49 protein-coding genes and 1 pseudogene are annotated in these 57671 nt (G+C 70.0%); 18 read left to right on the top strand and 32 right to left on the bottom strand.

What is annotated here, in order from left to right; all coding sequences use genetic code 11:
- Positions 1-271: 271 nt before the first annotated feature.
- The 4 genes from ABT130_RS10195 (at position 272) to ABT130_RS10180 (ending at position 5312) form a co-directional block, all read left to right on the top strand.
- Positions 272-1690, top strand: coding sequence for a flavin-containing monooxygenase (locus tag ABT130_RS10195; protein WP_350954430.1), 1419 nt, complete (start codon positions 272-274; stop codon positions 1688-1690).
- A 202-nt stretch (positions 1691-1892) separates the two neighbouring features.
- Entirely contained in the window at positions 1893-3110 is a 1218-nt protein-coding gene (locus ABT130_RS10190; RefSeq protein WP_350954428.1) for a saccharopine dehydrogenase family protein, read from the top strand.
- Between the two features lie 5 nt (positions 3111-3115).
- A complete protein-coding gene (locus ABT130_RS10185) occupies positions 3116-4267 on the top strand; it encodes a serine hydrolase domain-containing protein (RefSeq protein ID WP_350954426.1) in 1152 nt (383 codons plus the stop codon).
- Positions 4268-4418: 151 nt separating this feature from the next.
- The gene (locus ABT130_RS10180) at positions 4419-5312 is read left to right on the top strand and encodes a PaaX family transcriptional regulator C-terminal domain-containing protein (RefSeq protein WP_350954424.1); all 894 of its coding nucleotides are present in this window, start codon (positions 4419-4421) and stop codon (positions 5310-5312) included.
- A gap of 68 nt (positions 5313-5380) precedes the next feature.
- Here the strand turns inward: ABT130_RS10180 and ABT130_RS10175 are convergent, their stop codons facing one another.
- The 7 genes and pseudogenes from ABT130_RS10175 to ABT130_RS10145 form a co-directional block, all read right to left on the bottom strand.
- Positions 5381-5530 (bottom strand): hypothetical protein, encoded by a 150-nt coding sequence (locus ABT130_RS10175; RefSeq protein ID WP_350954422.1) that lies wholly within the window; start codon positions 5528-5530, stop codon positions 5381-5383.
- Between the two features lie 81 nt (positions 5531-5611).
- The gene (locus ABT130_RS10170; RefSeq protein WP_350954420.1) at positions 5612-6148 is read right to left on the bottom strand and encodes a P-loop NTPase family protein; all 537 of its coding nucleotides are present in this window, start codon (positions 6146-6148) and stop codon (positions 5612-5614) included.
- A 311-nt stretch (positions 6149-6459) separates the two neighbouring features.
- Positions 6460-6816, bottom strand: coding sequence for an MmcQ/YjbR family DNA-binding protein (locus ABT130_RS10165; protein WP_350912004.1), 357 nt, complete (start codon positions 6814-6816; stop codon positions 6460-6462).
- A complete protein-coding gene (locus ABT130_RS10160; RefSeq protein ID WP_350954419.1) occupies positions 6806-6991 on the bottom strand; it encodes a response regulator transcription factor in 186 nt (61 codons plus the stop codon). Before ABT130_RS10160 ends, ABT130_RS10165 begins: the two co-directional genes overlap by 11 nt.
- Entirely contained in the window at positions 6988-7110 is a 123-nt protein-coding gene (locus ABT130_RS10155; RefSeq protein WP_350954417.1) for a keywimysin-related RiPP, read from the bottom strand. Before ABT130_RS10155 ends, ABT130_RS10160 begins: the two co-directional genes overlap by 4 nt.
- A 72-nt stretch (positions 7111-7182) precedes the next feature.
- Positions 7183-7428, bottom strand: a complete 246-nt coding sequence (locus ABT130_RS10150; RefSeq protein ID WP_350954415.1) for a helix-turn-helix domain-containing protein — start codon at positions 7426-7428, stop codon at positions 7183-7185.
- A 1658-nt stretch (positions 7429-9086) separates the two neighbouring features.
- Positions 9087-9530: pseudogene (locus tag ABT130_RS10145) on the bottom strand (transposase); the annotation flags it as partial.
- 480 nt (positions 9531-10010) lie between these two features.
- Between ABT130_RS10145 and ABT130_RS10140 the strand changes: the two are divergent.
- Positions 10011-10502 (top strand): hypothetical protein, encoded by a 492-nt coding sequence (locus ABT130_RS10140; protein ID WP_350912000.1) that lies wholly within the window; start codon positions 10011-10013, stop codon positions 10500-10502.
- A 49-nt stretch (positions 10503-10551) separates the two neighbouring features.
- Here the strand turns inward: ABT130_RS10140 and ABT130_RS10135 are convergent, their stop codons facing one another.
- From ABT130_RS10135 to ABT130_RS10115, 5 genes are all read right to left on the bottom strand, one after another.
- Positions 10552-12372, bottom strand: coding sequence for an ABC transporter ATP-binding protein (locus tag ABT130_RS10135; RefSeq protein ID WP_350954413.1), 1821 nt, complete (start codon positions 12370-12372; stop codon positions 10552-10554).
- A gap of 88 nt (positions 12373-12460) precedes the next feature.
- Positions 12461-15616, bottom strand: coding sequence for a lantibiotic dehydratase (locus tag ABT130_RS10130; protein ID WP_350954411.1), 3156 nt, complete (start codon positions 15614-15616; stop codon positions 12461-12463).
- Between the two features lie 45 nt (positions 15617-15661).
- Positions 15662-17002 carry a lanthionine synthetase C family protein gene (locus ABT130_RS10125; RefSeq protein WP_350954409.1) on the bottom strand — a complete coding sequence of 447 codons (1341 nt, stop codon included), beginning with the start codon at positions 17000-17002 and terminating at the stop codon, positions 15662-15664.
- Between the two features lie 532 nt (positions 17003-17534).
- Positions 17535-17705, bottom strand: a complete 171-nt coding sequence (locus ABT130_RS10120; RefSeq protein WP_350911992.1) for an FDLD family class I lanthipeptide — start codon at positions 17703-17705, stop codon at positions 17535-17537.
- A 193-nt stretch (positions 17706-17898) separates the two neighbouring features.
- Positions 17899-18867 (bottom strand): LLM class flavin-dependent oxidoreductase, encoded by a 969-nt coding sequence (locus ABT130_RS10115; RefSeq protein WP_350954407.1) that lies wholly within the window; start codon positions 18865-18867, stop codon positions 17899-17901.
- A 329-nt stretch (positions 18868-19196) separates the two neighbouring features.
- On the opposite strand from ABT130_RS10115, the gene ABT130_RS10110 reads away from it, so the two are divergent.
- Entirely contained in the window at positions 19197-19802 is a 606-nt protein-coding gene (locus ABT130_RS10110; protein WP_350911988.1) for a DUF1707 SHOCT-like domain-containing protein, read from the top strand.
- A gap of 567 nt (positions 19803-20369) precedes the next feature.
- Here the strand turns inward: ABT130_RS10110 and ABT130_RS10105 are convergent.
- Positions 20370-21080 carry a hypothetical protein gene (locus tag ABT130_RS10105; protein WP_350954405.1) on the bottom strand — a complete coding sequence of 237 codons (711 nt, stop codon included), beginning with the start codon at positions 21078-21080 and terminating at the stop codon, positions 20370-20372.
- Between the two features lie 101 nt (positions 21081-21181).
- Between ABT130_RS10105 and ABT130_RS10100 the strand changes: the two genes are divergently transcribed.
- The gene (locus tag ABT130_RS10100) at positions 21182-21610 is read left to right on the top strand and encodes a DUF6941 family protein (RefSeq protein ID WP_350954404.1); all 429 of its coding nucleotides are present in this window, start codon (positions 21182-21184) and stop codon (positions 21608-21610) included.
- Between the two features lie 64 nt (positions 21611-21674).
- Here ABT130_RS10100 and ABT130_RS10095 read toward each other — a convergent pair whose 3' ends face one another.
- The gene (locus ABT130_RS10095; protein WP_350954402.1) at positions 21675-22469 is read right to left on the bottom strand and encodes a hypothetical protein; all 795 of its coding nucleotides are present in this window, start codon (positions 22467-22469) and stop codon (positions 21675-21677) included.
- 235 nt (positions 22470-22704) lie between these two features.
- Between ABT130_RS10095 and ABT130_RS10090 the strand changes: the two genes are divergently transcribed.
- The 5 genes from ABT130_RS10090 to ABT130_RS10070 all read left to right on the top strand — a co-directional run bounded on the left by ABT130_RS10090 (position 22705) and on the right by ABT130_RS10070 (position 26457).
- Positions 22705-23580: a dihydrofolate reductase family protein gene (locus ABT130_RS10090; RefSeq protein ID WP_350954400.1), complete on the top strand. Its 876-nt coding sequence runs from the start codon at positions 22705-22707 to the stop codon at positions 23578-23580.
- A 362-nt stretch (positions 23581-23942) separates the two neighbouring features.
- Complete coding sequence (locus ABT130_RS10085) at positions 23943-24206, top strand: transposase family protein (RefSeq protein ID WP_350954437.1); 264 nt, start codon at positions 23943-23945, stop codon at positions 24204-24206.
- Positions 24207-24301: 95 nt separating this feature from the next.
- Positions 24302-24799 carry a Clp protease N-terminal domain-containing protein gene (locus ABT130_RS10080; RefSeq protein ID WP_350954398.1) on the top strand — a complete coding sequence of 166 codons (498 nt, stop codon included), beginning with the start codon at positions 24302-24304 and terminating at the stop codon, positions 24797-24799.
- A 216-nt stretch (positions 24800-25015) separates the two neighbouring features.
- Entirely contained in the window at positions 25016-25399 is a 384-nt protein-coding gene (locus tag ABT130_RS10075; RefSeq protein WP_350954396.1) for a transposase family protein, read from the top strand.
- A gap of 203 nt (positions 25400-25602) precedes the next feature.
- Positions 25603-26457 carry a hypothetical protein gene (locus ABT130_RS10070; protein WP_350954394.1) on the top strand — a complete coding sequence of 285 codons (855 nt, stop codon included), beginning with the start codon at positions 25603-25605 and terminating at the stop codon, positions 26455-26457.
- 55 nt (positions 26458-26512) lie between these two features.
- On the opposite strand, the gene ABT130_RS10065 is transcribed toward ABT130_RS10070, so the two are convergent.
- Both ABT130_RS10065 and ABT130_RS10060 read right to left on the bottom strand, forming a co-directional pair.
- Positions 26513-26821 (bottom strand): hypothetical protein, encoded by a 309-nt coding sequence (locus tag ABT130_RS10065; RefSeq protein ID WP_350954392.1) that lies wholly within the window; start codon positions 26819-26821, stop codon positions 26513-26515.
- 149 nt (positions 26822-26970) lie between these two features.
- Positions 26971-27882 (bottom strand): coiled-coil domain-containing protein, encoded by a 912-nt coding sequence (locus tag ABT130_RS10060; RefSeq protein WP_350954390.1) that lies wholly within the window; start codon positions 27880-27882, stop codon positions 26971-26973.
- Positions 27883-28252: 370 nt separating this feature from the next.
- On the opposite strand from ABT130_RS10060, the gene ABT130_RS10055 reads away from it, so the two are divergent.
- On the top strand, positions 28253-29686 hold the full coding sequence (locus tag ABT130_RS10055) for an aldehyde dehydrogenase (RefSeq protein ID WP_350914882.1): 1434 nt from the start codon (positions 28253-28255) through the stop codon (positions 29684-29686).
- Between the two features lie 178 nt (positions 29687-29864).
- Here ABT130_RS10055 and ABT130_RS10050 read toward each other — a convergent pair whose 3' ends face one another.
- From ABT130_RS10050 to ABT130_RS10040, 3 genes are read right to left on the bottom strand one after another with little or no spacing between them, the layout of a single operon-like run.
- Entirely contained in the window at positions 29865-31001 is a 1137-nt protein-coding gene (locus ABT130_RS10050) for an acetate/propionate family kinase (RefSeq protein WP_350954388.1), read from the bottom strand.
- Positions 30998-33043: a phosphate acetyltransferase gene (gene pta / locus ABT130_RS10045; protein ID WP_350954386.1), complete on the bottom strand. Its 2046-nt coding sequence runs from the start codon at positions 33041-33043 to the stop codon at positions 30998-31000. Before pta ends, ABT130_RS10050 begins: the two co-directional genes overlap by 4 nt.
- 28 nt (positions 33044-33071) lie before the next feature.
- Positions 33072-33851 carry an alpha/beta hydrolase gene (locus ABT130_RS10040; RefSeq protein WP_350954385.1) on the bottom strand — a complete coding sequence of 260 codons (780 nt, stop codon included), beginning with the start codon at positions 33849-33851 and terminating at the stop codon, positions 33072-33074.
- A gap of 191 nt (positions 33852-34042) precedes the next feature.
- On the opposite strand from ABT130_RS10040, the gene typA reads away from it, so the two are divergent.
- The gene (gene typA, locus ABT130_RS10035) at positions 34043-35896 is read left to right on the top strand and encodes a translational GTPase TypA (protein WP_350914874.1); all 1854 of its coding nucleotides are present in this window, start codon (positions 34043-34045) and stop codon (positions 35894-35896) included.
- Between the two features lie 66 nt (positions 35897-35962).
- Here typA and ABT130_RS10030 read toward each other — a convergent pair whose 3' ends face one another.
- A complete protein-coding gene (locus ABT130_RS10030) occupies positions 35963-38692 on the bottom strand; it encodes a helix-turn-helix transcriptional regulator (protein ID WP_350954382.1) in 2730 nt (909 codons plus the stop codon).
- 227 nt (positions 38693-38919) lie between these two features.
- Here ABT130_RS10030 and ABT130_RS10025 point away from each other — a divergent pair, with 227 nt between their 5' ends.
- Positions 38920-41715, top strand: a complete 2796-nt coding sequence (locus ABT130_RS10025; RefSeq protein ID WP_350954380.1) for a helix-turn-helix transcriptional regulator — start codon at positions 38920-38922, stop codon at positions 41713-41715.
- Positions 41716-41859: 144 nt separating this feature from the next.
- Here ABT130_RS10025 and ABT130_RS10020 read toward each other — a convergent pair whose 3' ends face one another.
- The 5 genes from ABT130_RS10020 to ABT130_RS10000 all read right to left on the bottom strand — a co-directional run bounded on the left by ABT130_RS10020 (position 41860) and on the right by ABT130_RS10000 (position 48265).
- Positions 41860-42852: a TolB family protein gene (locus tag ABT130_RS10020; protein ID WP_350954378.1), complete on the bottom strand. Its 993-nt coding sequence runs from the start codon at positions 42850-42852 to the stop codon at positions 41860-41862.
- On the bottom strand, positions 42849-44066 hold the full coding sequence (locus ABT130_RS10015; RefSeq protein WP_350954376.1) for an MFS transporter: 1218 nt from the start codon (positions 44064-44066) through the stop codon (positions 42849-42851). Before ABT130_RS10015 ends, ABT130_RS10020 begins: the two co-directional genes overlap by 4 nt.
- Before the next feature lie 90 nt (positions 44067-44156).
- A complete protein-coding gene (locus ABT130_RS10010) occupies positions 44157-45512 on the bottom strand; it encodes a discoidin domain-containing protein (protein WP_350954374.1) in 1356 nt (451 codons plus the stop codon).
- Positions 45513-45620: 108 nt separating this feature from the next.
- Positions 45621-46952: a discoidin domain-containing protein gene (locus ABT130_RS10005; protein WP_350954373.1), complete on the bottom strand. Its 1332-nt coding sequence runs from the start codon at positions 46950-46952 to the stop codon at positions 45621-45623.
- A 92-nt stretch (positions 46953-47044) separates the two neighbouring features.
- The gene (locus ABT130_RS10000) at positions 47045-48265 is read right to left on the bottom strand and encodes a heparin lyase I family protein (protein ID WP_350954371.1); all 1221 of its coding nucleotides are present in this window, start codon (positions 48263-48265) and stop codon (positions 47045-47047) included.
- A gap of 273 nt (positions 48266-48538) precedes the next feature.
- On the opposite strand from ABT130_RS10000, the gene ABT130_RS09995 reads away from it, so the two are divergent.
- Positions 48539-49159, top strand: coding sequence for a superoxide dismutase family protein (locus ABT130_RS09995; RefSeq protein WP_350954369.1), 621 nt, complete (start codon positions 48539-48541; stop codon positions 49157-49159).
- A gap of 243 nt (positions 49160-49402) precedes the next feature.
- Here ABT130_RS09995 and ABT130_RS09990 read toward each other — a convergent pair whose 3' ends face one another.
- Both ABT130_RS09990 and ABT130_RS09985 read right to left on the bottom strand, forming a co-directional pair.
- The gene (locus ABT130_RS09990) at positions 49403-50557 is read right to left on the bottom strand and encodes a sensor histidine kinase (protein ID WP_350954368.1); all 1155 of its coding nucleotides are present in this window, start codon (positions 50555-50557) and stop codon (positions 49403-49405) included.
- Positions 50558-50606: 49 nt separating this feature from the next.
- The gene (locus tag ABT130_RS09985) at positions 50607-51263 is read right to left on the bottom strand and encodes a response regulator transcription factor (protein ID WP_350914853.1); all 657 of its coding nucleotides are present in this window, start codon (positions 51261-51263) and stop codon (positions 50607-50609) included.
- Between the two features lie 153 nt (positions 51264-51416).
- Between ABT130_RS09985 and ABT130_RS09980 the strand changes: the two genes are divergently transcribed.
- Positions 51417-52850 (top strand): hypothetical protein, encoded by a 1434-nt coding sequence (locus ABT130_RS09980; protein WP_350954366.1) that lies wholly within the window; start codon positions 51417-51419, stop codon positions 52848-52850.
- Here the strand turns inward: ABT130_RS09980 and ABT130_RS09975 are convergent.
- The 4 genes from ABT130_RS09975 to ABT130_RS09960 all read right to left on the bottom strand — a co-directional run bounded on the left by ABT130_RS09975 (position 52792) and on the right by ABT130_RS09960 (position 55616).
- On the bottom strand, positions 52792-53244 hold the full coding sequence (locus ABT130_RS09975) for a hypothetical protein (RefSeq protein ID WP_350954364.1): 453 nt from the start codon (positions 53242-53244) through the stop codon (positions 52792-52794). The two genes, ABT130_RS09980 and ABT130_RS09975, sit on opposite strands and share 59 nt — an antisense overlap.
- Entirely contained in the window at positions 53241-53762 is a 522-nt protein-coding gene (locus tag ABT130_RS09970) for an RNA polymerase sigma factor (RefSeq protein WP_350914848.1), read from the bottom strand. Before ABT130_RS09970 ends, ABT130_RS09975 begins: the two co-directional genes overlap by 4 nt.
- A 93-nt stretch (positions 53763-53855) precedes the next feature.
- Positions 53856-54791, bottom strand: coding sequence for a polysaccharide deacetylase family protein (locus ABT130_RS09965; RefSeq protein ID WP_350954362.1), 936 nt, complete (start codon positions 54789-54791; stop codon positions 53856-53858).
- A gap of 249 nt (positions 54792-55040) precedes the next feature.
- On the bottom strand, positions 55041-55616 hold the full coding sequence (locus ABT130_RS09960) for a helix-turn-helix domain-containing protein (RefSeq protein ID WP_350914844.1): 576 nt from the start codon (positions 55614-55616) through the stop codon (positions 55041-55043).
- An 85-nt stretch (positions 55617-55701) separates the two neighbouring features.
- Between ABT130_RS09960 and ABT130_RS09955 the strand changes: the two genes are divergently transcribed.
- The gene (locus tag ABT130_RS09955) at positions 55702-56538 is read left to right on the top strand and encodes an EamA family transporter (protein ID WP_350914842.1); all 837 of its coding nucleotides are present in this window, start codon (positions 55702-55704) and stop codon (positions 56536-56538) included.
- A gap of 168 nt (positions 56539-56706) precedes the next feature.
- Here ABT130_RS09955 and ABT130_RS09950 read toward each other — a convergent pair whose 3' ends face one another.
- Positions 56707-57306 (bottom strand): sigma-70 family RNA polymerase sigma factor, encoded by a 600-nt coding sequence (locus ABT130_RS09950; protein WP_350914839.1) that lies wholly within the window; start codon positions 57304-57306, stop codon positions 56707-56709.
- Between the last annotated feature and the right edge of the window lie 365 nt (positions 57307-57671).

Raw genomic sequence — 57671 nt, 5'->3', positions numbered from 1 at the left:
AGGCATCCGCCGGGCGGGGGACTTCGGGGGGCGATCCGGCGCAAGCGGGATCCAATCTGGCCGGACTCCAGCTGCGAGGCACCGTCTTGTGGACCCGAAGCCTCCAACCCGCCTAAAGATCCGAACTCAGCACAGGCCCTGGTTGAGGCGTGCATTGAGGTCACCCCGGTCGCAATCCCCCGCCATATCTTTCGATTATGATACGGTCGTTTTTATGACGACCGTTTCTAAAAAGATCGATTCTGGGGGAGGTTCGCCCCGACACGTCGATGTGCTGATCATCGGGGCGGGTCTGTCCGGCATCGGCGCCGCGTGGCGCCTGCAGCAGCGGCGTGACTGGACCTACGCGGTTCTGGAGGGCCGGGATCACCTCGGTGGCACCTGGGATCTGTTTCGCTATCCAGGTGTCCGTTCGGACTCGGACATGTTCACCCTCAGCTACGCGTTCCAGCCGTGGCGGGGGAAGAAGTCGTTGGCCGACGGCGACAGCATCCGCCGCTACATCGAAGACACCGCACGCGAGCATGGCATCGACCGGCACATCCACTACGGAACCAAGGCCGTCGCGGCCTCATGGTCCCGGAAGCAATCCCGATGGGTGGTGGAGACCCGGGAGGGTCAAGACTCTCGGGTGTGGACGTGTTCGTTCCTCTACATCTGTGCCGGCTACTACGACTACGAGCGCGGCCATCAGCCCGAGTTCGCGGGAGTGGAGCAGTTTGGCGGCCGGTTCGTGCACCCGCAGTTCTGGCCCGAGGATCTCGACACCACGGGCAAGCGGGTGGTGGTGATCGGCAGCGGAGCCACCGCAGCCACCCTCGTCCCCGCGCTGGCCACGACGGCGGCGCACGTCACGATGCTGCAGCGGTCGCCGACCTATCTGGCCGCGCTGCCCGACGTCGACCGGACGGCCGACGCGCTGCGCCGCTACCTTCCCGCACGAATCGCGCACGCGCTCATCCGCGAGAAGAACGTGCTGAGCAGCCAGCTGACCTACTGGCTGAGCAGGCGCTTTCCCGAACAGACCAAGCAGCGGCTACGCAAGTCCGCGCTCCGGTACCTGCCGGATCCGGCATACCTGGACAGGCACTTCACTCCCCGATATCAGCCGTGGGACCAGCGGCTGTGCGTCGTGCCCGACGGTGACTTCTTCCGGGCCGTGGCCACCGGGAAGGCGTCAGTGGCCACCGATCGGATCACTCGCTTCGTGGAGAGCGGGATCGTGCTGGACTCCGGGGAAATTCTGGAGGCCGATGTGATCGTCTCCGCGACGGGGTTGTCGCTGATACCGCTCGGCGGGATCGGCCTGTCGGTGGACGAGCAAATGATCAACGTGGCGGATACCACCGCCTACCGCGGGCTGATGCTCAGCGGCGTGCCCAACCTGGCCTTCTGCGTCGGCTACACCAACGCGTCGTGGACGCTACGGGCCGACATGTCCTCGCGCTACGTCGTCCGACTGCTCGATCACATGAGGCGGCACGGTCATACGACCGTGATGCCCGCGTGCCCGCCCGGGCGGGCACGGCGTCCGCTGCTCGGCCTGACCTCCAGCTACGTGAAACGCTCCGCTCACCTGTTTCCACAGCAGGGCGAGCGCGATCCGTGGACGGCCTCACAGAACTACCTGCTCGACAGACTGACGTTCGTGTTCACCGACCTCCGCAAGGGGATGATCTTCGACGGCTAGCCAGGAGCTCGCATCGTGACCGATCAGCCTGACGCCGAAGGGGCCGGCAGACTTCCGCCTCCAGCGACATCCCTCCGACCCGGGCCATGCACGTCCTGCTCCCCCAGGCCGGGTGATCGGTGGCGCCCGCATCCCGAGGGACATGCCGAGCCACACTCAAAACCGTTTTGCTAGAAACGTTCGTTTTAGATACGTTCGTTACATGAATGAACATCGAGTGGTCGCGTTGGGTGGGGCGGGAGCGATGGGCAGGCCCGCGGTCGAGACGCTCGCCGGTCGCGAGGACATCGCGGAACTGGTGATCGCGGACCGCGATCTGGCCGCCGCCGAACGACTCGCCGCCCAGCTGGCGGGCACCGCGTCCGCCACCCTGGTCCCGCAGGCGGCGGATGCGACGGATCCGGTACGGCTGCGCGAACTCTTCCGAGACGCCGACATCGTCGTCAACACAACGGGGCCCTTCTTCCGGCTCGGCGTGCCCGTACTGAAGGCGGCGATCGATACACGCACCCAGTACGTCGACATCTGCGATGACTGGGAACCGACACTGGACATGCTCGCGCTGGACGCCCAGGCGCGGAGCTCGGGCGTGATCGCCGTGATCGGAGCCGGGGCGAGCCCGGGCACGAGCAACATGCTGGCCGCGCTCGCGACACGTGAGCTGGACATCGTTGACGACGTCTTCACGGCCTGGCCGGTGGACGTGCCGTTCGTCGGCGACGCCCCTGACGAGGACGCGATCGCCGGCGCCTCGGCCGCCACCGTGCACTGGATGCAACAGTTGTCCGGAACGATCCAGACCTGGGACGGCGGCAAACCCGCCGAGCGGCCCCCGCTCGAACCGGTCACGCTGGACTACCCGGGGCTGGGCACGGGCACCGTGTACACGGTCGGTCATCCCGAGCCGGTGACCTTGCCGGGGACCCGCTCGATCACTCGCAGCTCGGCCTGCGTCATGGTCGTCCGACCGACGACCGCGGCGTACCTGATGACCCTGCGCGACGACATCGACCGCGGGAAGCTTTCTCTGGAGCAGGCCGCCGCCGCGATCGACACCCCGACCGCAGGCCATTTCGCCCGGTCCGCCCTCCGCCGGCCCTGGCTGCGTGGCCCAGGCGCGCTGCCCGCCTTCTTCGCACTCGCCACCGGGAGCCGGGACGGCCGGCCGCACACGGTCGGCGCCCGGATGATCGCCTCCCCCCGTGGGATGGCCAGGGCGACCGGCATCCCCCTGGCCCTGGCAGCAGGCCAGATCCTCGACGGGTCGGTGCGCACCCATGGCGTCCATCCCCCCGACGCCGTACTCGACCCCGAGCGATACTTCGACGCGCTGGCCGCCCAGTGCGATCCGCCCCGGCCCCATCGCGGCGAGGTGGTCAAGGTGGATCACGCACCCGTCGCTGCCGCCACGACCCCATGACCGGCATGAGCACGCCCGACGATCGCGTACTCCGCGGCGACGTCGCGCCCGGCTGGGAACCGGTTCGTGACGTGTTCGCCGCGATCATGAGCAGGCCGGACGAGCGTGGCGCCGGGTTACATGTCATTCACCGCGACAGGACCGTCGTGGACCTCTACAGCGGGACCGACGGCGAAGGACCCTACAGTCCGGACACCCGCCAAGTGGTCTTCTCCGCCTCGAAGGGCATCGCCGCCGCGTGCCTGGCAGTGCTCGCCGACCGCGGCGATCTCGACTTCGACGCGCCCGTGACCAGGTACTGGCCCGAGTTCGGCCGCCACGGCAAGTCCGAGATCACTGTGGCGCAACTACTCAGCCATCAGGCCGGGCTCATCGCCCCCTCGCGCCGGGCCACCCTCACCGACGTGCTGGAGGGGCGCCCGCTCGCGGACGCCCTGGCCGATGAGCGGGCGCGCTGGCCCCCGGGCCGGCCCGGATACCACGCGGTCACCTGGGGCACGCTCGCCGACGAACTCGTCCGCCGCATCACCGGCGACCGGCTCGGCGAGGTGCTCACCGAACTGGTGTGCCGCCCCCGGGACCTGGCGATCAGCATCGGCACCCACCTCGGCCCCCCGCCTTCCCCGGTACACGCCGCCACCCGGGTCCCGCTCCTGGTCAGGCTGACCACCGCCGTCTTCGCGCGCCCCGGAACGCCGCTGTGGCAGGCGATGACCGTGCAGGGGGCCATCACCGACCCTCCCGACCTCTGGGTACGACGCCCGGAGACCCTCGCCGGACAGCTCCCCGCCGCCAATGCCGTCACCACCGCCCGGTCCCTGGCCCGGCTCTATGCCATGCTCCTGCCCGGGGCCGAGGCCCCACTCATCAGCGACCGCACCCAGAGCGCCGCCGTACGGCCTCGCGCCGTCGGGCGGGACCGGGTACTCGGCCTCCCGTCGGCGTTCGGGTGCGGATTCGCCCTGCCCAGCCGCGCCTGGCGACTCGGCTCCCCCACGGCCTTCGGTCACCCCGGCATCGGCGGCGCCCTAGGCCTCGGCGACTCTCGCCGCCGGCTCGCCCTGGCCTTCCTGCCACGCACCATGCCCGCCGACGCCCTGAGCGACGTTCGCCACCGCATCCTGCTGGACGCGGTGACCACCGTCATCGGTCCATGAACCACTCGTGGCGTCATCAGATTCGATAGTTCACCTACGTCAGGCAACGAGGTCTGTGACGTCGGTAAACTCGTGCACGCTGGGCACCTCATCGTCCGCCCGCATCCGCCAGCGCCTCGGCGTCGCCCGGCCACTCCTGGAAGGCTGCAGCATGACCGCCGCACCCCGCATGCCGGGACCGGACGTCCAGGTCCCCACCCGGATGCTCGTCGAAGCGCTCGTCCGCGCCGACCTCACCGTCGACACCGGCGAGCTCTACGCCACCGCCAACCTGCTGGGCATGACCGACCAGCAGGTGCGCCTGTGCATCAAACGGCTGGTCGCCGAGGGACGCTTCACCCACGAGGGCAGAGGACGCAAAGCACAACTGCGGGCCACCGGCACCACCGAACAGACCATGGGCCTCGATGTCGAATTCGTCGCCCACGCCTTCCGCCAAGACGCCGGCATCGCCCCCTGGGACGGCACCTGGCACCTGGTCGCCTTCGCCGTCCCCGAGACCGCGCGCACCGCACGCGACGCCCTGCGCGTCGCGCTCACCCGCCTGGGCGGAGCATCGATCCAAGGGGGCCTGTATCTCAGCGCCAACCCGTGGGAACCCTACGTCGAGGACCACGCCCGCCACCTGAACGTCCTAGACCACCTCACCTTCGCGACCACCCGGGACCTGCGCCAGGGCGACCAAGACGATCCCGCCGCACTCGCCCGTGCCCTGTGGCCGTTGGCCGAGATCGCCGAGCGGTATCACCGGCTCACCGCCGTCGCCCGACTCCGGCGCGAGCGCCTCCACGATCACGCCGGCCTCTCCGAGCCACAGCGGCTGACGATCGCGGTAGAACTGGCGGCCGAATTCACTCGCGTCATGGAAGCCGACCCCCTCCTGCCGCCCCAACTGCTCCCGCAGCCCTGGCCTGGTACCCAGGCCCGCGCACTGGTCGCACAGTGCTGGTCGCTCCTGGACGAGAGCGCCGGCCCGGACGGCGAGAACATCCGCCTTTTCCGCCTCTACGGCGACATGACCCGCCCAGCAGCCACTCGAACGTGACAAGCACTCCGCCAGGCTCTGACCGCAACACCGCTACGAGCCCTGCCGGACCCGGTCGAAGCCGAAGGTCATCCGCGACGACCGCCTCGGCGGGTCTCGTTGGAGAGCCTGCCGCCGTCGATCTCCCTGCGCAGCCCGTCCCTACAGGCCACGGTCCCGGGCGTGATGACCATGAGGTGGGCCGAGTCCCCGACACGATGGCCGCGTTGCGAGGTCACGGGCTCGGGATGGCCGGCAGCGACACTTCGCGGCAGATGTCGCCGAGGGCACGGGCGTCATGGGGCCGGTCTCGACCGGCTTCAGACCTGGGAGTCGACCGTTATCCCGGCTCGCCAGCGGCGGACCTCGCCACTCGTGCGCAGATGGACGACCGTGAGATCAGGATGCCGGTTGATGCGGTCGGCGGTCTCGTCTCTCCTGCGTTCGTACTGCGACCAGGCCCAGCGGATGGGATGCCCGGCGTCCAGCCAGTCGCGGAAGCTCTCCCGGTTGCCGTTCCACAGCTCGCGTCGCGTGACCGCTCGGACGATCGAGCGCCGCACGACCCGCAGCATGATGGCCGAACGGGGGAGATCCAGCCAGATCACCGTGTCCGCGCGCCGCCACAGCAGATCCCCCAGGGCGCCGTGATACTGGTCCTCGGTCACCCAGCGCGGCCCGGCCGAGAACGCCTCCACGTCGGACACGAACTCCGGCCGCTTCCCCCAGCCCGGCCCATGATGAAGAGCGTCGAGCTCGAACCGGGGTAACTTCAGCGCGGTCGACAACGCCACGGCCAGCGTCGTCTTTCCCGATCCGGAGATGCCCGAGATCAACACCCTGTCCATGACACTCAATCCGACCCACCTTCGGTTGCCCGTAACGCGCACACTGCCCGACACCGGTCCGTTCGCCGCCGGGCGATCCTCGCCCGCCACGTGCGTACGATGTGGCGACGATGCCGCTGCCGGCCGGGAGGCCTGCTGCGCCGGCAGGCCGTGGACGCCGCGGACCGGTGACGTCAACCGTCGGCGACGGTGGCCCTGGCCGACGCGTCGCGGGTCTCGGCGTTCACAGGTTCCGACAGGTCGAGGCGCGCCCTCGCCCCCCTGCGAAGCAGCGGTCACACCCGCGTCGTTCCGTACCGCCGCCTTCGGGTAGGCCCCACTCACTCCAGGCGGGCGACCAGGCTCTTGGGCGCGACGGTCCGGTAGGCGTCCCCGACGATCTCGGCGATCTCGGTCCAGTCCTGGGGAACGTCGAGACGGACACCGAGCCAGCCGCGGTGGCCTACGTACGGCGGACGGAAGAAGCGCTCGGGAGCCTCGGCGACCAGGGCCTCCTGGACGCCGGGCGAGGCGGCGCACCAGAAGGCGAGCCGGTCGTCGTGATGGTGGTCGGCGTACATCACGAACGTCTTCCTGCCGCGGACGAACCAGGTCGGCTCGCCGTGGCTGAGTCGTTCGGTGGTCTCGGGGAGCGCGAGGCAGAGCCGGCGCAGCGACTCCAGCGGATCATCGGCCATGGCCAGACGATACTTCGCCCAACGCCACGTCGGGCCGGGACTCCCTGGCCGGCCGCACCGCCTCGGCCCCGTCCGCGGCGGTGCCCACGACGTTGATGTCCGGCTGGGCGTTCAGCGCCGCGGCGAAACCGCGCCCGATGCTCTTCTGGTCGTCGGCGACCAGAACACTGATCACGCCGCCGCCTCCGCAATGAGACGGCCCACGATCCGGTCACCTACCCGGCAGCCGGAGCCGGCGGTATCGGCCGCGAAGGAGCCGCGCGCGACGAGTGCGGGAGCCTGGTAAACCTTCATGAATTCCCCCTCTCGGCTACCGGAATTCAACGACATGGCAGTCATTTCGCCAGGCCGGCGGACCGGCAATTCTCATTGGTGACGATATTCGTGCTTCGTCGGCTCGCCACCCGGGCGGCTTAGGCGGTGTGTGTAGGACGCCATGCACGCCTGCAGGCGGTTGGCGAACTGGAGCTTTGACATGATCTGCGCCAGGTGGGCGCGTACCGTCCGTTCGCTCACGATGAGCCTGTCCGCGATCTCCTGGTTCGACCCGCCGTCGGCCAGCAGGAGGAACACCTCCAGTTCCCGCGGCGTCAGCCGGTCCAGGAACCCCAACGCGTTTACCCACCCTGGTTCCGGCGCGCTAATCATGATCTCCACGCGTCTCCCCGTTCCGAAGTATCGGCCGTATCTTGCACAGGATTTAGATCAGAGGATCGGATTGCTGATCACGGCGAGCGAAGTTGCCGTGTCCCATGAGGAGCGCGTGGCATGCGGGAGGATCCCTGCTCATGGGTGACCGCGACCGGCAACAGGAACACGGTGAGGACTGCGCCGACCTGGCCGCCGCCGGCCGCGGTCGTGGGCGACGTCTGAAAGCGGACGAGGACCCACCACTGCCGCGCTGCCGAGAGTCGCGGTTGTCTGCCACGGGCGACTGCGGCGAGCCGGACCCGCTCAAGATGATCCCGCCACGCCAGGGATACCACACCGTATCCGGAAGCTGCCTGTGGACCAGGCAGCCAAGGATCAGGACCCACGCCGGGCCAAGGGCGATGACCACCTGACCGAGCCGCGCGTCGGTGCGCGAGCCCACCCTGAGAGGATGGTCGCAATGGTGCCGATTAGGCGCTCGTAATCGATCGCGCCCTCGGATTCTCGCTCTCTGGAGCAAATCCGCTGGCGATTCCCATATCACGCTGGCCGTCCACACTCGATTGGGGGCGACAGAGATGTTCCGGCGAACCACGGAGAAGACGAAGATCCCCGTCTCGCGAAGGTGCCGACCTGTCCAGCGAAGTCGGCCATGAAGACCCATGGGCTCTGTACGGATCGCACCGAGTGGTCGATGCGCATCCGGCTACCGCCAAGGACCCACGGGAAGGAGGGAAGAAGCCATGCTCTACCGCCGGTGTCGTCTCAATCAGCCGCTCCACCGCAACGTCGACCGGCTCCCCCCTCGGTTCGGAGAACTCCTCGGCGACCGCCCCTTGGCCCAGGACGAGTCCGCGGTCCTCCCTCCCCGGTCATGGGCGGCCGGTTCGCTCACGCTTTTCCGAAAGGCCCGGCCAGGCCTGGAGGGGCGCGTGAAAGTTCCCAGGACTCCTGGCGAGAACCGCCATATACCATAATGAATGCGCCATAACTCCCTAACCCCCTACATAGGTGTGATACAGACATTCGGGAGACTAACATCATTTTATAAGATTTGTAGTGATTGCCGATATTTTTCGTGATCAGGTAACATGACGAAGTTCCAGCCGCCACGGGCCGTGGAGCGCGATCCGCCTGTGTCCGGAACTCCTGGCACGGATGCTCGCGATTCAGCTTGCAGGGCGTTTGATTTGAGCAGATTGCACCTTATGTTCTAGCGACGTTTTCTCAGTAGAATCCGATTCGGATAGAAGGGTTTTCCGTAGCTCAGGCATGCCGTTCGAGTGGACACGCAGACAGATCGCTACGCCCCGAAACAGGCGTGCAGCCTCCGGTGGAAGAGGTCTCACCATAAGATCTTTCCACTACCAGAAGGCCCCACGTGATCGCCTGTCGAGCCATGCTCGACGTCTCCCGTGAACTGATCAGTTCGTCGTCGGCCCACTGCGCACCGAATGCCGGAGTCGCGGCACCAGGACGGGCTCCAGGGCGCCGACCTGCCGGGTTCAGGCTCTGTTCGCGATCGCACGGTTCCGGGACAGGCCCGATCTCGCCCGGCCCGGCAAGGCCTTCGGCGTCTTCCTGGCAAGATCACGTGAAAGTCGGCGAGAAGATGTCAGATAGGCGCCTTGCCAGGTTGGGGCGGCCCCGTCCGCTATGCGGTTGGCGCGGCTGTTGATCGGGACAGTGTGGATCATGGCTTGGGAACCGGCGGGGAGGGTTTCACAGTCGCGGGCCAGGCGGCGGTATGACATGAGCCGGCCCGGACTTCGCTCGACGACCCAGCGGCGTTTGCCGACGTGAACACCTCGAGTCTGGATGTTTCCGGAGACGACTTCGACGCCGATGCCAAGCTTGGCGCCGTGTTCGGTCGCGGTGTTTTCGAAGCCGGTGCCGGCCCAGGCTTTGGATATCGTCGGGTAGCTGTTTTAGGCCCGGTCGAGCAGTCGTATTCCGATGACGTTGTCGGACAGGCTTGCGGCAGTGACCATCACGGCGAGGATGATGCCGAGCGCGTCGGTGACGATACCCCGCCTACGGCCGACGACCTTCTTGTTCTTATCCCGGTGCCGGGACAAGAACAATTAGTTGAGGCGGCCACCTTCACCCCGAGCACGAGTAGTTCGCCGTGCACGCGCCGGTACCCCCACCCGGGTTCTCCCGGGCCAGGCGGAGCATCGGGGCGCGGATGGAACGCACGGCCGGCCCGGCCGCTTCGGTCTTGACCGATGCGCGTGCAGTGCTGTGATCAACCGGCGCGAAGCCGGCTAATAGCCTTCAAGGTTACTCCATCCATGATCACGTCCCGCTGGCGGGACAGCGCAATGGCAGCGGCACATCCCCTGGCCCGGAACTGCGCACTTCGAGTGGCGCTTTTGGCGGCCGGGACGGACGAGGATGGGTTTCTGAGGATTCTAGCGGGCATTTAACGGACGTTTCCACGCTCAACGGGAGGCCGGTGGACACAACGCCCGCGTGCCACCGGGGAGAAGCACTATTATAGCCCTCGAATTGATGCGACGGCCCATGACGAAGGAAGCAGAATGCCCCTCGGCACCGACGGTGAGAAAGATGGCGAGAAGGATGGCGAGAACCCCCAAGATTGGAAGACCGGTGTCGGTGAGATGGTCGCCGACCTGTTCTCCTATTGGATGTTCGGCCTGGGCGCCTACACCGCCGGGGAGTCCGACCGCCAATACGGTCCCGTCAAGCTCGTGATCTGGACCGTGTTCGCGATCGGCATCGCGGCGGCCGTGTCCGCAGTGCGGATCGCCTTGTTCGGCGAGCCTCGGGCCGGCTGGGGGATCGCCCTGGTCCCCCTGATCCTGCCGATGGTCGGCGCCCTCGCGTACCGGCCCAGGCACTACGTTCCCGGCCTGGTCCTGGGCGTGATCGCCGGCCTGCTCACCACGGTCGGCCTGGGCCTCGACCTCGGCGCGACGACGAGCTCCTTCTGGGGCGGGCTGGCCGTGGTGTCGGCGGGCTTCCTGGTCTGCTCCGTGGTGTTCGCCGCGGTCACCTGGCCACGCCGGTGACCCCCGCGTAGCGCTCGGCCAGGCGTCCCCGGCCGAGCGGTACGCGTACTCAGGCCCTGGCCTCGACGGGCTGGTCGAGGTAGCCGGCCGCCTGGAGTCTGAACAGCTTGGCGTAGACGCCCTCCCGGTCCATCAACTCCGCGTGGGTGCCCTCTTCGAGCACCTTGCCATGGTCGATGACCACGATGTGGTCGGCCACCCGCACCGTGGAGAACCGATGGGCGATCATGAGCGTGGTCGACCGGTCGGTCAGGCGGGTCATCTGGCCGAAGATCTCCGCCTCCGCCTCGGCGTCGATCGCGGCGGTCGGCTCGTCGAGGACCACGATCGGCGCGTTCCGCAGGAAGGCGCGGGCCAGCGCGACCTTCTGCCACTCCCCTCCCGACAGCTGCCTGCCGCCCTCGAACCACCGTCCCAGCTGGGTGTCGAGCCCCTTGGGCAGCTCGTCGATGAACGGCAGGGCGCCCGCCTGGCCGGCGGCCCGCCGGACGGCCTCGTTGTCGTCCAGCGCCGCCACACTGCCGAAGCCGATGTTCTCCCTGGCCGACGCCTCGTACTGCACGAAGTCCTGGAAGATCACGCCGACGTTGCGGCGCAGCTCCTCCAGGTCGTACTCCTCGATCGGGTGGCCGTCGATCAGTATCTCGCCGCCGGTCGGCGCGTAGAACCTGGCCAGGAGCTTGACCAGGGTGGTCTTGCCGGCGCCGTTCTGGCCGACCAGGGCCACGCACTGGCCGGCGGGCAGGAACAGGTTCAGGTTCGACAGCACGGGGGTGTCGGTACCGGGGTAGGCGAAGGTGACGTTCCTGAACTGCACGCCCTTGGTCAGGGTGGCGGGGAACGGCCTGCTGCCGCTGGGGAGCGCGTCCTCCGGGATGTCCAGGAAGGAGAACAGGTTGCCCAGGAACAGGTTGTGCTCGTACAGCTGGGCGATGCCGCCGAACAGCGATCCCAGCGCGCCCTGCACCAACGTGATCGCCGCGATGTACCCCGCGAACTGACCCACCTGGCCGGTGCCGACCGTGGTGGACACCGCGAACAGCACCGCCCCGCCGGCCGCGGCCACGCTCAGCAGGCCGAGCAGCGCCGACGCCACGGCCTGCCGGCCCTCCAGTTGGCGGTCCACCGCGTAGAACCGGCCCACCATCGCCCGGAACCGCTCCAGGAAGAGCGGGCCGAGGTCGAACAGGCGGGTCTCCTTGAATGTTCGGTCGGTCGTCACGAGGTACTGCAGGTACGTCGTACGGCGCCGGTCCGCGGAACGGTCGTGCTCGATCTTCCAGCCGAGCCTGCCGAAGAACAGGTTGGCCACCATGGTCGGCACCGGGGCGAGCAGCACCACCAGCGCGACCCGCACGTCCCAGGACAGCAGCACCACGGTCACCGACACCAGGGAGACGGCGTTGGAGGTGACCGCGATCAGGTCGGCGAAGATCTGGTACGGCCGGAACCCGGCCTCACGGGTCGCCCGCTGGAGACCGTCGTAGGTCGTGGGGTCCTCGAAGTGGCGCAACTGGAGGCGGATGGCCTTGGCCATGATGCGCTCGTTGACCTGGTTGGCCATCCGGTACTGCAGGAGCGTCTCAAGGTAGTTGCGGCCGACCGCGAAGAAGTGCGCGAGCGCCATGAGGCCGGCCAGCGCGCCACCGGCCCACAGCGCCGTGCGCAACCCGTCGCCATCGGTCACCGCGTCCGCCACGGCCTGCACGGCCATCGCCGTGAGGTACACGTTGAGAGCCGGGATGACCGAGGTCACCGCCGTCAGCGTGAGGACCCCCACCACGTGCCGCGGGTTGACCTCCCACAGCAGCCGCAGGGCGCGCGCCCAGTATTTTCCCTGCCGGCCGGATTGCGTGTCCGACACCATCATCTTCTCCTCACCGAACCTCTTCCACCCGCCACCGTGGAGACGGCGACCGCGTCTCCCGATCCGTTACCCAGAAACGTCTGACAAAGGTTCACCGCCGGGGCCGTCCCCGCACGGCCCGGATGGCGAGCAGCCACAGCGCATGGACGGCCCGCTCGCGGTCCTGGTCCATTCCGAGTAGCCGGTTGATCTGCATGTGGGCCAGGCTCGCCAGGATGCGCCGCTCGTCGCCGACCAGGCGGCCCTCGTCCGCCAGGTTCCGTACCCGTGTGCCTGCGGCGGCCAACGTGTCCCGCTGGAGCGCGAAGACCTGGCGGAGCGTGCCCAGGTGTGCCCGGGCGACCGGATCGGGGTGCCGGTCCCAGGGTTCGACCAGGTCGCACAGGGTGCGCTGGATCTGCCGGAAGCGCTTGCGGATCGGATCGGCGATGTCCATCTCCTGGTCGCCGGCGATCCGCAGCGGGTCCAGGCCCCAGTCGCGGTACAGGTGGTGCACGGCCATGACGGCGAGGACGTCGGGCTCCAGCCCCTGGAGGCCGACCCGTAGCAGGGCCGCCAGTTCGGCCGACACGTCGCTGTTGGCGGTGAAGACCTCCTCCAGGGTGCCGATCGCCAGCGGGCCACCGTACCGCTCGATCTCCCTGTCGTAGCCCACCAGGGCGAGGTCCGCGGCAAGGCCGGCCCTGACGCACTCCCGCGCCCAGGCGATGCACCGGGTGGTCACCTGTGCGATGTCCGCCGGGTCCGTGCCCCGCACCCGCACCCGCACCCGCAGGTGCGGGCCGGGGTCGCAGTAGCGGATGTAGAACCAGCGGTCGATCAGGCCGTCCGCGCGCAGCCCCGCGACCAGTTCCCGCAGCGGCCCGACGATGACGTCGTCGTGCTGGTTGAGCGCGGAGTACAGCTTGAGGTAGACCCACTCGTCGCCCACCAGGCGGCGGCGGGGCACGGCGGGCAGGGTGCCGGCGGGGGGCACCTGCGAGATCGGGGGGCGGCGTACCTGCGCCGGATCCCTGGCGAGCATGGGCACCACGATCTCGCTCAGGTACCGCCCGCCGGCGTCGTCGCCGAGCCACGCCTCCGGCATGCCGGGAAGCATCTCCTGGAGCACCAGAGGGCTCCCCGCGCCGCCACGCTCGGCCCTGCGCAGCTCCTCCTCAAGCTCGGCCGCGCACAGTGGGTGTTCCAGGTCCAGGAGCAGCCGGTTGTCCATCCAGGACAGGTAGACGTACCTGGGCACCCGCCAGGTCTCCCGCCACCGCGCCAGCCCGGCGCCGAAGTCGCCCTCGCCCAGCATTCGGGAGGTGAGTGTCCACTGCGCCGGGTGCAGCACCGCCCGGCCGCGGACCACCCTGGGCAGGTACGGCGCGGCCGCGGCGGGGCCCCAGTCGAAGCCCACGTGCGGCATGAAGCCGTCCTGGGACAGCTCGATCAGCAGGCGGCAGACGTTCGGCGCGTTCTGCGCGGAGAGCATGTGGCCCTGGGTGACATAGACCTCCTGGCCGAGCCGGGCCGAGCGCAGGTAGAAGCGGTCGGCGGTGGCGCCCACCAGGATGTCGCCCAGCGCGATCCGGTGCTCGGGGACCACCGAGGGCGAGGTGTTGATGCAGATCTCGTAGCGGCGCAGCGGCGGATGGAAGGTGACGTTCCCGCCCCTGCCATGCGGCGGCACGTAGCTCAACTCGGCGAAGATCGCATCGGGGTACAGTTCCTCCTCCGCGCGCGCGAACTCCTGCAGCCGGGCCACCGACTCCTCGTCCAACAGGTCGAAGAACCGCCCGAAGGTACGACCGCCGTCGGTCATCGCGCCCGGCGAGACGACGAACCGCCACTCCCCTGCGTCGATCGCGGCCGGCGACTCGGCCGCGATCTGCCCGTAGATGTCCAGCGACGGCCGCAGCGCGGTCCGCTCCCCTGGGGGCCGCCAGGCGGTCAGCCGGGCGAGCAGGTCATCGGTGATCTCGATCTCGGCGAGCCCGCGGTGCAGCGCGTCGGCCGCCAGGGAGGCGAACACCAGGTCCCTGCGCCGGCTGTCCTCCTCGGGGACCGCGGCGAGCGGGACCGCACGGGGCGGCATGGTGTACGTCGGCGGGGCGTCGAGGCCGGTCTCCGGGCTGAGCACCTCCAGCAGCGGCACCTCGGCGTCCACGCCGTACCGCTCCAGGAAGGCGCTGTGGTACTCGACGATGTGGTGCGGACGGCGCCGGGTGACGCCGAGGCGCAGCAGCACGTCGGTGGCCTCCGCCGCCACGGTGGCGACCTGCCGGGACAGCTCGCCGCGTGCCGCGAGGGCGGCGTCGACCTGGTAGGTCTCCCGGGTGTTGCCGGGCGTCATGGCGCGCTGCCGGGCGGACAGCCGGTCCAGCGCCGCGGTCCCCGCCGTACCGTGCGCGTCGTCGATCGCGTCGGCGAGTTCTCTGACCTCGGTGAGGCCGGCCCGCACCGCCTCCGTGCCCGCGACGCCGTCCAGCCGCTTGAGCAGATCCAGCTCGGACAGCGGCGCGGTCATCGCCGGCCGCAGATCGCTGATCAGCACGTGCAGGTCCCACAGCTGGGCCAGCAGGGCACGGGCCTTGTCCGGGGTGGCGCCCGGCACGTCGGTGGCGATCCGCTCGGCAATCTCGGCGTACGTGGTGCCCGGCACGGCGGCCATGCCGAGCGCCAGCTCGACCGGCGCCGTGACCCGGAACCCCACGTGCCGGTTGTCGGCCGTGCCGTACACGTCGGCGAACGACAGCACCGCACGGTCCCCGACCCGGTACAGCATCGGGTTGACGCCCACGTGCAGACCGTCGCGCAGCGTGTCGTCCTCTTCCAGTTCCTTGATGAGGGACAGCAGCCAGCCGGCGTCCGCCCGGGTACGGGTGCGGGCCAGCGGGTCGCGTGCCAGGTGGAGGGAGGTGGTCCCGGCGAACCGGCCCCCGCCCACGCCGGAGAACAGGCCATAGGGCGTCGGCCTGGTCGCCATCCTGGTCCCGTACCGCAGCAGCGTCGAGTAGGCCCGGGCCACGCGCTTCTCGTCGGCGCCGGACAGGTGCGCGAGACCCGCGGTCATGCTCGGGCTGGCCACGTGCAGCGCCTGCACAAAGCGGGGGTGCTCGCTGAGCGACCTGAGTCGTTCCCTGGCGCCGTCCGCGCCACCGTCACCGGAGAGCAGTCCGGTGAACGTCTGGACGGGCATGATGGGGGCGCGCAGCAGGAAGAATCCGGCCGGGGTGTACAGCCGGGATGCGGGGGTGTTCGTCATCGGTTGCCCTCTCCGTCGCTCTCGTCGCTCTGTCGCCGGGTTCGGTCAGCTGATGAGCAGCGCCCGTTCCCATCGGGTGGACGCCGACACGGACACCGACCACAGGGCGAGCGCCACCCCCGCGGCACCGGTGAGCAGGCCGGGACTGTCCAGCAGGACGCCCGGCTGTTCGAGGTCCTGGACGCCGAGCGGCAGGTCGGGGTCGCAGTGCTCCAGCACGGCCTCGGTGAGGACGGGGAGCGTCCGGCGCGCCACGGCGCTGTCGGTGTCCCTGGCGAAGCGCGCGCAGATCGCCAGCAGGCCGGCCGCTCCGTGGCACAGGGTGGCCGAACTGAAGTGGCCCTCGCCGGCGAACCTGTGCAGCACGCCTTCCAGCGCGGAGCTCGCGAACCGGCGCAGGGCGTGGTCGTCCAGCGCGTCGGCGGCGTGCAGCAGGGCGCAGGCCACTCCGGGGGTGCCGTAGCACCAGGCGACCCGGGCCGGGGCAAGACCGTGCCGGTGCTCCGCGCCGGAGGCGTCGAGCGGGATCCCCATGGCCCAGCTGGGGCCGTGCTCGTCGGCGATGGCGGCGTCCACGAGGTAGTCGGCCACCTGTCGGATCGTGGTGCGCACCGGCTCGCCGCCGTGCCCGGCGCGCCGGGCAAGGGCCAGCGCGGCCAGCGGGCCGGGGATCCCGTGGGCCAGGCCGAGGTTGACGTACCCGTGCGGATAGGCCTCGTGGTAGTCCTCCGCGGGGAAGAACTCCGGCGGTATGAACCACGGCCGGCGTTCCCCCGTCCCGTCGCACAGCCACAGCAGATCGTCGATCAGTCGGCGGACGGCCTCCGCGGCGACGGGCTCGGCCGAGTCCGCGTCGGCCATCCTGGTGAGGCTGCCCGTGGCGCCCACGATCACGTCGTAGTCGTGGTCGGCCACTCCACCGGCTCCCCCGGCGCGCCGCCAGGACGGGGCGGTGAGCACCTGGTCGGCCAGCTTGCGGTCCAGACCGCGGGCGGCGGCCTCGTACCGCGGGTCGTCACTCGCCGCGTCGGCCAGGACGAGCGCCAGACCGGCCGTGCCCGCGGCCATACCGGCGTCGGCCAGCGGCTCCTCGTGAGTGCTGCGCACGGCGGTGACCACCTGTTCGTGGGCGAGGTCCCGCCAGTGCTCGGCGTCGTCAGGCAGCGCTCTGGCGGCCTGGCGGAACAGCAGCGCGCTGCTCCCGTGTCCCGAGTACAGGGAGGCACCGCCCCAGCCGAAGGGGTACCGAGCGGTCTGCTCGGACCTGGCCACGGCCAACCGCACCACCTCGGGGTCGGCGAGCCTGCGCGCGATGAGCTCGGCGGTCTTCCTGGCCGCTTCGGACAGCGCCTTGGTGACGTGCCCGGATTCGACAAGTGTGCTCACGGATCTCCCTATGGGTCGCGCAACCGGCGGGCCTGGTGAGGGGCGCATCCCGGTAACGAACCGGGAGCCGGGACGCCGGTCGGCGGACTCCTGATCGCCACCTCGGGCGACAGGGCCGGTGGAAAAAGCTTTAATGAGAGGTGGCCGCCGTACCCGCGGCGTGAGGCGTTGGCGGGGCACGGCGGCTTCAGTGGTGGGCCCGCCGTGATTCCAGCGCGGCGGATCCATCCACACCCCCGAACACGGCTTTCCGACGCGACGATCGGAAAACGCTTCCTTATTCCTGGCTCGCGGGCCGGACGGCATATTGTGGGACGTGATTCCGGAGGCCGTCATTCGTGACGCACATGACGCGCCGACGGCTCGCCGGGCGTATTGCCGTTTTCGGATGGCACGGCTTTCCGAAATCGCGACCCGTCTTACCTGAGCCGTTCCCGCGGTGTGCGGCCGCCGTGCCCGCGAGTTTTCTGCACGGACACGGCGGCTCGGGCGGGGCCGCCGAGATTCCAGCGCGGCGGACCCTTTCAGCGGACTACCAGCAGCCGAGCGGGCACTGCGTGATGCAGCTCACACAGGTGCAGCTACGGCAGGTCACCCGGGTGCAGACCAGACGGGTCACCACGCTGATCGAGTCGGGCTCGGCGATGTCCCCGGGCTTGGCGACGCGGACGTCCAGGTCGAACTGGTCCCTGACAGCAGACATGTGTCTCCACCTTTTCATTTCTGGCCGTTAGGCCAAATGGGCTGGCGCATGTGACGAGCGGAAATCCGGGGTGGTCTTTCCGGCGTTCAACCGTCGGGGCCCGCCCGGCTTTCCTCTTCCGGCGCCGGACTCTGTCACACACATTCATCCTGACATTTCAGGACCACATGGCTCTATTGTCGATTACGCCGATTTACTCGAGGGCCGCCAGCACATCGGCCAGGTCGGCCAGCGCCGCGCCGGGACCCTCGGTGGCCAGCACGCCGCAGGAGTTGAGCACGACCTCGTCCGCGCCGGCCTCGTGGAACCGGCGCAGTTCGGCCGCGATCTCGTCGGGCTTGCCCGCCACGAACGCCCCGGCGTCCAGCAGTGCCCTGGAGACATCCGCCGGGCCGAGACCCGCCAGTTCAACCCCCGCCCGGCGCAGCATGTCGGCGTAGTGCCCGGCCTCCAGGTGCGCGCCGGTCGCCACCCGGACGAGCCGCCCGATGTCCCGCCCCGGCCGCTCGACCGCGACGTGCACGACGGACACCACCCGGGGCGGCCGGGGACGACCCTGCGCCCCGGCCCGCAGCGCCGGGAGCAGGACGCCGCCCAGATATCCGGCGGGCACCAGCCAGGTGATTGCGACGTCCGCGACCGCCCCCGCCGTACGCGCCATCATGGGCCGCAGCACGCCCGCGCCCACCTCGACCCCAGGATGCTCGGCGGGCAGCAGCATGCCATGCACCGTGAAGTGCTCGCCCTCGTGCTCGACGGCCCGGCCGTCGAGCAGGGCGCGTACCGCCGACAGGTACTCCTCGACCGCCCGCCGGGGGCTGCGGTACGGCCGGCCGGCCAGGTTCGCCGTGAACTCCGGGTCACCGGCGCCGAAGCCCGCGACGTACGGCCGGCCGGTGAGCACGGCCAGCGACCTGGCCTCGACTGCGGCCTGGTAGGGATGGCGCAGCGGCAGCAGCGTGACGCTGGAGCCCATCGGCACGCGCAGCCCGCGCCCGGCCAGGTAGGCGGCCGCCAGGTGGGTGTCCACGTTCAGTGACTGGCCCAGCCACAGGCGTTCAGCCCCCGAACGGAGCACGAAGTCGGCGAACGGCACGACCACGTCCGGATGGCTGATCTGCAACGGGTAGACGACCGAGACGGCGAGGGCGTTCGAAGACATGTGAACCTCTCACATCGGGCGGATGGCACGGGGTGCCCATCGTGGGGCGCGGTGTCCAGATCCCTCAATTGGCGGTCCTGACGATTTCCGGCCCGGCCCGGTGGAACCTGCCGGTTGAGCCGGGTCGGGGCGCGGTGCCGGCCTTACGGCCGGCCCGTCTCCCCGCCCCGCTCGCCGCACCCGCCCTCTCTGCCGGACCGAGCCCGCTCCCCGGCCTGCCGCCACACTGCCGGCCCTTCGTCGGCATCCAGAGGCCGCGGGCGAGCTGGACGTGACCGAACCCCCTGGCAAGCTCCCCGTCAGGATGAATGAGAACTATCGTGGCCAGCATGGAAAATCCCCCTCAGCGTAGGGACTCCCAGATGTCACACCTGCGCGCCTCGGACAGCAATAGGGAGCAGGTCAGCACCCTGCTCGGTGAAGCCCTGAGCACCGGTCAGCTGAGCCACGAGGAGTACTCCGAGCGCCTGGACAGGCTCTACCAGGCCAAGACCGTGGGGGAGCTCGAGGTCCTCACCCGCGACCTACAGGTCGACCGGCACCGTCCGGCCGCGACCCCGGTGTCCTACCTGCCGGATGCGAACTCCAAGCCCGAGAACATCGTCGCCATCTTCGGCGGTGCCGAGCGCAAGGGCCGCTGGCGGATGCGGCGGCGGACCAAAGCGCTGGCCGTCTTCGGCGGCCTGCGGTTTGACCTGACCGACGCCGAGTTCGAGGCGAAAGAGGTCGAGATCACGGTCAACGCGATCTTCGGTGGGGCCGAGATCATCGTGCCCGAGGGGACGGAGGTGCGCTGCCATGGCATCGGCATCTTCGGCGGTTTCGACGTGCACAGCAGCCCAGACGTCGACCCGTCGGCGCCAGTGGTCGTGGTGAGGGGCCTGGCGCTGTTCGGCGGAGTGAGCGGTAAGGCCCGGCGCCGGCGCGAGCGCTGAGCGACGCGCCTGGGGCGCTTCGAAGGCGTCAGGGCGTAACCACGTCCTGGAGCACCGCAATCGTCCGGCACAGGTGTTCACCATCACTACCGGCTCCGAAGCCTGGTCATCGGTGCGACGGCCATCTTCTTGATGGCCGTAGGCACCTTTTTTGATTATCTTCCGCTACGCCTGACCCGCGTCGGCCTCCTGGCAGGGAAACGACCCCGGCACGGCGAAGGGGCCTGAATCAGCGATCCTGGTTCCTTTTCCATTTCAGCACATCGAGTCTGCTCCGTCATGGTGACCGACCTGCGGTGATCCCCTGGAAAGCGTTCTAAGCCGGGCTTTTGGCCTTCACTGCTTCTCGTGCCCATGTGCCCTGTGCTCCCAGATCTGGAGGGCCTCCAGCGCCGGGTCCAGCCATGCGCGAAACCCGCTCGATCATGAGACTGAGCGATGACCTGTCGCTGTCTTCGGTGCTCTCACGGGGCAGGGACGAAAGGCAGGAGACCGTTCCGTGGCGATGCTCCTTGATCACCTGACCCCGTACGGTCCCGCCCAACCCGACTGATCTTCGACTCAGTACTACTCGATCAGATAGCAGGAATGCGCGCCCCGCATCCAGTCGCGGCCGAACTCCCGGCCGGTGACTCTGCCGATGAGCGTGAAGGCGGAGGTGACGCACTCCGCGAGGGGCGGGCTGTAGCCGTCGAGCGACAGCTGCATCAGGTCCCCCCATTCGTCGGGCACGTCCTCGTCCTCGTCCTCCTCGGCGTGCGTCTCCGACCATTCGGCGTACTCGAGCCAGCCCGCGGGGAGGTCAGGGTCGGTTCGCCAGCTCGTGTCGGCCCAGTCGAGCCGCAGGCCCTCGGCGTAGGCGTCGAGGGCGTGCGGGTCGCTTCCGCGACGGCCCTTGGGCCGGGTGATGTTCATTTCCGTCACGTAGCCGCCGTTGACCGCATACAGGATGGTTCCCGGGTCGTTCACGTGCCGGCTCAGCCCGAGCGCCCGGCCTCCCGTCGATAACTCGGCGAGAGCGTCGATGGACTCGACGCCCTGGTACTGAAGCACCTGGGTCCACCTGTCGTTCAGCTGACCGATCCACACCACACCGCGGTCTTCGGGGAAGCTGTTCTGTCCCAGCTCCGCCCAGCTCAGCTGAACCTCGCTCCCGAGATCCGCGCCCATGAGCCGCGCGGTGTCACGCACTCCCCAGTTCTCCACCCATACGGCCAGGAACTCCTGGCCCATGCCGTATGACCGGACGAGGTGCCACAGACGCTCCTGGTGTCTCACTGTTCCTCCTTGAGAATGGGACAAAGGCTGCCGGTACGACAGATCTGTCGTACCGGCAGCCTAAGTCCGGCCGTATCGATGAGGCTGAGAGCGGTGAGCTGATGGAGGCGTTTCTCCTCCTGTCGGACGCAGCGAACGCGGACACGGGTTCGAGCAAGGTCGACTTGCTGGGCACCGGCTGGTCGATAACGGGTCCGAACGTTCCACCGGCGGCCATCTCTGCGTTTCTCCGTGCGCCGTGGGGTGAGCTGAGTGGAGAGATCCAGTTCCGGCTCCGCCTGGTTGATGCAGCGGACCAGGACGTGCGCCCCTTTGCTGACAGTGACCAGCCCTTGAGCTTCGACGGGGCATTCACAGTGTCAGAGGCAACACAGCTAGACGGCATGGGCGGGAAGATCCCGCTAAACGCCGCCTTCTGCATGGCGCTTCCGCCGTTGCCTCTTCAACCGGGGCATATCTACCGATGGGTTTTGGAAGTCGCAGGCGACACGGTCGCATCGGTCGATTTCGCGGTCCGCTCGAAGAATTGACCTCCGTCCGCACGAGGAGCCCCCGCCCATCCTCCGCCGAAGGACAAGCGAGGCTCCCTGGTCATTACCGCAACGTGTTGATGAGCTCCTTCGGCTCAGGCACGGAGAGACCCAAGGGATCCTCCAGATCCTCGTAGTCGATCACCTCATCGGCCGGCGGAGGAACAACCACGAGCGGCATCCCCCAATCGGTGTAACGGGTGTCGACCCTCTCGATCTTCGCAAGCCTGTTCTCGCCGGCCACACGCTTGTTGGTCAACAATCGCTTGGGCAGACCCGTGGCATCAGTCCACAAACGCCAATAAATCTTCGGCTTGGCAAGTGTGCCCTGATAGAAGAACCCGCCAGACACCGGCTTGACCGTCGCCCCCCTCAGCAGGGTCTTTAAGGCAGCCGGGTCGAACACGTTAACCGCCGTCTGCTGGCTGGCATAGTCGACGGCGGACCTTGGCAGCACTGACCTCGACCAGGTCTTGCCCTGAGGTAGCGAGTAGATGCCGGAGATGTACAGATACCCGCTGACAACAGTCATGTGGAACGGGCTTGCCAGGTCGGCCAGCAGTTCGTTGGTTTCCGCCGCCTTCGCGCTCTTCGCGTCAAGCACCGACTGCATAGAGGTGTCGACGGCGACGGGACCGGCGGGGCCGAGCTGGAGCCTGCTGGTGAGCCGGTCTCGGGTCGAGGTCGTGTCTTTAAAGATCGTGCGCGAGATTTCGGCGATCTGCACACCGTGTTGGGCCCGCAACTGCCGTTTGACCGCCTGCGCCGGGTCGGGCGGGCCGGTCTGCGCGGCCGCGGGTACGACGGCGGACACGGATGCGATCAGGGTGGCGGCTGCGAGGGCGAGCCATCGCCTCATGGGGATGTCCTTCGTGGGGGGACGCAGGGAGATCATCCTGCCAGAAACGCGAAGAAGCCCCGCCGTTCCGACTTTCCTTGTCCGATCCAGCTGAAGGTTGCGAGCGGCCGATTTCTTGACGTGCTGCTCGCAAGGTATATCCGGCCGCGGGGCTCGGATTCTGGTCAGACTTACCTTGCGAATTTACTGGATCATGGCGTTCAGGCGATGCTCATCGAGGAGCTGACCCGGGTCAGTGAAGCTCGTCTTCGACCAGGCCCGTCGTGTACTTGTCGCACCACCTACCTTCGTGCCGGAAGACTTGGCGCAGTCGGCCTTCGTCAACGAATCAGACCTTCTGGTGGAGATGGTGAGCCGCGTGATTCTCTTTCTCGAAGCCATACCGGCAGACCGCACGTACCGCGTCCGGGCCAAATCCGCGTCCGGCATAGCCGGGGTAGCTCCCCATATGCTGCTGGCCATGACCGGGGCGACGTACCGCTTGTGGTGCGTCCCTCATCAGACCGGATCCGCCGGCCACGAGGAGACCACGCCCATGACCACACGCGACGAGGCGAGCGAAATGCGACCCCTTCGGTATTCCATCAACGTCACATTGGATGGGTGCTGCGATCATCGTGCGATTCCCGCGGACGAAGACTTGCATCGTCACCACACCGAGAACCTCGACCGGGCCGATGCACTTCTCTTTGGCCGGGTGATGTACGAAATGATGGAGGAAGCGTGGCGGCCGCCGGCGCCGACGGGGTCGAGGCCTGATTGGATGGAACCCTTCGCCCAGACGATCAACGCGGTGAAGAAGTACGTCGTGTCGAGCGCCCTGGAGCGGGTCGATTGGAACGCGGAGCTCGTGCGCGGGGATCTGGGCAAGGCCGTTCAGCAGCTCAAGCAGGAGTCGGGTAAGGGACTGTTCGTGTCAGGCGTGAAGCTGCCGCTGGCGTTGGCGGAGCTGGGATTGATCGATGAATACGAGTTCGTGGTGCATCCCCGGCTCGCGGGCCACGGGCCGGCATTGTTCTCGGGGCTATCGAAGTATGTCGACTTGAAGCTCGTGAGCCGGCTGGAGTTCCCCTCGGGGGCGGTGGCGATGCGGTACGAGCCGAGAAGGTAGCCATCGGGCTCGTTAGCCCGAGCCGGCCACATCGTGGAGGCCCAGCTCCTCGACGTCAGCTTGATGCACACGTTCCGTTACCACCGAAAGTGAGCCAGAGCCAATCAAACGGTGTAACTGATCGTTTTGGTTGTCTACTTCTGGCCGGCTGACAAGCGTCCGTCGAAGGTGATCGCGAATGTGTTGAGGGCCGCCTTCACCGGCAAGGCCCACCGCCGGCAACCTCCAAGCACTGTCGGCACCCAGCGGACTGCCGCTGTGGATCGCCGACGTCGAGCCCGGCTCCGTCCACGACCTGACCGCCGCCCGCACCCACGTCCTGGGCGCGCTGTACGCCGCCGCACGCGGCCTGCCCACCCTCGCTGACAGGCGGCTACGACGGCGCCGGCATCCACGCGCCAATCAAACAACCCGCCGACCACCAGACCCTCAGCCCCGAAAACCGCACCTACAACCGACTCCTGCGCGCCCTGCGCTGCCTCGGCGAACGCGGATTCGCCCTGTTTAAAGGCCGCTGGCGCACTCTCCAGCACATCACCGTCAGTCCCAGCCGAATCAGCGACATCGCCCGCACGGCTCTCGTCCTCACCCACTTCGAGCACGGCCACCTACCGGGAATTCATTGATATCACCTTAGTATTGCCCAGTGAAATTTCACCATGTAAGATAATATGCTTGACGTCCGGATCTTCGATTCAGTCCCGTATATAGGAGAAAATCCATGCGGAGAGTGTGGAGAAGAAGGAAAGTCTTACGCATGCCCTTAGATCGCCTGCTCACCGAGAACGCAACCCAGGTTCTCGACTTGGCCAAGGAGGAGGCTGCCGCCCATCGCCATGGACAGGTCTCTTCTGAACACCTACTGCTGGCGCTGACCCGCTTTGATGCAGGGATTGCTTCAGCCGTCCTAATAGAACTGGGGATCGACCCTCAGGACGTACGAACCAGGGTTGAACAGCGGATAGGACAGGGGGATCACGAACCTACAGGGGAGGTCTCTTTTGCCCGGCAGGGGGAGCGGATCCTGGAGTTGTCACGCCACGAGGCCGCCCAGCTCGGAAACGTACATATCGGTACCGAGCACCTTCTGTTAGGGCTCATTAGGGAGGGGCAGGGTAATGCAGCAAGTGTCCTGGCACGCCTCGGCGCGGATCTCCCTGAAACCCGTCGTGGAGTTATTCGTGTACTAATAAGGGACACTGAAGCGCAGCAGGCGTAGCCCACGATGTGGGCAGCAATACAAAGACAAAGCCCTCAATGAGGTGATCTCGGCAGGATCAATAAGGGCAGTTGTGATTCGATGCCTTCAAAGCGACGTCGACAGACATGAATCGGGATGGATCGCGATGCCTATGAAATAGGCGTGGAGCTTTCGGTAGAAGAGGTCTCACCACAAGTCTTCTTCAGTCCAGAAAGCCCCACGTGATCACCTATCGTGCCACGCTCGACGTCCCTCGGGAGCTGGTTTGCCACCTCTCCCTGCTGCTGTCGGCCGAGCGCCGCCGCCCGCGCACACGTCCTGGGGGCGCTGTACAAGACCGCCGCCGACGGGCTTCCCACCCTGGCCGATTCCGGCTACGACGGCGCCGGCATCGGCACTCTCACCCCGGTCAGACAACCTGCCGACGGTCGGCCCCTCGACACCCGCACCCGCAACGCACCCCTGCGCGCCCTGCGCTGCCTGGGAGAACGAGGCTTCGCCCTGCTCACACAACGCCGGCGCACCCCCCAGCGCATCACCGTCGCCCCCAGCAGAATCGGCGACATCGTCAAAGCCGCACTCGTTCTCACCCACTTCGAACACAGCTACCTGAAATGAAAATCGCTGAGATCACCTCAGTGATCGAGTGATGGGCTGGGCGGTGGCGTGGTTGTGGCCAAATGGCAGCGCTCAGTGCCAGGAGGCGCTGAGCGATACGTGGTCCCGCGCACCGAGCTCGGGGTACGGGCACCGTGCGGTTCGAGGTCGAGCCGGCCTTACAGGGTGCCCTGTCGGTCCCAGGGACCCTCGATAATCTTCGGATGCTGCGATTACTCGTGACGCTCCTGATGTTGACTCTGCTCGTCAGCGGCGGCCACCTCCTCGTCGGACAGCTCACCTTCGATGACCACGCCGCCCGCGCCGTCTGGACCTGGCGGACCAGTGGCGCGGCGGAGATCTGGCGCAACGGCTTCGTCCCGACGGAGGACCTGAGCAAGATGCCACACGACGTGGAGCAGCGGATCTCCAGTGACGAGGAGTACGGCTTCGCCGTGGCCGGCCCGCTCCCCCCGACCCCGGACGAGGCGCGTATCCGCTGGGACGACGGTTCCACCACGCAGGTCTCCGTGATCAGCGCACGCCAGGCGCTGATCGCACTGTCCCCCTACGAGGAGGAGGCCTCCAGCCAAGACGATCGGGCGTACAAGATGACCGGCGCCACCTTCACGACCATGCGCCTGCGGACCCTGCGCGGCATGGCCACCGTCCCGGCGTGGCGGATGTACTTCTCCAACCTGCCCGGCCCGATCGACCACGTCGCGGTCGACCGGGCCACGCTCGGCACCGTCGAAGACGCCGTTGGTGACCATCTGCCCCGCGACGTCCGCGGCTTCGAGGTGCTCGACGAGCGCACGCTGCGGGTGAACTACGACTACGGCGTCTGCCTCGGCCGAAAGATGCCGACCGTCCACCTGCGGGCCAACGAGCGGCCCGACGTCGTGGTCCTCGGAATCGAGGGCCAACAGCGCATCGGCAACGGCCTGTGCATGGGCGTCGGCGCATCCGGCGAGGGCGTCGTCCGGCTCGGGGAACCGCTGGGCGACCGGGTAGTGCTGGATGCGGAAAGCCGACTTCCCATCTGCCTCTATTCGTCGGCCCCCTGCCGCGCCGGGTGACCTACGGGCGCAACCGGGCCACCGCCCAGTCCATCACTCGATCAACTGATCGGACTTAGGACCTACTCGTCCAGGAGGAGGAACCCGTCCTGCGAGTCCGTGTAGAACTCCGCCGCGCAGATCTCTCCGGTTTCGGGCCGGAACACGCCCAAGGCTCGCGCTGCTCCTCGGGTACGTCGTCCCACGCCTCAAGCCGGATGCTCACGCGGTCGTCGTCCGCGGAGACGCGGCAGCAGTTCGTGATCGCTCCGAACCAGCCGCCGCCCGGGAAGTCACCGGGATCGTAGGCGAACGTCACATCGACCACGAAGAACGTGCGGTCGTAGGCGTTCAGCTCGCAGTCGCTGCGAGAGATCAGGGGCACCGCGATCCTCCTCGGGCGAGGTTCTCCGGGCACGCGCCCGCCCCTACCTTCTATCGCGTGCCAGCTGAAGATCATCAAGCGTGAAGTGCCCTGGATGTGCCCTGAAGGCCCCACATGACGAGATCACCGCAGGTCAGGGGCCCAGCAGCTCAGAACATCGAGATGTGCACGTGGTCGATGTGGTTGGCGGTGTTGCCGCCCCGGTTGGACATCATCTTCCAGCCGGCGCCGGTGCGGACGTCGTAGTACTTCTGCTGCCAGATGATGTACATGACCCCGTACTTGTTGCCGTTGTCGATGGCCCACTGGGCGAGGCGGTTGCCGCGCTCCAGGGCATCGGGGGTGGGGACGCGGCCACCGGTGCTCATCATGAAGTCGCAGGCCCGGCCGGTGCCGTGGTCGCCCGGGTCGCCGGGGCGGAGGCAGCCGTAGCCGTAGGGCATGGGGAAGGTCTGCAGCACGACGTTGCGCATGGTGACCGTGCGGGGGGTCAGGCCGCCGTTGCCCGAGGGGGTCTGGAAGCCGTACTTGGCCAGCAGTCCCTCGATCCTGACCCGCTGCCGCTTGAGGTCGGCGATGTCCTTCTTAAGCGCGACGATCTTCGCGTCGGCGGTCTTCTCCGCGGTCTTGGCCTTCTTGATGAGGCTCTTGACCCGGTTGAGCTGGGTGGCGCGGCGGCTGGCCAGGTAGGACATGGTGGCGGCCTGGCTGAGGGCCATGCTGGGGTCGCCCTGGAAGCTCAGCAGGCTGCCGTCGTCCAGGGCGCCGCCCATGTAGGCGGTCTGGGCGAAGCGCACGATGTCGGCTTCGGCGGCCACCAGGGCGCGTTTGAGGCTTCTGGCGTTGACGGTGGCCTTGCTGGCCTGGACCCGGGTCTCCTCCAGGCTCTGCACCTGGCCGCGGTAGTTCTTGTTGATCTCGGCTGCCTCCTGGGTCAGCCTCTTGAGCTCGGCCTCCGGGTTCGGCCTGGCCGCGCGGAGCGGGGCCGCCCCCGCCACGGTCGGCGACAGGAGCAGCACCGCGAGCAGGGCGGCCAGAATCGCTGAGCGAGTCGGTCTCACGCTTCGCTCACCTCCGGCGCCCCCCTCTTGGACGGAGCGAAACTATAGAAGACGATCTTGAAGCTCGCCACCGGAACGGAGGAACTCGCGCACCATTGACGAACCATCTGCCCATTTAGGGTGATTTGAGTAAACATTTCCTGACGTGTCACTGGTTTAACCCTGATGAATCCTCGCACAGGGCGCCCCACCTCGCCCATTCGACAGAGACTCCGGCAGAGACTTCTGTCACCCTTGCCATCAGCGACAGAACATGATTCGGTCTCAAGCAGCGGTGGGGCTTGTGGCGCCCTTCCCTGCGGATGACACTATCCAAGCAAGCATTCGCTCAAATTGTGACTCTGGCCCGCCCACCAGGAGGCAACACATCATGCGCCAGCACGACACGCTCTTCATCGGGGGCGACTGGGTGGCCCCCGCCGGGACCGGCACCATCGACGTCATCTCCCCGCACACCGAGGAGGTCGTCGGCCGGGTCCCCGACGGCACCGCCGCCGACATGGACCGGGCGGTGGCCGCCGCCCGCCAGGCGTTCGACCACGGCCCCTGGCCCCGGATGACGATGCCCGAGCGCGCCGCCGTCCTGTCCAGGCTCGCCGAGCTCTACGCGGCCCGCCAGGGCGAGATGGCCGAGATCATCACGCTGGAGATGGGCTCCCCGATCACCTTCTCCCAGATGGCCCAGGCCCCGCAGCCGCTCGGCATGCTCCAGTACTACGCCGAGCTCGGCAAGACCTTCCCCGTCGAGGAGGAGCGCCCGGGCACGTTCGGCTCCGTGACCGTACGCCGCGAGCCGGTCGGTGTGGTGGCCGCCGTGGTCCCGTGGAACGTCCCGCAGTTCGTCATCATGATCAAGCTGGCCCCCGCCCTCCTCGCGGGCTGCACGATCGTGGTCAAGCCCGCGCCGGAGACCCCGCTCGACGCCTACCCGCTGGCCGAGATGGTCAAGGAGGCCGGCATCCCCGACGGCGTCGTCAACATCGTCGCCGCCGGACGCGAGGCGGGCGAGCACCTGGTCTCCCACCCGGGCGTGGACAAGGTCGCCTTCACCGGCTCCACCGCCGCCGGGCGCCGCATCGCGGCGATCTGCGGCGAGCAGCTCAAGCGCTGCACGCTCGAACTGGGCGGCAAGTCCGCGGCGATCATCCTGGACGACTGCGACCTGCCCTCCGCGATGGGCTTCCTGTCGATCGCCTCGCTGATGAACAACGGCCAGGCCTGCATCGCCCAGACCCGCATCCTGGCCTCGCGCAACCGCTACGACGAGGTCGTGGACGCGGTCTCGGCGATGGTGCGGGGCATGCCGGTCGGCGACCCGTCCGACCCGGCGACCGGTATCGGCCCGCTGGTCGCCAAGCGGCAGCAGGAGCGGGTGGAGGGCTACATCAAGATCGGCATCGACGAGGGTGCCAAGGCCGTCGTCGGCGGCCTCGACCGCCCCCACGACCGCGGCTGGTACGTGGCCCCGACCGTCTTCGCCGGAGCGACCAACGAGATGCGCATCGCCCGTGAGGAGATCTTCGGCCCGGTCCTGGCGGTGATCCCGTACGAGGACGAGGCCGACGCGATCCGGATCGCCAACGACAGCGACTACGGCCTGGCCGGGACGGTGTGGACCGCCGACACCGAGCACGGCATGGACGTCGCCCGCCAGGTGCGCGCCGGCACCTACGGCGTCAACCTCTACATGATCGAGACCAGCTCGCCCTTCGGCGGTTTCAAGAGCAGCGGCCTCGGCCGCGAGCTGGGCCCCGAGGGACTGTCGTCCTTCCTGGAGTACAAGTCGATCGCCCGCCTGGGCTGATCCGGAGCCTTCGGGGGGTGCCCGTAAGCCGTACGGGCACCCCCCGCCGGACGTACGGCCCAGCACGCCCCCGCGACGCTGGGCAACCGCCTGACCGTCCCACGGCCCGTCGAACGACGGTCCGTGTCCCCGGATCGGTCACGGCGGATTTCGCACGTCCACCATGGGTAGACGTGCCTTATCTCCCGTTGGTTCGCGAAACCACCAGCAGAGTTTGCCTGGCGATCTCGAACTCCTCGTCCGTGGGAATCACCGCGACCCGCACACCGCCCCCGTCAGGGGAGATGATCGTGCCGCCCCGCACGTTGCGCGCCGGGTCCACGGTGATGCCGAGCGCCCCGAGACCGGCCAGCGACCGCTCCCTGACCAGCGCGGAGTTCTCCCCCACCCCTCCGGTGAAGGCGATGACGTCGACGGTGCCGAGGACCGCGTAGTAGGCGCCGACGTACTTGCGGAGCCGGTGGCAGTAGACCGACATGGCCAGCTCGGCGTCCGGGTCGCCCTCGCTCACCCGCTCCGCCACCGCGCGCATGTCGTTGTCACCGCAGAGGCCGAGCATCCCGCTGCGGCGGTTGAGCAGCACGTCGATCTCGTCGAGGGACATGCCTCCGGCACGCGCCAGATAGAGGACGGCCGCCGGGTCCAGGTCGCCGCTGCGGGTGCCCATGACAAGGCCCTCCAGCGGGGTCATGCCCATGGACGTGTCCACGCACCGCCCCGCGGACACCGCCGAGGCGCTGGCCCCGTTGCCGAGATGCAGGACGATCACGTTGGCCTCCGGCCGGTCCGCGAGGAGCGCGGCCTGGCGGGAGACGTACGCGTGTGAGGTGCCGTGGAAGCCGTAGCGCCGCACGCCCAGCCGCTCGGCCACCCCCCGGTCGATCGCGTACGTCGAGGCGGCCGGGGGAATCGTCGCGTGGAAGGCGGTGTCGAAGACGGCCACCTGCGGCAGATCGGGGCGGAGCCGCCGCGCCACCTCGATGCCCATCAGGTTGGCGGGATTGTGCAGGGGGGCGAGCGGGATGAGCTCCTCGATCTTCCTGACCACCTCGTCGGTGATCAGTGTGGGCTCGGCGAAGGTCGTGCCGCCGTGCACCACCCGGTGCCCGATCGCGACGAGCTCGGGAGAGTCGAGCCCCAGCCCTTCGGCGGCGAGCAGGTCGGCGACCACCTTCAGGGCCGCCCGGTGGTCGGGCACCGGAGAGCCGAGCTCGCCGATCCGCTCCACCATTCCCGAGGCCAGGTGCTCGGCACCGCTCAGCAGCCGGTACTTCACCGAGGACGACCCGGAGTTGAGGACCAGCACCCGGCTCACAGCGTGACCTCCTGTGCCTGGATGGCGGTGATGGCGACGGTGCTCACGATGTCGTCGACCAGGGCGCCGCGTGACAGGTCGTTGACCGGCCGGCGCAGTCCCTGCAGAACCGGCCCGACCGCGACGGCCCCGGCCGAGCGCTGCACCGCCTTGTAGGTGTTGTTGCCGGTGTTCAGGTCCGGGAAGATCAGCACGGTCGCCCGGCCCGCGACCCGCGACCCGGGCAGCTTGGCCGCGGCGACGCGGGCGTCCACCGCCGCGTCGTACTGGATGGGCCCCTCGACCAGCAGGTCCGGCGCGCGCTCGGCGACCAGGGCGGTGGCGGCGCGGACCTTGTCGACGTCGGCGCCGCTGCCCGACTCGCCGGTGGAGTAGGACAGCATCGCGACCCTCGGCTCGACGCCGAAGCGCTCCGCCGTACGGGCCGAGGAGATCGCGATGTCGGCGAGTTGCTCGGCGTCCGGGTCGGGGTTGATCGCGCAGTCGCCGTAGACGAGCACCCGGTCGGCCAGGCACATGAAGAACACCGAGGAGACGATCGAGGTGCCGGGGACCGTCCTGATGATCTGGAAGGCGGGCAGGATCGTCGCGGCCGTGGTGTGCGCGGCCCCGGAGACCATGCCGTGCACGAGGCCCCGGTGCAGCATCATCGTGCCGAAGAAGTTGACGTCGGCAACCACGTCCACGGCCCGCTCGAAGGTGACGCCCTTGTGCGCCCGCAACCCGGCGTAATCCTGGGCGAACGACTCGCGCAGCGGCGAGGTCAGCGGATCGACGACGGTCAAGCCCGACGGGTCGAGGCCGAGGTCGGCGATCCGCCGCCGTACCACGTCCTCCCTGCCCAGCAGGGTGATGTCGACGATGCCGCGCCGCAGCAGGATGTCCGCCGCCCGCAGGATGCGGTCCTCCTCGCCCTCGGGCAGCACGATGTGCCGCCGGTCGGCCCGCGCCCGCTCCAGCAGGGTGTGCTCGAACATCATCGGGGTGACCCGCTTCGAGCGGGTCAGCTCGATCCGGTCGGCCAGGGCGGCGGCGTCCACATGGGCCTCGAAGTGGCCCAGCGCCGTCTCGATCTTGCGGGGGTTGTCCGCGGTGAGCCGCCCCTCCAGGCCCGCCAGGATGGTCGCCACCTCGAAACTGCCCCCGTCGGCCGCGAGCACCGGCATGCTGGGCGCCAGACGGGCTGTGAGCGCCCGTACGGCCGCCGTGGGCCGCTCCCCCACGGTGAGCACGACCCCGGCCGGTCTCACCGTACCGGCCGCCTCGGCGGCCAGCGAGACCAGCAGCAGGTCCGCGCGGTCGCCCGGTGCGATCACCAGCGCGCCGTCGGCCAGGTGCTCCAGGAACACCGGGAGCGTCGCACCGCCGAACACGAATCCGAACACGTCGCGGAGCAGGCTGTCCTCGTCGCCCTGGATCAGCTCCGCCTCCACCGCCCGCATGACCTGCCCGACGGTCGGCGCCGACAGCGACGGCCGCTCGGGGATGGCGTAGCAGGGGACCGGGAGCTCACAGTCGACGACCGTGCCCTCGGGCACCCGGTTGGCGATCACCGCGAGCACGGTGCAGCCCAGGTCGGAGAAGACCTGGTAGCCGGTGCGCATCTCGGCCGCGATCTCCTCGGCGGCGTCACCGTGCGCGCCCACCACCACGATCACCGGGGCGCCGAACTCGGCGGCCAGGCGGGCGTTGAACCCCAGCTCGCGCGGCAGGTCGTCGGTGTCGAAATAGCTGCCGAGCACCAGCAGCGCGTCACACTCCCGCTCCAGCGTGTGGAAGCGGGCGACCAGCCGGCCGACGAGTTCCTCGACACCCCGCTCCGCGTAGATCTCCGCGGCCTCCTCGGCGCTCACCCCCGTCACCGCCGCCGCGGGATGGTACCTGCTCCTGAGCAGGTCCAGGATGCGGTCCTCGCCGTCCCCGGTGATCGGCCGGAACACCCCCGTGCGGCCGGCCCTCCGGGTGAGCAGCTCCATCAGGCCGAGCTCGACGATCTGCCTGCCGTCTCCCCGTCCGAGACCCGCCACATAGATGCTCCGCATGCGCCCCGTCCCCCGCTGTAACCAACCCTCAAGAGGAGTAAACACCCTCCGGCGGACCGAAACGGGCGACGGCCCACCCACCGATGCGGCGGACCAGTTCCGGGGTGGCCGCCGACTCCGCGTGGCCGTACCCGGGCTCGACCCACAGCTCCTTCGGCTCGCTCGCGTACCCGTAGATCTGGTACGCGTGGTCGAGGGGGAAGAACGGGTCCGCGTCCCCGTGCACGACGAGCAGCGGCGCCGGTGAGATCTTCGCGGCCGCCGCGTACGGCGCCAGCGGCAACGGGTCCCACACGCCCTTCATGATCCGGGTGTTCTTGCCCAGCCGGGTGAACAGTCGCCCGACCGGCCTCTCGATCGCCCAGTGCACCTGGCGCATCGGCCGGGTCCCCCGGTAGTACCACCGCGCCGGCGCGCTCACCGACACCACCGCGTCCACCCCGCCGAGCACCCCCGCGTGCCGCAGGGCCACCGCCCCGCCCAGGGAGAACCCGACGGTCGCCACCTTGCGGTAGCCGATCGCCCGCGCGTGCCGCACCGCCGCGTCCAGGTCGAGGATCTCCAGGTCGCCCACCGTCGACAGTCCCCCCGAGCGGCCGTGCCCCCGGAAGTCGAACGCCACCACCCCGCCGAACCCGCTGAGCACGTGGGCGATGCGGCGGGTGGCGCGTTCCCTGTGCGATCCGGTGAAGCCGTGGGCCAGCACGATCCCGAGGTCGGCCGCCCCGCGCGACGGGGTGTGCGCGGCATCGATCCGCAGATTGTCCCGGGTCATGAGCATCACGGGGAACGACGGCGCGTAGGGCATGGATCCGAGCTTAGGGATCGCCCGCCCCGCAGCCGGTCACGACCGACCTCATCCGGCGCGAACAGGGGGCTCGGAGCGTGAATTGCCGCACTTCATCTGTCAGAGGCGTGAGAGCGATTGTCCGGATCAACTAAAATGGGGGAGCCGCAGGTTCCGCGGCCGCCTCCACGATCACAGAGTGAGACTCCATCATGCCTTTGAACAGCCGCGACGACCTGCGGAACATCGCGATCATCGCGCACGTCGACCACGGCAAGACCACTCTCGTGGATGCCATGCTCTGGCAGTCGGGCGCATTCCGCGTCAACCAGGACGTGGACGACCGTGTCATGGACTCCAACGACCTCGAACGCGAGAAGGGCATCACCATTCTCGCGAAGAACACCGCGGTCAAGCACGGCGGTATGACGCTCAACATCATCGACACCCCCGGCCACGCCGACTTCGGCGGCGAGGTCGAGCGGGGTCTGTCCATGGTCGACGGCGTGGTGCTGCTGGTCGACGCCTCCGAGGGCCCGCTGCCGCAGACCCGGTTCGTGCTGCGCAAGGCGTTCGCCGCCAAGATGCCGGTCATCCTGTGCATCAACAAGGTCGACCGCCCCGACGCCCGGATCAAGGAGGTCGTGGACGAGGTCTACGAGCTCTTCATCGACCTGGACGCCACCGAGGAGCAGATCGACTTCCCGATCGTCTACGCCTCGGCCAAGGCCGGCCGCGCCTCGCTCAACCGTCCCGAGGACGCCGCCATGCCGGACTCCGAGGACCTGGAGCCGCTGTTCGAGGTGATCAAGAACACCATCCCGGCGCCGACGTACGACCCGACGGCCCCGCTGCAGGCGCACGTCACCAACCTCGACGCCTCCTCCTACCTGGGCAGGATCGCGCTCTGCCGCGTCCACCAGGGCACCATCAGGAAGGGTCAGCAGGTCGCCTGGTGCCGCACCGACGGCACCATCCAGCGAGTGAAGATCACCGAGCTGCTGATGACCGACGCGCTGGAGCGCAAGCCCGCCGAGGAGGCGGGTCCCGGTGACATCATCGCGATCGCCGGCATCCCGGACATCATGATCGGCGAGACCCTCGCCGACCCCGACGACCCGCGCCCGCTGCCCCTCATCACGGTCGACGAGCCCGCGATCTCCATGACCATCGGCACCAACACCTCGCCGCTGGTCGGCAGGGTCAAGGGTTCCAAGGTCACCGCCCGCATGGTCAAGGACCGGCTGGACAAGGAGCTCGTCGGCAACGTGTCGCTGCGCGTCCTGCCGACCGACCGCCCCGACGCCTGGGAGGTGCAGGGCCGCGGCGAGCTGGCGCTGGCCATCCTGGTCGAGCAGATGCGCCGCGAGGGCTACGAGCTGACCGTCGGCAAGCCGCAGGTCGTCACCAAGCTCATCGACGGCAAGGTCCACGAGCCGGTCGAGCGGGTGACCATCGACTGCCCGGAGGAGTACCTCGGGGCGATCACCCAGCTGCTGGCCGTCCGCAAGGGCCGCATGGAGCACATGACCAACCACGGCACCGGCTGGATCCGGATGGAGTTCGTGGTCCCGGCCCGCGGCCTGATCGGCTTCCGCACCGAGTTCCTGACCGAGACCCGCGGCACCGGCATCGTGAACCACGTGTTCGAGAACTACGAGCCATGGTTCGGTGAGCTGCGCACCCGCAACAACGGCTCGCTGGTGGCCGACCGGCCGGGCCCGGTGACCCCGTTCGCCATGCTGAACCTGCAGGAGCGCGGCGTGCTGTTCGTCCAGCCGACCACCGAGGTCTACGAGGGCATGATCGTCGGTGAGAACTCGCGCTCCGACGACATGGATGTGAACATCACCAAGGAGAAGAAGCTCACCAACATGCGCTCCTCGACGAGCGACACGACGGAGACGCTGATCCCGCCGCGCCAGCTCTCGCTGGAGCAGGCGCTGGAGTTCATCCGCGAGGACGAGTGCGTGGAGATCACGCCGGAGAACGTGCGCATCCGCAAGGTCGTCCTCGACGCCTCGACCCGCGCCAGGACCACCGCCCGCGCCAAGCGCGCCAACTGATCGCCACCGGCCCTGTCCGGCCCGCGTCACCACGCGGGCCGGGCCTGGTCGGGGCCCGCGGCACCGTCACCCGCCGCCCTCCCGGTCCGGTGACAGCGGGAGTACGGCGCCGAGTTGCCGGCGGCTGTGGACGCCCAGCTTGTGGTAGGCCCTCCCCAGCAGGTTGGTCACGGTACGCACCGAGACGCCGAGGTTCGCGGCTATGGCGGAGTCGCTGAGCCCCGCCGCCGCCAGCTCGCACATCTCCCGCTCCCTGCTGGTCAGGGCCGTAGAGCCCGCGAAGGACGGGGGCCACGGGGGACGGTGGCCGTCACAGCGTTCGACGAGGTCGTCGAGGCGCCGTCGTGCCGCGTGGCCGCCGCCGGGCGCCGCACTCGCGGCCTCCAGGGCCAGCCCCAGATAGCCGAGCTCGGCGAACCGGTCGGCGATGCCGCGCAGCACCGCACCGTCGCGCGTGGTCAGCGCCTCGGCGTGGTCGGCGAAGAGTTCGAAGAGCGGGCTGTCGCAGGCGCCCGCGGCCTCCCGAAGGCGAGCCGCGGCCCTGGACGACGGGCGGAGACGGACGTGGTAGTAGGCGCACTCGACCCCGGTGGTGAGCCGCGAGTCGCGTAGGTAGCGGTCGGCGAGCCGGTTGGCGAGATCGGTGGCGTGGGCCAGCCGGCCGGAGTGGGCGAGCAACCGGATCCGGCTGAACTCCAGCCTGTCGCGCAGTCCCAGATCGCCGGGTATCAGCTCGCGGAGCCGGTCCAGCTCCTGGAACGCCTCCTGCGAGCGTCCGAGGGCGGCGACGCACACGGCGTACTCGCAGCCGATGAAGACCCGCATCGGAAACGGTACGTGCTCGTCGACCAGCGCTCGCGCCTCCCGCAACGGGGCGAGCGCCCGCCGCGGCGAGCCCGCCCACAGCCGGCAGTGACCCCGCACGTGCCCGACGATGGCGACTTCCGACGGCTCCGCGCGTCGTACGGCCTCCTCGTAGTAGGTGTCGACGAGGAGAAGCGCCTCGCGGAGCCGGCCCGCCAGGACGAGCGCGTGAACGTGGCAGGCCGCGGCCGAGCCCCGCATGGCGGGCCACCGCGCCGGCAGTCTCAGCGGCCCCCGGTCGAACTCCTCCGCCGCCCGCGCCGGCCTGCCGCGGAAGGTGAGCCGGTAGGCCCGCAGGACCGTGGCGGCATCGGCGACCAACGGGTTCAACGGGCCACGGGCGGGGGGCGTGGGCGGCTCGGTCTCGGACGCGGTCCCGGCGAGGGGCGCCGCGGTTCCGGCGAGCGGGGTGGTTCTGGTGAAGAGCGCGAGTCCGAGTTCGGCCACGCGGAGGTCGGCGGATCGTTCCGTGCCCGGATGGTGTGCCATCGTCTCGTGCGCGTCGTCGGGCCGGCTGAGCCCCCAGAACAGGTTCAGCGAGCGCAGCGCCACCGTCTCGGCGGTGCCTCCCCCGTGGTCGGCCAGCAGGCGCTCGCCGTCCGCCGCCCGCCCCTGGGCGATCAGCGCCTGGCCCCGGAGGACCGCGCCCGGCGCGCCGGGGACGTGACGGGCGAGACTCTCGGCGAGCACGGGGTCGCCCGAGGCGAGCGCGCGCCCACCCGCCACCAGCGCCTGTGACGCCGGGACGTCGAGGTCGGCCTCCAGTCGCCAGAGCACCGCCGCCGGGTCGCCGGGGTCGGGCACACCCGCCTCGCCCGCGGCGGTCACCAGCTCCCGGTATCTCTGCCTTCGCCGCAGGGGTCCGATCCCGGCGAGCAGGGCCTGCCGGTGAAGCGGATGGGACATGGTGACCTCGTCCGTTCCCCCGCGTGGGATGAGGGTGATGACGGCCCGATGCGCCAGATCCCCGACGATCGCGGGTCCGGCCAGGTGCTCGGCCGTCGCCCGGGGGAGGGACCCCGTCAGTGCGACGTATTCCAGCGCCCTCGTCTCCCCCGCACCGAGCGTGGCGAGGTCGGCCGCGACGAGCTCGTGCAGGCGGGGGTGGCCGCCGGGAGACCCGCGCCAGGACCAGACCTCGCGCGATCGCGCGAGGTCCCCGGTTTCGAGGCCGATGCCGACGACGCGCCGGAGCAGCAGCGGGTTCCCGCGGGTGATCCGCCACAGCACGTCGGCGGTGAGCCCGTCGACCGGCCCTTCCAGGACGTCGGCGAGCAGGTGGAGGACGACGGCACGGGAGAGGTTCGCCACGGGCAGTACGACCAGCGGTCCCCTGCCGCACACCCGGGCGAGGGGGCCGTCGAGAGGCGCCCCGGAGCGCGCGGTGAGAAGCAGCGTGACGCCCCCGGTCCTGACGAGGTCGCCCACGACGGCGGCCGAGGCCGCGTCGAGCTGGTCGACGTCGTCGATGCCGAGCACGATCCGCCGGGCCGGATCCCCACCCCCCGCCCCTTCCAGGGCGGCGTCGTGAACGTCACCCGGGACGCCCCTCGGAACACCGTCGCGAGCAACGTCGCGAGCACCGTCGCGCACACCGGCCAGCAGGCCGGAGACGACGGAAAGCCCGGAAGGGGAGCCGGTAGAACCACCGGAGACGCGCAGGGCGGCGATCCCCACCCCGGAGATGTCCCGGGTGGCCTCGGTCGCGGCGCCCCGGATGATCAGGGTTCCCGTCGCGGCGGACAGGTCGAGGACGAGGTCCGCGAGGCGGGTCTTGCCCACCCCGGGCTCACCGGTGAGGAGCACCCCCGATCCCGGGGACATCGCCAGCGCCGCGAGGATCTCGCGCACCTCCTCCTCCCGGCCGGCCGTGGGCCATCCCCCGCCGGCGACGGCCCCAAGGGCGTCGAAGGCTCCGGAACCGTCGATCATGACCTCCGGATGTCCGGGCCTGCTCCCGTCTGGCCGATTTTCCGCCGATCGGTCCCCGCGCCGGTTCACAACCCTCCGGCTGTCTCGCGATCGCCGTTCCCCGCACCGGCTCCAGGCGCCGGTGAGTTGGATTATTCATCGGCCGCCACGGATTCCACGTGATATTCCTCCCATAATCGTGGGTAAAGATCGACCCCTGATGAACTTCCGGCGTTGAGGGAGGTCATGTGCGCCCGTATGGCGACGCGCCGGAGGCGATACCCCATGACGAGCCCCACGGCGGGCACGGCGCCGGCGCCGGGAACCACCGCCCCGCCTGGCCCTTCGTCGGACGGGCGGCCGAGACCCGGGCCGCCGTGGCCCGGCTCGGACGGCAGGGCGAGCCGGGCGTGCTGCTCGTCGGCGAGGCGGGAGTCGGCAAGTCCCGGCTGCTGGACCCGATCGTGCTCGGCTGCCGTGACGAGGGCATGCACGTCGTCGTGACGGCCGGGGCCGAGGCGTCGAGCGGCCTGCCGTTCGCGACGATGGCGGCCCTGCTGCCCGAACAGGTCCACCGGGACACGGCGAACGTCTTCGGCGCCGCAGCCGACGCGCTGCGCGAGGCCGCGGGCGACCGCACGTGCGTCGTGGTCATCGACGACGTGCATCACCTCGACGAGGCGTCCGTCGCCCTGGTCCAGCATCTGGCCGCCACCGCGGGGGCGCGCGTCCTCGCCACGGCCAGGACCGGCCGCACGGACGCACCGGCCGTCACGGCTCTGCTGCGCCGTCCCTTCGTCCAGACGTCGGCGGTCGAGCCGCTGGACCGCGCGACGGTCGGCGCCCTGCTCGGCGCGGCGCTGGACGGGCCGGTCGACGGGCTGACCGTCGACCGGCTGTGGCGCGTCACACGAGGCAACCCGCTGTTCCTCCGCCATCTCGTGGAGGCCTGCCTGGCCTCGGGAACCTTGCGCCGGGTCAGCGAGATGTGGCGGTGGAAGGGCCGGATACCGTCCCAGCACGGGCTGCGCGACCTGGTCACGGGCCTGCTCGGCGGCCTCACCGGTGACGAGGCCCGTGCGCTGTCGTACGTGGCGCACGCCGAGCCGGTGTCGCTCGACGTGATCGAGGCGCTCGTGGACACGTCCGTACTGGTGGAGCTGGAACAGCGCGCACTGATCGCGGTCGAGCGGGTACACCGCGACCTCGTGGTCCGGCTGGGGCATCCGCTGTACGGCGAGACCGTCCGGGCCCGATCCGGCGCGGACGAGCGCCGGGACGTCTACCGCACGCTCGCCCGCGCGGTGGTCCACGGCCGGGCGGCCGTGGACCAGGCGCGGCTGCAAGCGGTGACGTGGCAGCTGGCCGCGGGCGACCCGGTGCCCGGCGACCAGGTGGTGGGCGCCGCCTCCGACGCGCTGGCGCGCTGCGACGCCCCGCTGGCCGAACGGCTGGCACGCCACGCCGGCACCACGGCGGGCGCGGACGTGCTGGCGCGGGCCCTGGTCGCCCAGGACAAGGCGACCGAGGCGGAGTTTCTGCTGGGCAGGCGCATGTCCGGCGGGACCGGTTCGCCGGACGAGCTCGCCAAGGTGGCGGCGTTGCGCGCGCTCAACCTGTTCTGGAACCTGCGGCGCCCCGCCGAGGCGGAGAAGATCGTCCGACAGGCCCGTGCCGCGGGTCCCCTGGACGGGGAGGCCACCGCCGAGCTGGCCGTCGCCGAGCTGGCGCTGATCGCCTTCGGCGACGGCGCGACGGGGCTCGTCTCCGATCTGGTCCCGGCCGACCTGGCCCAGCTGTCCGCCGGGGTGCGGGACGGCGTGATCGCGAGCGTCTGCGACCCGCTCCAGGCGTACCTGAACATCTACCTCGGCCGGCCCTCGCAGGTGGCCGACGGCTACGCGGCGGGGCGGCTGGGCGCACCTCGGGTGTGGGGCGCGATGGGTGCCGCCACGGCGGCCTGTCACGTGCAGGCCCTCGCCCTGGCGGGCCGGCTCGGCGAGGCGTTCGCCGTGGCCCGCTCCGGCTACCGGGCGGCCGTCGAGCGGGAGGTCTCGGCCGAGGCCGCGCTGCTCACCTTCGAGCTGGGCATCTGCGAGGTGTGGGCGGGACGGCCGAGCCGGGCACTGCCCCACTTCCGGGAGGCCCGCACGCTCCTCGACCGCCACGTGCCCTTTCCGATCCAGATCTACGTCTTCGCCGAGCACGCCGCCTGCCTGGCCGCCGTGGGCCGGTTCGACGAGGGTCGCCGGACGCTGGAGGAGGTCACCCGGCGGCTGCCCGCCACATCGAACCTGCACAGCCACCTGGACCTGGCGAGGCTCCGCGTCGACGCCCTGGCCGGCGGACTGGCGGAGGCCGGGGCGGGCCGGGCGAAGGTCGCGGAGGCCGTGGCCTCGCTGGGCATGCGTTACCGGTCGGCGGGGTGGTTCACCAAGGCGGTCGAGGCGTTCTACCACTCGGTACGGCTGCGCCCCTCGCGCGCCGTCGCGGAGTCCCTGCACGAGGTCGTCGCCCGCTGCGACAGCGAGCTGTTCACGCTGTTCGACCGGCACGGCCGGGCGGCCGCCGGCGGGGACGTCGACGCCCTGCTCTCCGTGGCGGACGAACTGGCGGAGCGCGGCTACAACAGCCTGGCCAGGGAAGCCCTGTCGACCGCGACCGACTTCGCCGCCCGGCGGGGCGCGGAACGCCTGGTGGCCCGGTTACGGATCCAGGGGCGTGACCTGGCCCGGCTGTGCGAGGGGTACGGGCCGCCGTGGGCGGTGCGGGCCGAGCCGCAGGCGGCGCTAAGCGAGCGCGAGCGCGAGACGTGCGAGCTCGCGGCGGGCGGCATGACCAACGACGCCATCGCCGAGCACCTCGGCCTGTCCAGGCGGACGGTCGCCAACCACCTGCAACGCGCCTACGGCAAGCTCGGCGTCCGGGGACGGGAGGACCTGGCCGAGGCCCTCGGCCTGCCACGGCCGGTACCGCCGGTGGGCCTGACCTGGCTCTCACCGGATCCACCGGGCGGCGGGACCGGCCCGGGCCGACTCCCCTGACAGGACCGGCCGAGCCCCTGGCGACGGGACCGGCCCTCGGACGGCCTCCACGGCGGGACCGGCAGCAGCGGCCCCTGACAGAGGAGGCCGGGACGGGTGCCGTGACGGAACCCGGCCGCGGCCTCCGCGGCGGGTCCGGACGGGTCAGCCCAGAGGTGCGGGGGACTCCGCGTCGGGGACCAGCAGGCGCGCGCGGCCCCCGCCGTCCGCGGGAACGGCCCAGACGTCGGAGTGCCGCGCGTCCCTCGTCACGCCGTACATCACCGTGCGGTCGTCGAGCCAGGCGGGCTGATCGTCGACGGCGCGCGTCTCGGCCAGCGGGGTCTCGGACATGGTCGCCAGGTCCAGGACGGCAGGTCGCCACGTCCCGCCTGGCTGGGGTTTCTTGAAGGCCAGCCGAGTGCCGTCCGGCGACAGCGAGGGACACTCCACGTTCTGGCGGAGGGTCCGCACGCGCCGCGCCGCGAAGTCGCCCTCGACGAGGTACGTCCGGCCGCCGGTCGACATGGTGGCGTAGAAGCGGTTGTCGTCCGCGGCGAACGTGACGCCCCAGAAGTTCACGTCGGCGGCCTCGTACGGGCGGCCGTCACGGGTGACGGCGAAGGTCTCCAGGGTGCCGGCCACGTCCCCGGTACGGGTGTCGAGGATTCCCGAGCGGGTGGAGAACGCACCGGCGTCGTTGTAGGAGTCGCCCTGGACGAACACGGTCCACGACACCATCCGCCCGCTCGCCGACACTCTGGCGCGGCTGGGCACCCCGGCGAACGGGCTGGACCAGGTCTGCCGCAGGCGCGTGTCGAACAGCACGGTCTCGTAGGAGCCCGGCGCGTCCGCCTCCTCACGCAGGCAGACGCCGGTGCCGCCCGCCGCGTACGCGCGGACGCAGGCCAGGGCCAGGACGTCGCGCCGGCCCCGGCCCGCGACGACGAGCCTGCCGTGCTCCGGCCCGTCGGCGGTGCTGCGCACCAGCACGCCGGGCCCGGCCGGCAGGCCGGTGACGGGTGAGGCGGCGGGCGAGGCGGTGAACGGTGTCGTGGGCGCGTCCGGCCGCGCGGCGCCGGACAGCAGCGCGAACCCGACCGCCACCGCCGCCAGGACGGCGGTGGCCAGGATCGCGACGGCGACGCGGGCCCTCATCGCAGCCACCGCCCGCACAGCGGGAGCGCGAACGCGACGGCCCCCGCGGCGGCCCAGCAGGCCGGGGCCGGTCCCCACATCTGCCACACCGCGCCGAAGGCCATCGAGGAGACCAGATAGGCCAGCGCCTGCCCGGTCTGCACGACCGCCATCCCGCTGGTACGCCACCGTTCGGGCACGACAGGCCCGGCGCACGCCATCAGTACCCCGTCCGTCGCGGCGTAGAAGGTTCCGTAGAGCAGCAGGACCAGCGGGATGGACCCGCCTCCCGTCGCGAGCAGCACGTACACGCCGAGCAGGGCCGCGCATCCGGCCATCACCGCCGTACCGCGGCCCACCCGGTCGGCGAGCCAGCCCATCGGCGTCGCCAGCAGCAGGTAGGCCAGGTTCGTCCCCACCGCGAGCAGGGGAAACCACATGATCGACAGATCCTCGCGGCGCTGCAGGATCAGATAGACGAACCCGTCACCGATCGTGACCAGGCCGAGGAGCACGGCGGCCGACCAGACCCGCCGCACCCCCGGGGCCCGGAGCAGCTCCCACGGTGAGGTCCGGGCCCGCCGCTCGGCGAGCGGAGCCGGCTCGCGCCGGTCCCGGACGAACAGCGCCAGCAGCAGCACGCCGAGGGTCGCGGCGCAGAAGCTCGCCACGAACACCGCCGGGAACGCCTGGCCGGAGCCCGCCAGGGCCAGCACCGCGAGCGCGGCCAGCGGCCCGAGAAAGGCTCCCACCGCGTCCATCGTGCGGTGGATCCCGAAGGCCCGCCCCAGCATGGGTTCCGGAACCGACAGGGTGATCAACGCGTCGCGCGGCGGGGTGCGCAGCCCCTTGCCGATCCGGTCGGCCGCCAGCGCGCCGCCGATCCCCGCCACGGACGGCCCCGCCGCGAGCAGGCCGAGCCTGGCCAGGGCCGACAGGCCGTACCCGAAACCGGCGACCGCCTTGCGCAGACGCCACCTGTCGGCCGCGTATCCGCCGGCGAGCCTGAACACCGCGGTCATGCCGGCGTGGAGCCCGTCGAGCACGCCGTACTGGACCATGCCGAGATGTAGCCCCAGCACGAGATAGGCGGGCAACACCGCGGTCACCATCTCGGCGGAGACATCCGTCACCAGGCTGACCAGGCCCAGTGCGAGCACGTTGCCCGACAGCAGGCGGCGGACCGGGCCGCCCTCCCGTGCCACGGGTGCGGACCCGGCGGTCGACAGGTACACGTGGAACCGCCTCCTCTGCGAGCGGTGGAGCGGTGACCGGGCCGATCACCCGCAGGTACGGACGAGTGGGGACATGAGGCGAAGACCCGATCAGTTGCAGGAGACCGGGCCCCCGCTGTCGAGGACCGCGCCGTCGTACCGCACGAACTGCCACGAGTAGCCGCCCGCGGCCAGGGTGAGCTTGAGCACCCCGTTCGCCAGCAGGCGCTTCTCGCTGTTGGCCCGGATCGTGCCGAAGGGGCTCGTCGACGCGCCCCCGGTGCCGACGATGAACTGCCGGATCCCCGACGAGGAGGGCTCGGCGGTCGGCTTCTGCTTCGCGAACCGCTCGTAGTCGTGGTCGTGACCGCTGAGCACCAGATCCGCGCGGACGCCGTACAGGACGTCCCAGAACGGCCTCATGTTGGGGAAGTTGCCGTGCGAGGAGCCGGAGCTGAAGAGCGGGCGGTGCCAGTAGGCCAGCACGCAGGGTTTGGTGTTGCGAGCGAGGTCGTTCTGGAGCCAGGTGACCTGCTCACTGCCCGCGGTCCGGCTCGTCTCGGAGTTGAGCGAAACGATGTGCCAGTTGCCCAGGTCGAAGCTGTACCAGCTCTTCCCCGCGGGTGTGGCCGCCGCGCCGAAGTACTTGAAGTAGCCCGCCGCTCCGTCGCCGAGCCCGTACTCGTGGTTGCCCGGCGTCGGCTTGGTCCTCGCCTTGAACCGGCCCCAGGTCGGCGCGTAGTAGCGGGTGAACTCGTCATAGGTGCCGTTCTCGTACTGGTTGTCGCCCAGGGTCAGCACGGCGGCGGGGTCGATGGCGAGGACCCTGTCGGAGGTGCGCGTGTGCGCGCAGCCGCTGCCCTGGCAGGTGGTGACCATGTCACCCGCCGCCACGACCACCTGCTCGCCGCCCTGGCCCCCGTCGGGACCGAGCGCGGCGGTCTCGCTGACGCTGGCCCAGGAGCCCTCCAGGCTCTGCCAGAAGGAGATCCGCACGTAGCGGGCGCTGACCGGCGCGGCGTACGGGTAGCTCTCGAAGCCCGCGGTGCTCCCGGAGCTGCGGCCGGCCCAGACCTTGGTGTAGGCCGCGCCGTCCGGCGAGGTGTAGATGTCGAAGTCGTTCCACCGCAGGTCGCCCCGGTGCCAGGCGATCTTCAGGCCGCACATGGTGCGCGCCTGGCCCAGGTCGAGCACCAGGTTCGCGCCGAACCCCTCCCCCGACCACCTGGTGGAGGTGTCGCCGTCGACCGCCTGCCGCGGCGGGTTCACCGGCTCCCAGGTGCTGGCCGTCACGCCGGAGACCGGCTGGGCGGTGGTACACCCGGGAATGGCCGGGACGACGTCGGAGGGGACGGCGACGGCTCGGCCTCGGGCCTGCTCGTCGGCCTGCGCGGTGCCTCCGGCGCCGAGCGCCGACAGCAGCAGGAGGGCGCAGAGCGCCGCCCGTACGGGTTTCCTTCGTGACATGTGTGATCTCCCTGTCGGCAGTGGAGGCCGCCCGGCCGGTGTCCCAGGACACCGGCCGGGGTCCGGAAGGCGCGGACGTGACGGATCGAAGAGCACGGACGCGAGAGGTCAGGAGGCGCCGACGACGGTGGCCTCGGCGATACTGGCCCAGCCGTTGCCCGCGGAGCTGTTCCACCACGAGATGCGGACGAACCGGGCCTGGCGCCGCGGGAAGCGGTACGGTTCCGCGTTCAGAGTGGTGCCCGAACTGCGGCCCTCCGCCACCTTGGTGTAGGTCACGTTGTCCGGCGAGGTGTAGACGGTGTAGTCGTTCCACCGCGTGTTGCCCAGATACCAGGCGACGTCGACCCCGCACACCGGGCGCGAGGTGCCCAGGTCGAGCACCAGGTTCGCGCCGTACCCCTGCCCCGACCAGCGCGTGGCCAGGTTGCCGTCGATCGCGTTCGCGGGCGGGTTGATCTCCTCCCACGTGCTGGCGGTCGCACCGGCGGCGGTCAGTTTCGCCGGGCAGGGGTTCGCCGGGCCGCCGGGGGCGATCTCCCGGACGCTGAACTTGGTCAGGTCGACCTTGGTGGCGTCGTCCCAGCGGAACGCCGCCTTCGGGCCGCCCCAGGTCACCTTCTCGGTACGGGTGCCGCCGCAGCGGTTGTCCGTCTCGATGGCCCATGTGCCGGTGTCGTCGCGGGACGTGACGCGGGTCCAGGTGTTGTTCCCCGCCCGGTCGAGGTACGCCTCCACCCGGACACCTCCCGGGATGTCGTACATGACCACCTTGAAGCCGACCATCTTGCCCTTGATCGAGGCACCGCCCCCGGTGTAGGTGCCCTTCGCGTATCCGTCGCCCCCGAGGTGGTAGAGCTCCTTCTCGATCTTGACGGCCCCGTCGGCGTAGCGCAGATCGCCCTTGTAGGCGGTTCCCCAGCACGTCTGGGGGGTCTGGCCGCTGCCGGTGTGCCGGGCGCCGCGCGCGTACCAGGTGAAGGCGTCGCTGTCGTCGGTGCCGCTGACGTAGCGGACGTATCCGGTGATCTCCACGTTGCGCCAGTCGTTGGCGTCGTGCATGAAGCCCCGCGAGCGCAGGTCGGGCTGGCGCCAGGTGAGACCGTCCTCGTCCTCGTCCTGGTCGTAGGTGGTCGTGGAGACGCCGATCCGGGCCGCGGTGTCCCGCACGCTGAAGGTGCCGTCCGGGTTGGGCGTCATGGTCGCCCCGTCGAGGCGGGGGTCGCCGCCGGGATTGTTCGACAGGTGCCAGACCTGCCCCCCGGCCCTGGTCGGGTAGATCATGCCCACGCCGTCGACGGGGTCGTTGCCGGCCGCGGACGCGGTGACCGTGGCTGCGACCTTGGCCGGGGTGGGGGCTCCGGTGGTGAAACCGGTGGTCGTCAAGGCGCCGGCGGCCGCCAGCGCGATCATCAGGGGGATGGGGCCGGGTCGTCGCATCGGGAGTCGCCTCTCCGCAGGGGAAATGTCGCCGGGTGCTCCCGTGCCGCGCGGCGGCGGCACGGGAGCGGTGGGATCGCGTGCGGCACCGGTCAGGAGCCGAGGACAACCGCTTCGGTGATGCTCGCCCAGTCGTTCTGGGGGTTCTTCCAGAAGGAGATCTTCACGTACTTGGCGTCACGCGGACCGTTCGTGAACAACTTCTGCTCAAGCCCGGTCGTCGTGCCCGAGCTCCGGCCCTCCCACGCCTTGGTGTAGGTCACGTTGTCCAGCGAGGTGTAGACGGTGTAGTCGTTCCACCGTTGGTCGCCCAGGTGCCAGGCGACCCGGGTGCCGCACAGCCGGCGCACCGAGCTCAGTTCCAGGAACAGCGAGGCGCCGAAGCCCTGCCCCGACCAGCGGGTGGACAGGTTGCCGTCGACGGCCTGCGCGGGCGGGTTGATCGGCTCGAAGGTGGACGCGGACGCGGCCGCCACGGGAAGTGCCGCGCAGACGGGGGCGCTGCCGGCGCCGGGCTTCACGTCCTCGTAGGTGGCCCGCTCGTCGCCCAGCCGCAGCGCGTCGTAGAACATGACCCGCTGGGTGGTGGTGGACTGTGACTGGTCCTTGTTCCAGTCCCACTTGTAGATGCCGAACTTGAAGTACGGCGAGTACGGGCCTCCCGCGTGCGTGGCGCCGATATACCCTGGCATGGCCTCCTGCCCGTCGCGCCACACCTCCAGTACTCCATGTTCGTCGGTGCGCCACTTGACGTGGAAGACCCAGTCGGTCCACCTGCCGGTGGCGTAGGGGCCGAGGTCGATGATCTTCCCCCGAAAGTCGATCTTCCAGCGTCCCTCGTCGGTGAGCAGCGCCAGCGGTGGCGAGCCACCCGGGCAGTTGCTCTCGTCGCACTGGTGCCACTGGCTCACGATCTCGGACGAGGGGTCGTAGACCCAGTCGGCGGGCAGGTTGATGCTGAAGCCGTACCACCGCTCGGCGTTGACGGGCTGCTTGTTGCCCTGGCTGATCTCGGCGCGCGTGCCGTTGGAGATCAAGGGGTCGTTGCTGTTGAGCTGGAACCGTGCCGCGTAGGAGCCGTCCCGCACCGGGCTGGTCACGGTACTGGCACCGTGACTGCGCTCCCACTGCTTGATGAAGCCGGGCGGCGGGGCTCCCGGCATGGTCCGGTCGGCGGCGTTCTCCCAGTTCAGGGTCCTGAAGACGCCCGCGGGATCGGCGCTCGCCGACTGCGCGGACAGCGTCGAACCCCCGAGCGCCATCACCAGCGCCGCCGCGGTCAGCGCCGCGGCTCTCTTCCAGATCACTGTCATCAGCTCCCCAGTGGCAACCCGTGCCCCGCCACTCCGGCGCAGGCCGCGTGCTTGCCGGTATCCGTTGAGCACAGCGTTCCTGAGCGCTCCGTGGCGGTCATGAGTAAGCGATGCTCAATACCCGATGACCGGGTGTCAGGGGCTCCGGTAAGGCTGAACCCGCAGGAGCGCGGCGTGGTGACGCGGGCGCCCGCCCTTCCTGGGATATGAACCTGTGCTGGGGCCGCTCCCCTCCACAGCGGGGGAGCCCGGAAACCGTACGGGGGATCTCTCATGTTTCGCAGGACCTGTCTCGTCCTGGCCGTCGCGCTCGGCGCGCCGGTGGCCGGCACCGGCACGGCCGCCCAGGCGACCTCACACGTACCGCGACAGCCCTGGCCGTCGGCCGAGGCCGTCATCAAGGACACGGCCGGAAAGAACGTCGGCTTTCTGAGCATCGACCACAGGCTGTACAACAAGTCCAGGCTCACGGTCACCGTCAGCGGCCTGAACGCCGGCTATCACGGCTTCCACATCCACACCAGGGGCGTCTGCGATCCCAAGGCGGTCGACCCGGTCACCGGCAGCCCCTTCTCCAGCGCGGGCGCGCACTTCAGCATCCACCCGGCCACGCACGGCCAGCACTCCGGTGACCTGCCCAACCTCCTCGTCGCCGAGGACGGCACCGGCGAGACCACGGTCGTGACCGACCGCTTCCGGGTGGGCCAGCTCTTCGACTCCGACGGCAGCTCCATCGTCATCCACACGCTGCCCGACAACCACGCCAACATCCCCGACCGCTACCGCCCCGCCGATCCCGGCGACCCGGCCGGCGGCGGCGGCCCGGACGCGGAGACCCTCAAGGCGGGGGACTCCGGCGGACGCGTCGCCTGCGGCGTGATCACCAGGAACTAGGATCCGCTGCCCGCCGCGTTGACGCCGGTCGCAGGCTTCAGCGGCTTCCAACCGTCCTCCAAGAGCGGCCAGGCAGGATTTCCGCATAGAAAGGGGGATCATCGCCATGCAGGTCATGACCGGCCGGATACATCTGGCCCTGCTGCTCGCGTGGGCGGCCTTCGCCGCGCTCGTACTACTGCTCGCCTGAGAGCACACCCGGTACGGCCTCCGCCCGGGGGGACGGAGCCGTACCGGAATCCGTCAGGGGCTCTCGTACGGCAGCTCGACGGTGATCGTCAGGCCGCCCTCCTCCCTGGAGCCGGCGATCACGACACCGCCGTGCGCCTCGGCGACGACCCGGACTATCGACAGTCCCAGACCACTGCCGCGATCGGAGCGCAGCCGGTCGCCGTGGAGCCGCCGGAACGGCTCGAAGATGGTCTCTATCTCGTAGGGCGGGACGGGCAGCCCGGTGTTGGCCACCACCAGCTCCACCCGGTCGGCGCGATGGCGGGTGGACACCCACACCTGGCCGCCACCGTGGTTGTGCCGGATCGCGTTCTCCACGAGGTTCTGCACGAGCCTCTCGACCAGCACCGGCTCACCCGCGGTCGGTGCGGGGTCCAGCAGCCTGTGCACGGTCACCTCGCGCTCCTCGGCCTCCTTGCCCGCCAGGTCGAGCACGTGCTCGACCACGTCCGTCAGGTCGAAGGGACGGCGGTCCAGGACGGCCTGCTCACCCTCGGCGAGGGCGAGCAGGCCGTCGATCAGCCGTTCGTGGCGGGTGTTGACCAGCAGCAGGGACTCGCCGAGCCGCTTGACGTCCTCTGTCGCGTCGGGCCGCCTGACCGCCACGTCCACCAGGGTGCGGTTGATGGTGAGCGGGGTGCGCAGCTCGTGGGAGGCGTTGGCGACGAACCGCCGCTGGCCGTCGAAGGAGCGGGCCAGGCGGGCCAGGATGACGTCGACGATGTCGGCGAGCTCCTTGACCTCGTCATCCGGCCCGTCGTGGGCTATCCGCCCGGTGAGGTCATGGCTCTGCGCGACGCGCCGCGCGCTCGTGGTCACCGACCTGATGGGGCGGAGCGCCCAGCCGGCGGCCCGCCAGCCGGCCGCCGCCGCGACCCCGGCCGTCGCGATGAGGGCGAGGCCGCCCACGGTGAGCACGTTCTTGATCGTGTCGGCCTGGTAGATGCGCCTGACCTGCGCGACCCGCTGCTCCGCCGCCGCGTACGAGGGATGTTCGGGCATGAGGACGAAGTTCGATACCCGGATGTAGGCGGGATGCCGCAGCCCGTCGCGGGGCTCCAGGCTCTGCCGTACGACCAGGGTGACCGCGACGAGCAGGAGGGCTCCGGCCAGGAGGAAGACCGCGCCGCAGGCCAGCGCGAATCTGAGGCGGACGCTCGTCCTCATCGAATCTCCTTCAGCGTGGGGCCCCCTGGCACCGGCCATGGGGAGAAGGTCACGGGATGCGGTACCCGACGCCCGTGACGGTCTCGATGACCGGTGGATCGCCGATCTTGCGGCGCAGCTTCATCATCGTGGTCCGCACGGTGTTGGTGAACGGGTCGGTGTGCTCGTCCCACACCTTCTCCAGCAGCGTCTCACTGGAGACCACCGCCCCGTCGGCGCGGAGCAGCTCGGCCAGCACGCCGAACTCCTTGCGGGCGAGCGGCACGTAGCGGCCGTCGCGGAACACCTGCCGGTGCGCCCGGTCCAGGCTGATGCCGGCCCGCACCAGCATCGGCGGGTCGGCGGGGCGCACCCGGCGGCCCAGCGCGTGGACGCGGGCCGTCAGCTCCTCGAAGGCGAACGGCTTGGGCAGGTAGTCGTCGGCCCCCAGGGACAGTCCCGCCACCCGGCAGCGCACGTCACCCGCCGCGGTGAGCATGATGATCCGCACCAGGCCGCCCTCGGCGACCACGGCCCTGCACACGTCGTCGCCGTGCAGGCCCGGCAGGTCCCGGTCCAGGACGAGCACGTCGTAGTCGTGGATCCGCAGCCGTTCCAGCGCCGCCTCCCCGTCGTAGGCGACGTCGACGGCGAGCGCCTCCCCGCGCAGCCCCTCCGCGATCGAGTCGGCGAGCATTCTCTCGTCCTCGACCACCAACACCCGCAAAACATGCCTCCCCTGGCTCCGAGTCGCGCCAGCCTGCCACAGGCCGCATAACGCGGGCATAACCGGATTCGGTGACGTCAAGGTTATCGATCACTCGCTGGACTGCTCCCACCGCGCCGGGACTCCCCCGGCCCCGGAACGGGGGAACCATCCATGCTCGCCTCACCCGGCGGCGTCACGACCATGCCCACCGCGCCCGGCCGGAACGGGCCGCGCGACCGGCTCCTCGGTGGTCACCTGCCGTTCGCCGTCGCGATCGCGCTGGCGGCGGGGCTCCGCGTCCTCGTCATGCTCGGCTACGACACCGCCCAGCTCTACTGGTACGACTCCTTCACCTACCTCAACACCGCGGTCCATCTGGAGCCCTCCGGCGCGTTCCATCCGGCCGGGTACCCCTTCCTGCTCCGGCTGCTGCTGCCCTTCCACAGCGTCCAGCTCATCGCGGGCCTCCAGCACCTGATGGGCCTGGGCACGGCCCTGATGATCTATCTGGTGCTGCGCCGCCACGCACTCCCCGGCTGGGGTGCGGCCCTGGCCACCCTGCCGATCCTGTTCAACCCCGCGTTCCTGCGGCTCGAACACGCGGTGCTCTCCGACACCCAGGTCATCTTCCTCGTCACGGCCGCCCTGACGGTGCTCATGTGGCGGGAGCGCCCTTCGGCGCGGGCGGCCGCGGCCACGGGCCTGCTGCTGGCGCTGGCCGGGCTCACCCGCACGGTCGCGGTGCCGCTGCTCGGCCTGGTCCTGCTCCACCTGCTCCTGCGGCGGGCCGGCTGGAAGCGGGTGGTCGCGCTGGTCGTCGCCGGGACGCTGCCGCTCGCCGCCTACGCGGGCTGGTATCAGCAGCATCACGGGCGGTTCGCGCTCAGCGGCTCCGACGGTGTGGCGCTGTGGGCGCGCACGATGACGTTCGCCGACTGCTCGGTGATCAGACCACCGGCCCGGGAGGCGGTGCTCTGCCCGAACGGCACGGTGGTCGACGCCGCGTCCGAGTACGTCTGGGCCGCCGACGCCTCACTCAACAGGTTGCCCGGAGGGCGGTTCGCCCACAACGACCTGGCCAGGTCCTTCGCACTGCGTGCCATCGCCGCGCAGCCGCTCGACTACCTCCGCGAGGTCGCCCGCGACACCTCGCTCACCTTCGCGGCGACCCCGGTGCGCCACCCCCTGCGGGTCTCCCCCGCCCTGACGTTCCCCGTCGGTTCCTGGCCGCTGCCCGCCTTCCCGCTGATCGACCAGGTACGCCGGGAGTACGACGGCGACATCCGGGGGATGTCGTCGGTCGAGCCCTACGGGAACCTCCTCGGCGCCTACCCCTACCCCGGGGTCCTGCACGGCCCGCTGCTCGGCGCGCTCCTGCTGCTGGGCGGCCTCGGAGCCGTCGGGCGGCGGCGCCCGGCCCTGCTGCCGTGGGCGGCGGCCGTCTTCCTGCTCGTCGCCCCGATCGCCGCGCTGGACTTCGACCACCGCTACGTGCTGCCGTCGATCCCGATGGCCTGCCTCGCCGCGGCCCTGGCCGCGGCGGGCCTCAGCCGCCGAGCTCGTGCTTGCGTCGCAGCAGGGCGGCGCGGTCGGCGCGGGCCCTGAGCAGGAACGCCACCGCGAGCATGGCCAGCGTCGCGGCGCCGGCGACCCCCGCCGCACCCGCCCAGGTCCCCCTGGTGATCGCGATCGCGGCCGTGCCCGCCGTCAGCAGGACGGTCGCGGCCACCGCCAGCCAGGCGGCGACCACCCGGTCGAGGGCGAACAGCGGCGTCCTGCGGGTCAGCGCCCAGGCTCCGTAGCCGGCCCAGGCCAGGCCGAGCGCGACCATCGCGCCGAAGGCCAGGTGGGTACGACCCGGCAGGGTGGGTTCCGTGGCCCACAGCAGACCGGTGAACAGCGCCCCGCCCAGCCCGCCGAGCAGTGCCACGACGTTGCCGATCCGGCGGCGCAGCGACAGCGGCCCGGCCAGCCTGCCGATCATGTCGTCGGGGTTCATTCTCGATATCCCTTCTCCGTGAGCCGGTCGCGCAGCATGCGCCGCGCGCGGGACAGGCGTGACTTGACGGTGCCGGCGGGGACGGCGCAGATCTGCGCGCAGTCCTCCAGGGAGAGGTCGTGCAGGTAGAACAGCACGAGGATCTCCCGCTCCCTGACCGGCAGCTCCGACAGGCCCGCCAGCAGGCCGGCGCGGTCCACGAGGGCGTCGGCCGGGTCGCCGGTCGCGCGTTCCTCCTCCGCCAGGACCTCGGGTCTGGCGTACTCCTCGCGGAGCCGGTCGGCCACCGCACGCCTGGCGATCGTGAACAGCCAGGGCGCGAACCGGCCCGGCTCCCTCAGCCGCGGCAGCCCGCGCACCACGGCCACCCAGACCTCCTGGGCCACGTCGTCGGCCTGCGCGGGCCCCAGCATGCGCCGCACGTAGTTCCAAACCGGATCGTGCCAGGCCCTCACCAGCTCGGCGAACGCCTCGCGCTCGCCGAGCCGGCACCGGACCACCAGCAGTTCGTCAGTCACCCTGCCTCCTCAACCGGAACAGTCGGGAAACGGGCGCGGGAGGTTCACGCTCCGCCGGGCCCCCACCCGGTACGAGGACAGGCTCGGAGGATCTCAGAAGCCGCTGTCGACGGGGTACTTCCTGCCCGACACCAGGCGTCTGCCGTACAGCTCGGAGAGCGTGACCAGCCGGTATCCCCTGGCGGCGAAATGGTGCAGCAGCCGCGGAACGGCCTGGACGGTGGAGGCATGGATGTCGTGCATCAGCACGATGGAGCCCGGTTTCGCCTCGGCCGCGCGGCGGGCGACGATCGAGGAGTCCCTGTCACGCCAGTCGAGCGTGTCGACATCCCACAGGATCTGGGCGAGCCCCAGGTGGCGGCTCTCCGCGGCGACCCGGGCATCGGTCGCCCCGTACGGCGGGCGCATGAGGTCCATCGTCACCCCCGTCGCGCGCTTGACGATCCACTGGGTACGGTTCAGCTGCTCTCTGATACCGGCCTCCGACAGCCCGGGCAGCTCCGGGTGGCTCCAGCTGTGGTTGCCCAGTTCGTGCCCATCGGCCACCATCCTGCGAAGGATCCGCTCGCCGTCCCCGGGCACCATCTGCCCGACGACGAAGAAGGTCGCCCTGCCCCGGTGCCTGGCGAGCATGTCGAGCAGGGCATTGGTGTAGGCCCCCGGACCGTCGTCGAAGGTCAGCGCCACGCATCTGACCCGCTCGCAGTTGATCCTGCGTGCCGGGCGCGGAACGGGGAAGTTTCCCACCGGCCAGTCCGGCCGGGCCTCGGCCCTCCTCGCGCCCGCCGTCCCCGAGGCTGTCGCTGAGGGCGCGCCGGCGGCGGGGACACCGGCGGGGACACCGGCGGGCGCGGTACGCCCCGGGGGTCCGGTCGGCCCGGCGGGCACGATGGGCACGATGGGGGCGGTCGGCTCGTTCGGCCCGATCGGCGTGGCCCGCCCGGTGGGCGCGATGGTCGCGGTAGGCGAGGGCGCGCCTGTCGTGGTGCTCGGAGAAGCGCACCCAGCCGCCGCGAGTAGCAAGGCCATCGACACCATCCGTACCCGCATGCTTCCCCCCGAAAGCAACGCTGGGACGGCGAGCGGCCCCCGGCCGTGTCCCCCGCAAGGTCATGGCCGGGTCTTCCCCCAGGATGGGACATAGACTGCCGATTGGCCCGTACCGACGCGCCACTTCGACGCCACATCGAATGAGATGCGCACCCGGGGGCGACGTCTCATCCGATGAGACCAGTTAGCGCCTTAAAAGGGCTCCTTCCAGCGAACATCTCATATCGGTCAGCGATCCGGCGTCTCGCGGGGCTCGGTCACGACCATCACGAACCGCAGCGGGACCTCCCCCTCGTTGGCGTACCGGTGCGGGCGGTCGGCGCTGAACACGACCGCGTCCCCCTCCTCGGCGATGTGACTCCTGCCGTACACCGAGAGGGTGAGCCGCCCTTCCAGCACGGTCAGCATCTCGCGCGTGCCCGGCGGGTGGGCGTCGCCGTCGTGGTGGTCACCGGGGGCCAGCCGCCAGTCCCACAGCTCCAGGATGGCGGGCGCGTCGGTGCCGACCAGCAGGCGCGCGGTGCTGGAGTCACCGTGCGGGAAGGTGACCACGTCCGCGCTATGGACGATCCGGACCACGGGCGTGTCGGAGACCTCCACCATCCGCGCGACGGTCACCCCGAGCGCGTCGGCGATGCGGGTGAGCGTGGTGATGCTCGGATTGGTCCTGCCCTGCTCGACCTGGACCAGCATGCCCCGGCTCACCCCGGAGCGCGCGGCGAGCTCGTCGAGGGTCATCTGCCGGTGCGCCCGCTGGGCCCGCACGTTGTTGGCGACCGCGGCGGTGATCGTCTCTGGGTCCATAAGTTCAGTCTAGTTAACTTGTTTTGCACTCCATTGCACTCCATATATTGTACTAGGAGTACATTCCATTGAACTGAGGTGACATGTGACCGCTGTGGTGCTGGCGACGGCCTGCGCGATGGTTTACGGCACCGCGGACTTCCTGGGCGGCATGGCCACCCGCCGGTCGCGGGTGCTCGCCGTGGTGGTTCTCTCCCAGACCGCGGGGCTGGCCGTGGCCGTCGCGCTGCTGCCGATCCTGCCGGGGACCCCCGCGCCCGTGACGCTGGCCTGGGGCGCGGCCTCCGGGATCTGCGGCGCGGCGGCGGTGGTGCTGTTCTACCGGGCACTGGCCACCGGCGTGATGTCGGTGGTGGCGCCGATCACCGCGACCGTCTCGGCGGTGCTGCCCGTGCTGTTCGGGCTGGCCGTCGGGGAACGCCCCGAGCCGATCGCGCTGGTGGGCGTGGTCCTCGCGTTGCTGGCGGTGCTGCTGGTGAGCCGCGACTCCTCCGGCGGGAAAAGCGGCAGCGGGTACGGCCCGATCCTGGCCTCACTCGCCGCGGGCGCGGGTTTCGGCGGCTTCTTCATCCTGCTCGCCCAGGCCCCGGCGGAAGGCGGCGTGTGGCCTCTGGTCGGGGCACGCCTGGCCTCGGTCACTCTCATCGTCCTGCTGACCCTGACCACCGGCCGCACCCTGCGTCCCGGGCCGGGCACGCTGCGCGTCATCATCGCGGCCGGAACGCTCGACATGGTCGCCAACGTGCTCTTCATGCTCGCCCAGCAGCGCGGGCTGCTGAGCCTCGTCGGCGTCCTGGTCTCGCTCTACCCGGCGAGCACGCTGCTGCTGGCCCGTCAGGTGCTGGGGGAACGGCTCAACACCGTGCAGACCGTGGGCATCGGTTTCACGCTCGCCGCGGTCGCGCTGATCGCATCCGGCTGACCCGTCCGCCCTGTCAACGACTCAGGCCACCTGGACCTGCTCGATGGCCGAGCCCGACAGGCCCGTCCGCCCCATCGCCACCACAAGAAAACGACTCAGACCACCTGGACCCGCTCGACGGCCGAGCCCGACAGGCCCGTCCGCCCCATCGCCACCGCGAAAAACAACTCAGGCCACCTGGGCCTGCTCGATGGCCGAGCGGAGGCCGCCCTCCTCGCGGGCGTAGTCCTCAAGCATGGCACGGAGCTGGCGGCGACCCCGGTGGAGGCGGGACATGACCGTGCCGATGGGGGTGCCCATCCGCTCGGCGATCTCCTTGTAGGCGAAGCCCTCGACGTCGGCCAGGTAGACGGCGACCCGGAAGTCCTCGGGCAGGGCACGCAGGGCGTTCATGACCGCGCTGTCCGGCAGCTGCTCCAGCGCCTCGGTCTCGGCGGACTTGAGACCGCTGGACGTGTGGGACTCGGCGGCGGCGAGCTGCCAGTCCTCGATCTCCTCGGCGGCCGAGAGCTTGGGCGAGCGCTGCTTCTTGCGATAGTCGTTGATGAAGTTGTTGGTCAGGATGCGGTGCAGCCACGCCTTGAGGTTGGTGCCCTCGCGGAACTGGTGGTACGAGGTGAACGCCTTGGTGACGGTCTCCTGGACCAGGTCCTCCGCATCGGCGGTGTTGCGGGTCAGGCGCATCGCGGACGCGTAGAGCTGGCTGGTGACCGGTACGACGTCACGCTCGAACCAGTCCTGGCGCTGCTCTTCCGTCATCGTGATCATTGGATCCCCCTCGTGCTTTTCCCCCCGCTACCGCCCGGCAAGACTGTGCTACACCCTTTCTGACGGCGTAGCCGATGCTCGCAGGCACCCCGTAAGGGGGCCGTTAAAAGCCCTGCGTGATCGGGAGACTGCTCGCTGACTGCGCCAACGGCGGGTACGACACGCCCTACAGCCGAACAAGTATCAATATCGTAACATCGTTCTCCGGATTCAGTCGAAGGTGTGTCTATCATCACATAACCCCAGGTAGCAACAACTTTCGGGTTAGGAAAAATGTCAACCACCATGCCCCCTGGACCCGCCACCGGGCCGGGGCCTGCGCCCGCAGAAGTTCCGAGACCCATCTCCACGTCTCCCCGCTTCCC

It is taken from the genome of Streptosporangium sp. NPDC001681 (genome assembly GCF_040298085.1).
GTDB lineage: Bacteria > Actinomycetota > Actinomycetes > Streptosporangiales > Streptosporangiaceae > Streptosporangium.
This window is presented reverse-complemented; position numbering and strand designations above follow the sequence as displayed.

What these genes read in the sequence shown, in the direction of transcription:
- ABT130_RS10190 (WP_350954428.1), top strand. Translation starts at nt 1,893, where the DNA reads ATGAATGAACATCGAGTGGTCGCGTTGGGTGGGGCGGGAGCGATGGGC.
- ABT130_RS10185 (WP_350954426.1), top strand. Translation starts at nt 3,116, where the DNA reads ATGAGCACGCCCGACGATCGCGTACTCCGCGGCGACGTCGCGCCCGGC.
- ABT130_RS10180 (WP_350954424.1), top strand. Translation starts at nt 4,419, where the DNA reads ATGACCGCCGCACCCCGCATGCCGGGACCGGACGTCCAGGTCCCCACC.
- ABT130_RS10165 (WP_350912004.1), bottom strand. Translation starts at nt 6,816, where the DNA reads ATGGCCGATGATCCGCTGGAGTCGCTGCGCCGGCTCTGCCTCGCGCTC.
- ABT130_RS10155 (WP_350954417.1), bottom strand. Translation starts at nt 7,110, where the DNA reads ATGAAGGTTTACCAGGCTCCCGCACTCGTCGCGCGCGGCTCCTTCGCG.
- ABT130_RS10140 (WP_350912000.1), top strand. Translation starts at nt 10,011, where the DNA reads ATGCCCCTCGGCACCGACGGTGAGAAAGATGGCGAGAAGGATGGCGAG.
- ABT130_RS10135 (WP_350954413.1), bottom strand. Translation starts at nt 12,372, where the DNA reads ATGATGGTGTCGGACACGCAATCCGGCCGGCAGGGAAAATACTGGGCG.
- ABT130_RS10130 (WP_350954411.1), bottom strand. Translation starts at nt 15,616, where the DNA reads ATGACGAACACCCCCGCATCCCGGCTGTACACCCCGGCCGGATTCTTC.
- ABT130_RS10120 (WP_350911992.1), bottom strand. Translation starts at nt 17,705, where the DNA reads ATGTCTGCTGTCAGGGACCAGTTCGACCTGGACGTCCGCGTCGCCAAG.
- ABT130_RS10115 (WP_350954407.1), bottom strand. Translation starts at nt 18,867, where the DNA reads ATGTCTTCGAACGCCCTCGCCGTCTCGGTCGTCTACCCGTTGCAGATC.
- ABT130_RS10110 (WP_350911988.1), top strand. Translation starts at nt 19,197, where the DNA reads ATGGAAAATCCCCCTCAGCGTAGGGACTCCCAGATGTCACACCTGCGC.
- ABT130_RS10100 (WP_350954404.1), top strand. Translation starts at nt 21,182, where the DNA reads ATGGAGGCGTTTCTCCTCCTGTCGGACGCAGCGAACGCGGACACGGGT.
- ABT130_RS10095 (WP_350954402.1), bottom strand. Translation starts at nt 22,469, where the DNA reads ATGAGGCGATGGCTCGCCCTCGCAGCCGCCACCCTGATCGCATCCGTG.
- ABT130_RS10080 (WP_350954398.1), top strand. Translation starts at nt 24,302, where the DNA reads ATGCGGAGAGTGTGGAGAAGAAGGAAAGTCTTACGCATGCCCTTAGAT.
- ABT130_RS10070 (WP_350954394.1), top strand. Translation starts at nt 25,603, where the DNA reads ATGCTGCGATTACTCGTGACGCTCCTGATGTTGACTCTGCTCGTCAGC.
- ABT130_RS10055 (WP_350914882.1), top strand. Translation starts at nt 28,253, where the DNA reads ATGCGCCAGCACGACACGCTCTTCATCGGGGGCGACTGGGTGGCCCCC.
- pta (WP_350954386.1), bottom strand. Translation starts at nt 33,043, where the DNA reads ATGCGGAGCATCTATGTGGCGGGTCTCGGACGGGGAGACGGCAGGCAG.
- ABT130_RS10040 (WP_350954385.1), bottom strand. Translation starts at nt 33,851, where the DNA reads ATGCCCTACGCGCCGTCGTTCCCCGTGATGCTCATGACCCGGGACAAT.
- typA (WP_350914874.1), top strand. Translation starts at nt 34,043, where the DNA reads ATGCCTTTGAACAGCCGCGACGACCTGCGGAACATCGCGATCATCGCG.
- ABT130_RS10030 (WP_350954382.1), bottom strand. Translation starts at nt 38,692, where the DNA reads ATGATCGACGGTTCCGGAGCCTTCGACGCCCTTGGGGCCGTCGCCGGC.
- ABT130_RS10020 (WP_350954378.1), bottom strand. Translation starts at nt 42,852, where the DNA reads ATGAGGGCCCGCGTCGCCGTCGCGATCCTGGCCACCGCCGTCCTGGCG.
- ABT130_RS10010 (WP_350954374.1), bottom strand. Translation starts at nt 45,512, where the DNA reads ATGTCACGAAGGAAACCCGTACGGGCGGCGCTCTGCGCCCTCCTGCTG.
- ABT130_RS10005 (WP_350954373.1), bottom strand. Translation starts at nt 46,952, where the DNA reads ATGCGACGACCCGGCCCCATCCCCCTGATGATCGCGCTGGCGGCCGCC.
- ABT130_RS10000 (WP_350954371.1), bottom strand. Translation starts at nt 48,265, where the DNA reads ATGACAGTGATCTGGAAGAGAGCCGCGGCGCTGACCGCGGCGGCGCTG.
- ABT130_RS09995 (WP_350954369.1), top strand. Translation starts at nt 48,539, where the DNA reads ATGTTTCGCAGGACCTGTCTCGTCCTGGCCGTCGCGCTCGGCGCGCCG.
- ABT130_RS09990 (WP_350954368.1), bottom strand. Translation starts at nt 50,557, where the DNA reads ATGAGGACGAGCGTCCGCCTCAGATTCGCGCTGGCCTGCGGCGCGGTC.
- ABT130_RS09980 (WP_350954366.1), top strand. Translation starts at nt 51,417, where the DNA reads ATGCTCGCCTCACCCGGCGGCGTCACGACCATGCCCACCGCGCCCGGC.
- ABT130_RS09975 (WP_350954364.1), bottom strand. Translation starts at nt 53,244, where the DNA reads ATGAACCCCGACGACATGATCGGCAGGCTGGCCGGGCCGCTGTCGCTG.
- ABT130_RS09965 (WP_350954362.1), bottom strand. Translation starts at nt 54,791, where the DNA reads ATGGCCTTGCTACTCGCGGCGGCTGGGTGCGCTTCTCCGAGCACCACG.
- ABT130_RS09960 (WP_350914844.1), bottom strand. Translation starts at nt 55,616, where the DNA reads ATGGACCCAGAGACGATCACCGCCGCGGTCGCCAACAACGTGCGGGCC.
- ABT130_RS09950 (WP_350914839.1), bottom strand. Translation starts at nt 57,306, where the DNA reads ATGATCACGATGACGGAAGAGCAGCGCCAGGACTGGTTCGAGCGTGAC.